The 57,671-nt window shown below is 54.3% G+C and carries 53 protein-coding genes and 1 pseudogene (1 of these 54 only partly in view); 9 read left to right on the plus strand and 45 right to left on the minus strand.

Annotated features, from left to right (window positions below; all coding sequences use genetic code 11):
* Nucleotides 1-356: 356 nt before the first annotated feature.
* The gene (locus PCH01S_RS25060) at nucleotides 357-839 is read right to left on the minus strand and encodes a DsrE/DsrF/DrsH-like family protein (RefSeq protein ID WP_042234330.1); all 483 of its coding nucleotides are present in this window, start codon (nucleotides 837-839) and stop codon (nucleotides 357-359) included.
* Nucleotides 840-918: 79 nt separating this feature from the next.
* Entirely contained in the window at nucleotides 919-1,710 is a 792-nt protein-coding gene (locus tag PCH01S_RS25065) for a sulfite exporter TauE/SafE family protein (RefSeq protein ID WP_042234333.1), read from the minus strand.
* A gap of 150 nt (nucleotides 1,711-1,860) precedes the next feature.
* Between PCH01S_RS25065 and PCH01S_RS30985 the strand changes: the two genes are divergently transcribed.
* Nucleotides 1,861-2,031, plus strand: a complete 171-nt coding sequence (locus PCH01S_RS30985) for a hypothetical protein (RefSeq protein ID WP_164977160.1) — start codon at nucleotides 1,861-1,863, stop codon at nucleotides 2,029-2,031.
* 98 nt (nucleotides 2,032-2,129) lie between these two features.
* On the opposite strand, the gene PCH01S_RS25070 is transcribed toward PCH01S_RS30985, so the two are convergent.
* The 17 genes from PCH01S_RS25070 to PCH01S_RS25150 form a co-directional block, all read right to left on the minus strand.
* Complete coding sequence (locus PCH01S_RS25070) at nucleotides 2,130-2,357, minus strand: sulfurtransferase TusA family protein (RefSeq protein ID WP_009672989.1); 228 nt, start codon at nucleotides 2,355-2,357, stop codon at nucleotides 2,130-2,132.
* 57 nt (nucleotides 2,358-2,414) lie between these two features.
* A complete protein-coding gene (locus PCH01S_RS25075) occupies nucleotides 2,415-3,575 on the minus strand; it encodes an MBL fold metallo-hydrolase (RefSeq protein WP_042234335.1) in 1,161 nt (386 codons plus the stop codon).
* Nucleotides 3,576-3,684: 109 nt separating this feature from the next.
* The gene (locus tag PCH01S_RS25080) at nucleotides 3,685-4,263 is read right to left on the minus strand and encodes a sulfurtransferase TusA family protein (protein ID WP_042234336.1); all 579 of its coding nucleotides are present in this window, start codon (nucleotides 4,261-4,263) and stop codon (nucleotides 3,685-3,687) included.
* Nucleotides 4,264-4,685: 422 nt separating this feature from the next.
* A complete protein-coding gene (locus tag PCH01S_RS25085; RefSeq protein WP_042234337.1) occupies nucleotides 4,686-5,660 on the minus strand; it encodes a ring-cleaving dioxygenase in 975 nt (324 codons plus the stop codon).
* A 25-nt stretch (nucleotides 5,661-5,685) separates the two neighbouring features.
* Entirely contained in the window at nucleotides 5,686-6,135 is a 450-nt protein-coding gene (locus PCH01S_RS25090; RefSeq protein ID WP_042234340.1) for a MarR family winged helix-turn-helix transcriptional regulator, read from the minus strand.
* 253 nt (nucleotides 6,136-6,388) lie between these two features.
* Entirely contained in the window at nucleotides 6,389-7,486 is a 1,098-nt protein-coding gene (locus tag PCH01S_RS25095) for a hypothetical protein (protein ID WP_042234342.1), read from the minus strand.
* A gap of 21 nt (nucleotides 7,487-7,507) precedes the next feature.
* Nucleotides 7,508-9,286 carry a hypothetical protein gene (locus PCH01S_RS25100; RefSeq protein ID WP_042234344.1) on the minus strand — a complete coding sequence of 593 codons (1,779 nt, stop codon included), beginning with the start codon at nucleotides 9,284-9,286 and terminating at the stop codon, nucleotides 7,508-7,510.
* A 284-nt stretch (nucleotides 9,287-9,570) separates the two neighbouring features.
* Nucleotides 9,571-10,464, minus strand: coding sequence for a Vgb family protein (locus PCH01S_RS25105; RefSeq protein ID WP_042234346.1), 894 nt, complete (start codon nucleotides 10,462-10,464; stop codon nucleotides 9,571-9,573).
* Between the two features lie 212 nt (nucleotides 10,465-10,676).
* Nucleotides 10,677-12,065, minus strand: a complete 1,389-nt coding sequence (locus tag PCH01S_RS25110; RefSeq protein ID WP_042234349.1) for an MFS transporter — start codon at nucleotides 12,063-12,065, stop codon at nucleotides 10,677-10,679.
* A gap of 107 nt (nucleotides 12,066-12,172) precedes the next feature.
* On the minus strand, nucleotides 12,173-12,769 hold the full coding sequence (locus PCH01S_RS25115; protein ID WP_042234350.1) for a TetR/AcrR family transcriptional regulator: 597 nt from the start codon (nucleotides 12,767-12,769) through the stop codon (nucleotides 12,173-12,175).
* Between the two features lie 305 nt (nucleotides 12,770-13,074).
* The gene (locus tag PCH01S_RS25120; protein ID WP_042234352.1) at nucleotides 13,075-14,376 is read right to left on the minus strand and encodes a pyrimidine-nucleoside phosphorylase; all 1,302 of its coding nucleotides are present in this window, start codon (nucleotides 14,374-14,376) and stop codon (nucleotides 13,075-13,077) included.
* Nucleotides 14,377-14,503: 127 nt separating this feature from the next.
* Complete coding sequence (gene deoD / locus PCH01S_RS25125; protein ID WP_042234355.1) at nucleotides 14,504-15,211, minus strand: purine-nucleoside phosphorylase; 708 nt, start codon at nucleotides 15,209-15,211, stop codon at nucleotides 14,504-14,506.
* Nucleotides 15,212-15,264: 53 nt separating this feature from the next.
* The gene (deoB, locus tag PCH01S_RS25130; protein ID WP_042234358.1) at nucleotides 15,265-16,446 is read right to left on the minus strand and encodes a phosphopentomutase; all 1,182 of its coding nucleotides are present in this window, start codon (nucleotides 16,444-16,446) and stop codon (nucleotides 15,265-15,267) included.
* A gap of 26 nt (nucleotides 16,447-16,472) precedes the next feature.
* Nucleotides 16,473-17,651, minus strand: a complete 1,179-nt coding sequence (locus PCH01S_RS25135; RefSeq protein WP_042234361.1) for a NupC/NupG family nucleoside CNT transporter — start codon at nucleotides 17,649-17,651, stop codon at nucleotides 16,473-16,475.
* A gap of 122 nt (nucleotides 17,652-17,773) precedes the next feature.
* Complete coding sequence (locus PCH01S_RS25140) at nucleotides 17,774-18,175, minus strand: cytidine deaminase (RefSeq protein WP_042234363.1); 402 nt, start codon at nucleotides 18,173-18,175, stop codon at nucleotides 17,774-17,776.
* Between the two features lie 27 nt (nucleotides 18,176-18,202).
* Entirely contained in the window at nucleotides 18,203-18,868 is a 666-nt protein-coding gene (gene deoC, locus PCH01S_RS25145) for a deoxyribose-phosphate aldolase (RefSeq protein WP_042234364.1), read from the minus strand.
* A 262-nt stretch (nucleotides 18,869-19,130) separates the two neighbouring features.
* Entirely contained in the window at nucleotides 19,131-19,712 is a 582-nt protein-coding gene (locus tag PCH01S_RS25150; RefSeq protein ID WP_042234366.1) for an LOG family protein, read from the minus strand.
* Nucleotides 19,713-19,938: 226 nt separating this feature from the next.
* On the opposite strand from PCH01S_RS25150, the gene PCH01S_RS25155 reads away from it, so the two are divergent.
* From PCH01S_RS25155 to PCH01S_RS25165, 3 genes are all read left to right on the plus strand, one after another.
* The gene (locus tag PCH01S_RS25155; protein WP_042234367.1) at nucleotides 19,939-20,508 is read left to right on the plus strand and encodes a bifunctional transcriptional activator/DNA repair enzyme AdaA; all 570 of its coding nucleotides are present in this window, start codon (nucleotides 19,939-19,941) and stop codon (nucleotides 20,506-20,508) included.
* A gap of 89 nt (nucleotides 20,509-20,597) precedes the next feature.
* On the plus strand, nucleotides 20,598-21,164 hold the full coding sequence (locus PCH01S_RS25160) for a methylated-DNA--[protein]-cysteine S-methyltransferase (protein WP_042234369.1): 567 nt from the start codon (nucleotides 20,598-20,600) through the stop codon (nucleotides 21,162-21,164).
* On the plus strand, nucleotides 21,124-22,116 hold the full coding sequence (locus tag PCH01S_RS25165) for a DNA-3-methyladenine glycosylase family protein (RefSeq protein WP_042234371.1): 993 nt from the start codon (nucleotides 21,124-21,126) through the stop codon (nucleotides 22,114-22,116). The genes PCH01S_RS25160 and PCH01S_RS25165 overlap by 41 nt, the downstream gene beginning before the upstream one ends.
* On the opposite strand, the gene PCH01S_RS25170 is transcribed toward PCH01S_RS25165, so the two are convergent.
* The 5 genes from PCH01S_RS25170 to PCH01S_RS25190 all read right to left on the minus strand — a co-directional run bounded on the left by PCH01S_RS25170 (nucleotide 22,079) and on the right by PCH01S_RS25190 (nucleotide 28,054).
* Complete coding sequence (locus PCH01S_RS25170; protein ID WP_042234373.1) at nucleotides 22,079-22,759, minus strand: 4'-phosphopantetheinyl transferase family protein; 681 nt, start codon at nucleotides 22,757-22,759, stop codon at nucleotides 22,079-22,081. The genes PCH01S_RS25165 and PCH01S_RS25170 overlap by 38 nt on opposite strands.
* A gap of 495 nt (nucleotides 22,760-23,254) precedes the next feature.
* Nucleotides 23,255-24,541: an NCS2 family permease gene (locus PCH01S_RS25175; protein WP_084706676.1), complete on the minus strand. Its 1,287-nt coding sequence runs from the start codon at nucleotides 24,539-24,541 to the stop codon at nucleotides 23,255-23,257.
* 50 nt (nucleotides 24,542-24,591) lie between these two features.
* Entirely contained in the window at nucleotides 24,592-25,905 is a 1,314-nt protein-coding gene (locus PCH01S_RS25180) for an amidohydrolase family protein (RefSeq protein ID WP_174446852.1), read from the minus strand.
* A 273-nt stretch (nucleotides 25,906-26,178) separates the two neighbouring features.
* On the minus strand, nucleotides 26,179-27,012 hold the full coding sequence (locus PCH01S_RS25185; RefSeq protein ID WP_042234375.1) for a purine-nucleoside phosphorylase: 834 nt from the start codon (nucleotides 27,010-27,012) through the stop codon (nucleotides 26,179-26,181).
* 76 nt (nucleotides 27,013-27,088) lie between these two features.
* Nucleotides 27,089-28,054, minus strand: coding sequence for a sugar-binding transcriptional regulator (locus PCH01S_RS25190; protein WP_042234378.1), 966 nt, complete (start codon nucleotides 28,052-28,054; stop codon nucleotides 27,089-27,091).
* 124 nt (nucleotides 28,055-28,178) lie between these two features.
* On the opposite strand from PCH01S_RS25190, the gene PCH01S_RS30990 reads away from it, so the two are divergent.
* Entirely contained in the window at nucleotides 28,179-28,424 is a 246-nt protein-coding gene (locus tag PCH01S_RS30990) for a hypothetical protein (RefSeq protein ID WP_129112551.1), read from the plus strand.
* Between the two features lie 94 nt (nucleotides 28,425-28,518).
* Here the strand turns inward: PCH01S_RS30990 and PCH01S_RS25200 are convergent, their stop codons facing one another.
* The 5 genes from PCH01S_RS25200 to PCH01S_RS25220 all read right to left on the minus strand — a co-directional run bounded on the left by PCH01S_RS25200 (nucleotide 28,519) and on the right by PCH01S_RS25220 (nucleotide 33,761).
* Entirely contained in the window at nucleotides 28,519-28,923 is a 405-nt protein-coding gene (locus PCH01S_RS25200; protein ID WP_042234381.1) for a VOC family protein, read from the minus strand.
* Between the two features lie 167 nt (nucleotides 28,924-29,090).
* Complete coding sequence (locus PCH01S_RS25205) at nucleotides 29,091-29,387, minus strand: putative quinol monooxygenase (RefSeq protein ID WP_042234383.1); 297 nt, start codon at nucleotides 29,385-29,387, stop codon at nucleotides 29,091-29,093.
* Between the two features lie 193 nt (nucleotides 29,388-29,580).
* Nucleotides 29,581-31,053, minus strand: coding sequence for a 4-hydroxyphenylacetate 3-monooxygenase, oxygenase component (hpaB, locus tag PCH01S_RS25210; protein ID WP_042234384.1), 1,473 nt, complete (start codon nucleotides 31,051-31,053; stop codon nucleotides 29,581-29,583).
* 188 nt (nucleotides 31,054-31,241) lie between these two features.
* Nucleotides 31,242-33,092 carry a helix-turn-helix transcriptional regulator gene (locus PCH01S_RS25215; protein ID WP_042234386.1) on the minus strand — a complete coding sequence of 617 codons (1,851 nt, stop codon included), beginning with the start codon at nucleotides 33,090-33,092 and terminating at the stop codon, nucleotides 31,242-31,244.
* Nucleotides 33,093-33,173: 81 nt separating this feature from the next.
* Nucleotides 33,174-33,761 carry a sensor domain-containing protein gene (locus PCH01S_RS25220; protein WP_042234388.1) on the minus strand — a complete coding sequence of 196 codons (588 nt, stop codon included), beginning with the start codon at nucleotides 33,759-33,761 and terminating at the stop codon, nucleotides 33,174-33,176.
* 230 nt (nucleotides 33,762-33,991) lie between these two features.
* Between PCH01S_RS25220 and PCH01S_RS25225 the strand changes: the two genes are divergently transcribed.
* Complete coding sequence (locus PCH01S_RS25225; RefSeq protein WP_042234391.1) at nucleotides 33,992-34,291, plus strand: protein kinase family protein; 300 nt, start codon at nucleotides 33,992-33,994, stop codon at nucleotides 34,289-34,291.
* Here the strand turns inward: PCH01S_RS25225 and PCH01S_RS25230 are convergent.
* From PCH01S_RS25230 to PCH01S_RS25240, 3 genes are all read right to left on the minus strand, one after another.
* Complete coding sequence (locus tag PCH01S_RS25230; protein ID WP_042234393.1) at nucleotides 34,278-34,973, minus strand: hypothetical protein; 696 nt, start codon at nucleotides 34,971-34,973, stop codon at nucleotides 34,278-34,280. The genes PCH01S_RS25225 and PCH01S_RS25230 overlap by 14 nt on opposite strands.
* Before the next feature lie 436 nt (nucleotides 34,974-35,409).
* Nucleotides 35,410-38,979, minus strand: a complete 3,570-nt coding sequence (locus PCH01S_RS25235; protein WP_042234395.1) for an OmpL47-type beta-barrel domain-containing protein — start codon at nucleotides 38,977-38,979, stop codon at nucleotides 35,410-35,412.
* A 269-nt stretch (nucleotides 38,980-39,248) separates the two neighbouring features.
* A complete protein-coding gene (locus PCH01S_RS25240; protein WP_042234397.1) occupies nucleotides 39,249-40,922 on the minus strand; it encodes a family 14 glycosylhydrolase in 1,674 nt (557 codons plus the stop codon).
* Between the two features lie 430 nt (nucleotides 40,923-41,352).
* On the opposite strand from PCH01S_RS25240, the gene PCH01S_RS25245 reads away from it, so the two are divergent.
* The 3 genes from PCH01S_RS25245 to PCH01S_RS25255 all read left to right on the plus strand — a co-directional run bounded on the left by PCH01S_RS25245 (nucleotide 41,353) and on the right by PCH01S_RS25255 (nucleotide 43,953).
* Nucleotides 41,353-42,357, plus strand: a complete 1,005-nt coding sequence (locus PCH01S_RS25245) for a metallophosphoesterase family protein (RefSeq protein ID WP_042234399.1) — start codon at nucleotides 41,353-41,355, stop codon at nucleotides 42,355-42,357.
* A 203-nt stretch (nucleotides 42,358-42,560) separates the two neighbouring features.
* Nucleotides 42,561-43,304, plus strand: a complete 744-nt coding sequence (locus PCH01S_RS25250) for a spermidine synthase (protein ID WP_042234402.1) — start codon at nucleotides 42,561-42,563, stop codon at nucleotides 43,302-43,304.
* A 136-nt stretch (nucleotides 43,305-43,440) separates the two neighbouring features.
* Entirely contained in the window at nucleotides 43,441-43,953 is a 513-nt protein-coding gene (locus tag PCH01S_RS25255; RefSeq protein ID WP_042234404.1) for a hypothetical protein, read from the plus strand.
* A 214-nt stretch (nucleotides 43,954-44,167) separates the two neighbouring features.
* On the opposite strand, the gene PCH01S_RS25260 is transcribed toward PCH01S_RS25255, so the two are convergent.
* The 13 genes and pseudogenes from PCH01S_RS25260 to PCH01S_RS25315 form a co-directional block, all read right to left on the minus strand.
* Complete coding sequence (locus PCH01S_RS25260) at nucleotides 44,168-44,698, minus strand: GNAT family N-acetyltransferase (RefSeq protein ID WP_042234406.1); 531 nt, start codon at nucleotides 44,696-44,698, stop codon at nucleotides 44,168-44,170.
* A 558-nt stretch (nucleotides 44,699-45,256) separates the two neighbouring features.
* Nucleotides 45,257-46,018, minus strand: a pseudogene (locus tag PCH01S_RS25265) (ANT(4')-I family aminoglycoside nucleotidyltransferase).
* A gap of 150 nt (nucleotides 46,019-46,168) precedes the next feature.
* Nucleotides 46,169-46,300: an aminoglycoside 6-adenylyltransferase gene (locus PCH01S_RS31780; protein WP_268630289.1), complete on the minus strand. Its 132-nt coding sequence runs from the start codon at nucleotides 46,298-46,300 to the stop codon at nucleotides 46,169-46,171.
* 264 nt (nucleotides 46,301-46,564) lie between these two features.
* Nucleotides 46,565-47,839, minus strand: coding sequence for an alpha-L-fucosidase (locus PCH01S_RS25270; RefSeq protein ID WP_042234408.1), 1,275 nt, complete (start codon nucleotides 47,837-47,839; stop codon nucleotides 46,565-46,567).
* Between the two features lie 216 nt (nucleotides 47,840-48,055).
* Complete coding sequence (locus PCH01S_RS25275; protein WP_042234410.1) at nucleotides 48,056-49,012, minus strand: ROK family protein; 957 nt, start codon at nucleotides 49,010-49,012, stop codon at nucleotides 48,056-48,058.
* 342 nt (nucleotides 49,013-49,354) lie between these two features.
* Nucleotides 49,355-50,047 (minus strand): copper homeostasis protein CutC, encoded by a 693-nt coding sequence (locus PCH01S_RS25280; protein WP_042234412.1) that lies wholly within the window; start codon nucleotides 50,045-50,047, stop codon nucleotides 49,355-49,357.
* The gene (locus PCH01S_RS25285; protein ID WP_241688755.1) at nucleotides 50,044-51,684 is read right to left on the minus strand and encodes a leucyl aminopeptidase family protein; all 1,641 of its coding nucleotides are present in this window, start codon (nucleotides 51,682-51,684) and stop codon (nucleotides 50,044-50,046) included. The genes PCH01S_RS25280 and PCH01S_RS25285 overlap by 4 nt, the downstream gene beginning before the upstream one ends.
* Nucleotides 51,685-51,701: 17 nt before the next feature.
* Nucleotides 51,702-52,688 (minus strand): ABC transporter ATP-binding protein, encoded by a 987-nt coding sequence (locus PCH01S_RS25290; protein ID WP_042234414.1) that lies wholly within the window; start codon nucleotides 52,686-52,688, stop codon nucleotides 51,702-51,704.
* Nucleotides 52,685-53,686, minus strand: coding sequence for an ABC transporter ATP-binding protein (locus PCH01S_RS25295; RefSeq protein WP_042234416.1), 1,002 nt, complete (start codon nucleotides 53,684-53,686; stop codon nucleotides 52,685-52,687). The genes PCH01S_RS25290 and PCH01S_RS25295 overlap by 4 nt, the downstream gene beginning before the upstream one ends.
* A gap of 14 nt (nucleotides 53,687-53,700) precedes the next feature.
* The gene (locus PCH01S_RS25300) at nucleotides 53,701-54,612 is read right to left on the minus strand and encodes an ABC transporter permease (RefSeq protein WP_042234418.1); all 912 of its coding nucleotides are present in this window, start codon (nucleotides 54,610-54,612) and stop codon (nucleotides 53,701-53,703) included.
* Nucleotides 54,613-54,624: 12 nt separating this feature from the next.
* Complete coding sequence (locus PCH01S_RS25305) at nucleotides 54,625-55,551, minus strand: ABC transporter permease subunit (RefSeq protein WP_042234421.1); 927 nt, start codon at nucleotides 55,549-55,551, stop codon at nucleotides 54,625-54,627.
* Between the two features lie 253 nt (nucleotides 55,552-55,804).
* Complete coding sequence (locus PCH01S_RS25310; RefSeq protein ID WP_042234424.1) at nucleotides 55,805-57,406, minus strand: glutathione ABC transporter substrate-binding protein; 1,602 nt, start codon at nucleotides 57,404-57,406, stop codon at nucleotides 55,805-55,807.
* A 72-nt stretch (nucleotides 57,407-57,478) separates the two neighbouring features.
* A protein-coding gene (locus PCH01S_RS25315; RefSeq protein ID WP_042234427.1) for an asparaginase crosses the window boundary here: on the minus strand, nucleotides 57,479-57,671 show its 3' portion. The gene runs 824 nt beyond the window's last position; 193 of the gene's 1,017 nt are visible here — the last part of the coding sequence; its start codon lies beyond the right edge, outside the window — the gene reads right to left on this strand; it ends in the stop codon at nucleotides 57,479-57,481.

The following is a 57,671-nucleotide window of genomic DNA, read 5'->3' on the forward strand; positions in this document are numbered from 1 at the left end:
GCGGCAGCACAGGGAGCGTCTGTGCGCAGTCTTCCGGCGGGCAACGGTGTCTGGTTGAGCACGCCGATCAGGTGCGCCGGTCAGACTGCCGCAGTCTCGCTTTGCACCGGCGAGCTTCGTGCCCGTACACAGCGCAGACGTACCGTCAGGTGCCCCCGCGTACAGTACACTGCCGCATGACGATGACGCACGCCGCACGCAAAAAAAAGGGAAGGAGTCTGGCTCCTTCCCTTTTCGGCGCCGTCCTGCCGCCGTGTTTCACGCCGCATCGCCTGCTCTCGGCGAGCGATGCGGCTACGCCGGACGGTATTCAGCCTCCGCCCGGCAGCTTCGCTTTTTTTCCCCCGCCATCAACGTCAAATGAACAGATTCACCTTCGCCTGCGAGGCATCGCCCAGGTAAGCGGCTACGCCCGCGTACTCGATCCCGTCCAGCAGTTCTTCCTTCTGCAGGCCGAGCAGATCCATGGTCATCGTGCAGGCGACGAGCTTAATGCCCTGCTCCTGCGCCAGCTCGATGAGCTGCGGAAGCGTCAGCGCATTGTGTTTCTTCAGCACGTGCTGAATCATTTTCGGGCCCATGCCCATATAGTTCATCTTGGACAGGCCCAGCTTCTTCGGCCCTCTTGGCATCATGCGGCCGAACATCTTTTCCAGCCAGCCCTTCTTGAGCTTGACCGGCTCATCTTTGCGCAGCGCGTTCAGTCCCCAGAAGGTGAAAAAGATCGTCACCTCGTGATCGTAAGCGGCCGCGCCGTTCGCTATGATAAAAGCGGCGATGGCTTTATCCATTTCCCCGCTGAACAAGACAATCGTCGTTCCTTCTTTTTGTTCCACCATCATGTCACTCCTTTATACATATACACCTATAGGTATCCAAGCCGCGAAAATTTTAGCCGATCCGCAGCGGATCAGCTTTCTACAATAAAATAGGCAGCCATATTTTAAACGCCGTGGCGGCAATGAGAACAATCAATGCGTACCGCAGGTACTTCACGTTGATCCGGGCCGACAGCCGGGAACCGAGCGGCGCTCCGAGCAGACTGCCGATGACCGTAAAAATAACCGGAAGCAGCGGAATATGCCCCGCCCCGATTTTCCCGACAACCCCGCCGACCGCCGAAATAAACACAATGGCCAGCGAAGAAGCGATCGTGGTGCGGGTAGGAATTTTCAGCAGGGTCAGCATGATCGGGATAAGAATAAACGCCCCGCCCGCGCCGACGATCCCGGACACCAGGCCCACTGCCAGTGCGGAAAGTACGGCAAGCGGCTTGTTGAAAGCAAGACCGCTCCCTTCCTCCTGCCGCTTGCCCTTGACCGGGATCAGCATCAGCACCACCGCCATTATCGCCAGCACGCCGTATATCACATTAATCGTGTCGCCCGGCATATATTTCGAAGCCAATCCGCCGATCAGGCTGCCTGCAAGCACGCCGCCGCCCATATACAGGACAAGCTCCTTATGAACGAGAGAAGGTCCGTTTTTTCCGCGTCTTCGGAACAGAACACCGGACAAGGAGGCGAAGAATACTTGGAACATCGAGATCGCGGAAACTTCCTGGGCCGTAAAAGCGGCTTCCCCGAACAGAGGAGGGACGAACAACAGGAGGGGATAATTAATAATGGCTCCCCCGATTCCCAGCAGGCCCGAGAAAAAAGACCCGGCTAACCCCAGCGCCAGCATGATGACCGCTAACAAAACATCCATAACATCCTCCTTGTCTCACCTGATGCTAATCTTAGCACAGCATTCCGGCGGCGGCATAAATTAAAAGGAAAAAGCCCTATACTTGCGCCGCCGATCCGGCTATAATAAATTAATACCAAGTATTTTAGTTGGAAAAGGGGGTTTTGGAGTATGATTCAACAACTCAAACGGTTATTTGTTTCCGTATGTCCACATTGCGGGCAGCCCCTCCAAACCGATGAGGCTACCGCGCACTGCGTGATCAAAGTATGCCCCGGCGGTCATTACACCGAAGAGAGCTACGGCCATCTGGGTGTCCGTGTTGTTTATACCGATAACTGAGACGAGTGTTGCGAAAAAGCCCGGAGAATCGCGTTTTCAGGCAGTCTATGCCAACGCTCCCGCACTCGGCGTCACATGACGGCGGTCTACCACACGCCTTATTTTTTTCTCACGTAGAATGTATATACGCCGTTATCTTCCTCATGCTTGATCAGCTCGTGCCCGGTCTGCTTGACCCAAGCCTGAAAATCGTTCAGCGAGCCTTTGTCCGTGGACAGTACCTGCATAATGCCTCCGGATTCCAGCGAATCGAGTGCCTTCTTGGCTTTGACGATCGGCATCGGACATGCCATTCCCTTCGTATCAACCGTTACGTTCACTTCCATCTTGTTATCCTCCTCTATCGTTTATCCCGTTAAGGATTGCTCTTGTAAAGAATCGTATTATTGATCGTGTACGGCACAGCGGTTCGGACCGATCTCCATTTCGCGCTGCTCCTCTTCCGTCGGCGTTATTTTACCCATATTGGTTTGCCGGATTTCCTGATAGGCGTTGGGCTGGGGAGGCAGATTCTCCGATACGGTTTTTCTAAACTCGCCTTCGTCCCCGATATTCAACCCGGGATTGTTGGCGAACAGATCGCCCAGTCTGGCGGACACTCTTCCGCCTTCGCCCAGCTCGGCAAACCGCCCGAAGTGCGCCGGGAGCACGATCAGCTCTTCGGACAGCTTCTTGTAGCGATCATACAAAGTGGCGCGCAGATCCCCCGCCCAGTCCTCCGCCTTACCGGCCAGATCGGGACGCCCGATGGAAGCGACGAACAGGATGTCTCCCGTCAGCAGGTAGCGGTCATCCACCACAAACGACGTGCTTCCGATCGTGTGGCCCGGAGAATACATCGGCTGGATCGCGATCCGAGTGGAGCCGACCGTCATATCGGCACCTTCTTCCAGCTCCGAGTAGCCGAACACCACTTCTTCCGCATCCTTCGGCGGCAGCCAGTAAGCCGCTCCCGTTTCTGCAGCCAGCTTGCGGCCACCGGATATATGATCGGCATGAAGGTGCGTATCCAGCACATGCTTGATCACGGCCTGCTTTTCCCCGGCAAAAGCGGTGAACACCCCGGTCATCCGTACCGCATCAATCACCGCGGCTTCCCCGCCCGAGATCACCATGTAGGACAGACAGCCTTTGCCGATCCGGACGAATTGGTAGACGGCTCCTCCGTCTTTCAAATCGCCCACCTTCACGGGCTCCAGGTGCTCGCTCCATGATTTCATTCCGCCGACCAGGTACGAAACATCGGAGAAACCGGCCTCCACAAGCTGCTCGCCCACGAATTTCGACGAGCCTTCTTTGGCGCATACGACCAGCACTTCGCGGTCCGTCGGGATTTTATCCGTTACGGCCTCCACCCCGTCCAGCAGCTCGAAATAAGGCACGTTCAGCATATCGACCCGATTGCCTTCGATTTTCCAATCGGCAAAGTCGCTTTCATTGCGCACATCCAATATAAAAAGGGGCTTATTGCTCAGAACCTTCTCCGCCAGCGCGGCGGCCGTTAATCCTCTAAGCCGCCCTTCTTCGCGATTGCTCGTATTCATCCGTGTATCCTCCCTATCTCTTATGGGTGATTTTGATAAATTTCTTCTAAGATGTTGGATTTAAACCCGTTAAAATTTCAGGTTGTAAAAGGCTTCCCGCGTCCCGGGCTCAAATGCCCGCCGACTTCTCCAGCGGCCCCGTCCAAGCGGACATGCCCGGAAGCACGTTGCGGATGCGCTTAAAGCCTTGGCGCTCCAGCAGCTGCGCGGCCATATCGCTGCGGCTGCCCGTCCGGCAGACGATATACAGCTCTTCATGCGCATTCAGCTCGCCGATCCGCTGCTCCAGCTCGCCCAAGGGAATGGATACCGCCCCCGGTATGTGCCCGAATACGTATTCCGCAGGTTCGCGTACATCGAGAACGTTCGTTTGCGGCTTTTCCCGCAGGCACCGCTCCAGCTCATCGTTAGTTGCGGCATGCGGAAATTGCCGCTCTTCTTTGACCTCGGAAGGATCGGATTTGCGGATAAAATGGCGCAGCACCTCCCCTTCTTCGGTGGAGCCCAGGTACTGGTGGCCCGTCGTTTTGGCCCAGCTCCGGATATCGGCCAAGGAACCTTTGTCCGTGGCCTGAATCTCCAGCACCTGGCCGGAAGCCATCTGCTCCAGAGCCTTCTTCGTGCGTACGATCGGCATCGGGCAGGCCAGCCCTTTGGCGTCGAGTATTTGATGAGTTTGAATATTCATAACGTCGAGTACCTCCCTGATGTTATTCCGCGGCGGCATAACCTCCGCCGTTTTGTCCTCCCCGGGTTCAATCGGGACTTTTTATCGCCGGAGCGAGTTTTGATATATACATATACCCGTATAGGTATATTGATACTATAGCTCGTTTACGTTTTTTCGTCAATCACGGTGCCCCTGGTTAAGTTTGTAAACGGCAAAATCGCATCTAGCTGCAGAAGAATGGTTGTAAGGGCCGCGGAGTTTGCAAGACATGAAAAATTCATTTCAAATGCCGTGCTATTACATCGCGCCTCCTCGGTTATAAACGACAGAGCGCGTACCAACCGACTGAACTAAAAAAAAGCCTCCCCATGAACCTTTCGGTTCAAAGAGAGGCTCACGCAAGCCGGGCGTTCATTCGCTACGATATCAAACCGGCGGGCTTAGTCCGCTTTCGTGTTGAGCGGCTTCAACCCCGCTTCAATCTGCGGGCGCTTGGATTCGAGGAATGGCGGCAGCGCCAGCGATTCTCCCAGATGACGGATATCCTCGTCCGTATCGAAGCCCGGGCCGTCCGTTGCAAGCTCGAACAGAATCCCGTTCGGTTCGCGGAAGTACAAGGACCGGAAATAAAACCGGTCCACGAAGCCGGAATTCGGAAACCGGACCTGCCGGACCCGGTTGATCCAGGCGCGCAGCTCTTCCTCGTTATCCACACGGAAAGCGACGTGGTGGACGCCGCCGCGGCCGAGCTGTTCACGGGAAAGATCATTTCTCTCCTCGATATGAACCTCGGCCCCGCTGCCGCCTTCGCCGGTTTCGTACACGACGATATCCGGCTGACCCGGAACGTCCGCCGCGTAGCGGCCTTTTTCCCGGAAGCCCAAAAGCTCCGTCAGCACAATCACCGTCGGTTCCGGGTCCTGTACCGTCAATTTGACGGGACCGAGTCCGAGGATGCCGTATTCGGCGGGAACCGGGCTTCTGTCCCAAGGTATGCCTCCCTGAACTCCCATGTTGTTCTCGTCCGACACCAGGATCAGGCGCTGCCCTTCGAAATCGCGGAAAGCCAGCGTCGCGCGTCCCGCACGGTCTTGAATTTCGTCGTGATCGACGCCGAATTCGGTGAACCGCTTTTTCCACCAGCTCAAAGCTTCATCGCCGGCAACCCGCAGGGATGCGGCCGAAATGCTGCTGACCCCCTCGCGGTTCCTTGCGGCCATGGGAATTTCGAAGAACGTCAATTCCGTTCCCGGATTGCCCTTCTCATCCCCGTAAAACAAGTGATACACGCTGATATCGTCCTGATTGACGGTCTTCTTCACCAGACGAAGCCCCAGAACTTTTGTGTAAAACTCGAAATTTTCCGGTGCCTGCGCCGTGATGGCCGATACGTGGTGAATACCTTTAAGTTCCATGATGATGCCCTCCCCGGTTATGTTGTCAGGATTGTTTCTGGACTTTTTTCAGCAGCTCCAGAAGCTGCTTCTTCTCTTCCCGGTCCAAGCCGTCAAATTGGGAAGCCTGAAACTGTTCCTGCTGCGGAACGACCTCGTCAAACAAAGCTTGTCCTTCCGCCGTCAATGAAATATATTTGGTCTTCCATTCCTGCTCGCGTCTGATCCAGCCCAGTTCCTCCATTTTACCCAGCAGCTGCGTAATATTTCCCTTGGTGACCAGCAGCTTGTCCGCCAATTCCTGCTGAGTCAGCCGCTCGTGCGAGCCCACCTGGACCAGCACGTCAAACTGCGCGGCCGATAAGTTCCAGGCCTTCAAATGCTGGTTGGACTGCCGGATGCTCTGATTGTACACGCGAGACAGCCGGAACCAGATCAGCACCCCAAGCTTTTCCTCCTGTTTGGAGAGGAATGACTCCTTCTTATTCTTTTCCATCGGCTCACCTCGCTTCCGTTGATGATTATAAGTTTATTACTAAACTGATAAAAAGTCAATGATCTTCCGTCGACCTGCGGGCAAACTAATAAACCGTTCCGGGACGGAACGGTTTTTCAGCATTTATTAGCATTTATTAGCATTTATTAGCATTTATTAGCGGTTGCGAGAAGAGGGCAGCCAACTGCCTGCTCCGATTTTCCCGCCCCCTACTTTGGGCTTCCTTTCGGATTTAGCCATCCCCGCGCTTCTCCTAGCCGCTTTTCTTGCCCCGTTTTTGCTTCTTGGATTCCTGCTGTTCCGGGTGCGGCGAGTTAACTACCACCTTCACTTGAACATCGTGCCGGGTTTTAACGGTTGGATCAAGACTTGCCGCCATACGATGAATGGCATCGAACACAAGCCCCTGGTCCATCAGTCTTTTTACTTCATCCAGATCGATTGACTCCGCAGAAGCTTGCCTTGTTACGTGTACCGAAGAGGTTTGCGCGTCATTTTTGTTGTCTTGGGGCTTCTCTTCCTTTTTCAGCCCGGACGCCCGCATTGCTTGTTCCATCTGAGCTCGCACCACTTCGACCTGATCTTCGATCTCTTCTCCCTGCTTTACCTGCCCCAATTCGTAATTGAGAGGAAGGGAATCGAGAAGATTTTCGATTTCGTCCATTTGTGCACGGATCGGCATAAGCGTATCATGGACGTTGATAAGATCGGTTAGCTGTTTATCGTCGATGGCTTCGATTAATGCCATTTGGGCGGCCAGTCCTTTCTGGACCTCTGCAAGTTGATGGCTGCCCGACAATGCTTCAAGACGTTTCATTAGCTGTTTTCCCTTGGTCTGGAGCTGTAAAAGGATGCTTTCATTCTCGTGTTCCATGGCAATCAGCTTCTCTATCTTCTTTTTAAGGGAGCCACAGCTTTTTTCTAAGGCAGCCATGTCTTCTAAAATCACTTTTATACGATTGGAACTATCTTTTTGCGTAAAAATGGTTGCTATTCGTTTTCTCAGGTCTTCGAGCTCTTCCCAGGCTGCCTGTAATTCGCCTTTAACCGGACTCAGATTTTTTTCCGTTGCGCGGCCTTTATATAACTCCGTAAGAGGCAGGATCTTCGCCTCCATATGAAAGAGTTCGCCTTCAAGTTCATTCGCTTTTTGTGTTAATTTTCGTTTATCGAATACGAGCAAAATAACACCCATGGTTAAAAAAATGACCATAACGGCAAACGCCCAGAACAAAATTTTACCTATAATAGACATTTTACTTCCTTTCTGCTCCGGCATCGACTTTGCAACCGCCGTTCCCGTGCGCGGAAATGGGCTCGGATTGATACGGGCTTTTTCTGCCGCCTTCAAGCCCTCAACCGCCGGCAAGAACTATTTAAAATTCACGTTGATCACAACGCTTTTACTTTCCTCTTCGTCCTCGTATTCCTCCTGCTGGTCGGCGATTTGCTCGACGCGCGCGCGGTAAGCCTGGATATCGGCAGACATCGCTTCCGCATCCCGTCTAAGCCGATCAAGCTGGATAGGAGGACTGCTCATCCGGCGGTCGATCATTTCTTTCCGGTCATGAATTTTGTATTTCAAATCGCCGAGATCGCGGGAGTGCAGCGCTTCTTCCAGACCTTCCGACGAAATAAACGACACCGTCTCCTGAAAATCCATCCAGCAAGCGTGCACGCGCTCCCTCAGACCGTTCAATTCCTTATTGGCCGCTTCATATACCTGAAGACGGACATATTTCTTTTCGGCCAGCTCGTATTTCTCCATCAGAGCGATGAGTTTTTTGCCGCCTTCGTTAAAACGCCCTTCCGCCAGCATATTTTCCACTTCGGGAAGTTTTGGAGTAATTTCGCGCACCAAGGCCGTAAACTGATCGAATTCACCGCGCATAAAAGACCAGACGGATTCCGCGAAATACTCTTTTACTCGTTTCAGTTCTTCCTTAAAGGCCGATTCGGGATAATCCAGCTCCCGCAGGCCGCTTTTCAGAAGCCGGAGCGTTTTGGTCAAGCTTTCCCTCAACTCTGCCAGTTCTCCCGCCGCGATGACCGAGTGTTTGATCAGGCCCGTCACGTCCGAGGAAATGCGCGCGGCTTCCCGGATTCGGCCTGCGTTAAGCGCCTCCAGCATCGCGGCCGAGAGCGCCTCCGCACGATCCAGACTCGCAAAGGAAGTCAGATCCGAGGAGTCCAGCCCGTGCTCGCGTATGGAGCGGTTCACGTCATCCCGGGCGCTCTCGATCTGACCTTTGAATTTCTGCTGCCGGTTATGCAGCTCAGGCAGCTCCGCAAGCAGCCGTTCGATCTCGGCGAGCTGCTCGCGTTCCGGCGCAAGATGCTCCTGCACGTCAATAAAATCGCTCATCTGCTCCCGGTCGATGATCCCGATCCGCTTTTGCAGACTGAGCAGTTCCTCTTCCAGATCATCCACCCGGTAAGCGGCCGAACGGTCCTTTGCTCGGGCCAGAAGGGATTCGATTTTCGCCTGAAGCTCCGATACGACTTTGTCGTTCTGCTTCTCCAGCTCACAGAGCTTGTCTATGCTCGCTTTCAAACTGCCGTATACCCCTTGATACTGCCTCAAAAGAACCCGGCATTCTCCCATCGTTTCTTCCATCGTTTTGACATTGCCGATAAAAGAAATCTTGATGCCCGAGATCATCGCCGTCATCTCATCCAGAATGGAAGAAACATCTTTCAATTCGGCTTCTACGGGGCGGATCCGCTTTTCGGCCGAAGGCCCTTTGTACAGATCGGCCAACAGCCCTAGCCGCTCGCTGTCCCGGTAGAGATCCGTGGAATAAGCCTGCGCTTCCCCGAGCAGCTTTTCCTTCCTTTTCCGCTGCCGGAAAATACGAAACGATTGATAGATAACGAAAATGATACCCGCAAAAATCCCGAGTTCCTTCAGCCCAATATGATTCACGTTCTCATCCTTATCGGAGACCGCCACAAACATACCGTCCGCCAACAAAGGCGCCGCCGCAGTCATCCCGCCCGCTTCCCTTATCGTGCCTGACTGTACGGTGTAGCCCTGAACGGCCGAAGTCCGGGAAGACTCTGCCGCAGCTTCTTGGGTCATAAACGATGTATGGGCGATTCCGGTCAAAAGGGAGAACGCAAGCAGATTGCGTACCCATATCTTTTTCATAATAATCCTCCGCAAATGTTGGATGGGCCCTCTGTACCTGGTTCTTTTCCAGATCAGGGGCCGAATGTGAGAAAAAGGCTCATTTTGTCATCTCTCTTCATTAAACCATAGGACACAAGCACAATTGCAGTAAAAAAATTCCATAACACAAAACCTTTTTATAAAAAAATCCAGCCCTAATCAACCTGAACTTAGGAACTTTAGACCCTTCTTTCCGCAACAAAAAAGAGACCCCCGCTTACGCGCAGTGATCTCCTGTATCCGAGCGTTTCGTTCTAACGAATTTAGAACGACCGGACCGTTAACCGGCCGATCTGGCCGCTCTCCTGTGCAAACCAGACGGCGCCGTCAGGACCGACGGCAAGCCCGTGCGGCTCCGCCTTCTCTCTTGGGATCGCATATTCCGATATTTCACCGGTAGTAGTGATTCGGCCGATCTTGTTGCTTCCCCATTCCGTAAACCACAAATCCCCCTGCGTGCCTGCGGCAATCGCATGAGGCCTTGCCCCCGGCTCCGGAAGAGAGTATTCGGTGATCCCGCCCGTAGTCGAGATCCGCCCGATCCGGTTGCCGTTAATCTCGGCAAACCATAAGGCGCCGTCCGGGCCTGCCGTGATACCCACCGGGCCAGCCTGTCCCATCGGGAGCGGGTATCCCGTTATCTCCCCCGCAGGAGTGATGCGTCCGATCCGGTTGCCCTGATTTTCCGTGAACCACATCGCCCCGTCCGGGCCTCGTGCGATAAAGGAAGGAAAAGCCCCGGGCAGGGGAAGCCCGTATTCCGTAATCGTCCCGTCCGCCGTGATCCGGCCGATTTTATTTCCCGTCATTTCCGTGAACCACACGGCCCCATCCGGTCCCTCGGCAAGGCCGAACGGCCCGGAATCCGCCGCGGGCAGCGGGAATCCCGTAATTTCGCCGGACAGGTCGATCCGCCCGACTATACCGGCTTTATACCCGCTGAACCATAACGCGCCGTCCGCTGCCGATGCAATCACGGAGAGACCGGCTTCTTCGGCGGTTACCGGGTATTCCGTTATCGTCCCATCCGGTGCCATACGGCCGATCCGGTTGCCTTTCTGCTCGGTAAACCAGATGGCCCCGTCCTTGCCGACCGTCAAACCGTACGGACCTGAATCCTTATCCGGAAGTACAAATTCCTCAAACGTATAAGACATAGGGGAACCTCCTATATAAAAGTGATGGGCGTGGCTTTGCATGAGAATGCTGCTCCCTCCACTATACCGTTTCCCGTAAAGACAAGGTCAGCTAAAAAACAAGTTCAACTGTTTTTTCTGAACCTGGACAGAGTGAGCGAATACGTAAAAAGAACCCGGAAGCGGTCCTCTCGGGAGGACTCTTTCCGGGTTCTTTGGCATTGCCGCCGAGCTTAAGCTTCCGCTTTTCTAGGAGCCGTACCGGCCGCTTCCGGAGCTCTGCCGAACCGGTAGAAATAAATACCGGCCGCCGCGAGGACGAGGACGGCAAGCCCCAAGTAAATGTTGCTGTACACGGAAGCTCCCTCGTAAAGATTGAAGGGATTCCACGTCACCGTCGCCCCGTTGTCCAGAAGCTTGCTGTAAATAGCCGATGAAGACGCGATTCCGATAAAATTCATCATGGCCATCAGCCCCATTCCCACGCCGACCTGGTCTCTGGCCAGAGACCGCGAAATGGTGTTGGACAGCGCAATCTGCATGAACGTCATACCTACGTTGCCGAAGATGAGCAGAGCCGACACGAGCGCGGGCAGAGTGCCTGACAAGGAAGAAAGCAGGACAAAGCTGATAAACAGCAGAGCCGACGCGAGGTACACGAGAAAGGAATTGCCCTTCTCATCCGCCAGTCTGCCGCCTCTGAGACCCATCATTGCGGATGCGGCCGCTCCCGGCACCATCATAAAGCCAATCATGCCGGGCTCTATATGGTTCACGTGCGACATAAGCTGAGGGATCAGGAACGATAAGGAAAAACCGAGGCCTACAATGATCAGGGAAACGACCAGGCCCGTTACGTAATGTTTGTTCAAAAACAGCCGGGGCTGGATAAAAGGCTCCTCCGCCTTCAAGATGCGGAGAATAAAAAGTCCGAGCAGCACGATTCCGCTGATTACGGTGATCCAGCCGCCGTTCGTAATGCTCAGCAGCAGCAGGCTGACGGTTCCCGCCAGAAGGGCGCCGCCCCACGCGTCGATTTTGCCCGCCGTACCGGGCTTGTCGTCCAGCAATTTGCGGTAGAAGGGCAGCGTCACCAGCGTGAGCAGAGACAGGCAGAACAGCCAGCGCCAGTCCGCTACGCTCATGATCAGGCCCGAGAGAACCGGTCCGAGCGCGTTGCCGAGCGCCATCCCTATTGCCGAGATGCCCAGGGCTCTGCCGCGGGTCTCCGGCGGGAAAAACCGGATCGGGATAATCATCGCGGCCGCGGGGATTACCGAGGAACCCACGGCCTGAAATCCCCTTGCCAGGATAACCATCCAGTAAGCGGTGGCCGACAGGCCGATGACGGAGCCGAGCGCAAAAACGGTAAGCCCGAACGTGATCAGCCGTTTTAACGGATATTTATCCGCGAGCTTGCCGTAAATGACCGATCCGATGGCGTAGACCAGCATGTAAATGGAAGCCACCCAGCTGACCTGGGCCGAATTCAGATGAAATTCCGCACTGATTTGCGGCAGCACGATGTTGAAGATCGAGGCGTTCATGACCGAAATGACCAGAGTGAACGCCAGAACCCGCATAATTTTATCGCCGGTTGTTTTTTGTACAGCGGTTGACACAGCTTTTGCCTCCCCAGTATGCATATGATATCCGAATACTTCGGTTAATCTCGTTAATAATTAAAGCTTTGTATGTTTGCCCCCACTAATATAACGGGCCGATAAAACTAGGGAGCTAGCCCCTTAGTAAACACCCTTACGCTTTCCCGGATAAAATCATCGAGCGGAATTTCGGCGAACGTTCCTTCTCCCCAACCGTCCCGGTTATTCATAAACGCGCCGTAATTCATCCACATGAACGAGACCGCCTGAAGCTCCGGATTGGTCGAGATCATTTTTCCCCGCTCCGCCATCTTCACGAAATAATCCGTCAAAAATTCCTTTAATTGCCGCGGGTGCCTCTGTGTCTTTTCCCTGAAACCGGGCAGACTGCCCGATTCTTTCAGGCTGATCTGAAGCATTTTACGGTTGCGGTTCATGATATCGTGGTAAGTCCGGCTGATCAGAAGAAGATCCGTTTCCAGCTCCCACACCAGCTTTTCTGCAAAAAGCTTCTGCATCTCCCCGGCGTAATGAAACCGGTCGAAGGCGGATTCGAGCAAATTCTGCTTGCTTCCGAAGTGCCGGAACAGCGTCATTTCACTCAAGCCAGCGGCAGCGGCGATTTCTTTGGTGGTGACGCATTTGTAGCCCCTATCGGCTATGAGATCGATGGCCGCTAAAAGCAGTTTGTCTGAACTGCTCGAAGATGAGCTGCCGCTCATACTCTCCCCTCCTCTTGTATGTGTGTGCGATTCTCTCCGCTAAGAGGCTAGACGAAGCAATCGCTATAATGGATGTATGTTAGTACTCACTATCAATCACGATTATTCTATTCCCCTTCCCAATTGCTGTCAACCCCGAAAATGAATGAAGCTTCCGAGCCATAACGAATGCTTGGACCGAAGTCGCCTACACACATGCCAAAAACCGCCGCATCCCACGATGCGGCGGTTTTTTCGGCCTGCGGCCGGAGAGGCTGATTTTATCAAACCTTAAAATCTGTACGATTCGGGGCTCCGCCCAAGTCTTACTCTGTCACGATGTCGTGAATGAGGACAGGCGCTTCAGCGTGGTCGGCGATACGGATGTTGTCGTAAATCATGCGGATCACATCTTCCACGTTATCACGGTTGGCGTGGATCGTTACGAGGGATTCGCCCGCTTTAACGCTCTCGCCGATCTTCTTGTTCAGCATAAGGCCGACGGCCAAGTCGATCTCCGATTCCTTCGTGGCGCGTCCCGCTCCGAGCAGCATAGCCGCCGTACCGATTTCATCGGCGACGATTTCGGCTACGACACCGTCCTCGCGCGCCGGTACTTCAATAAGGAACTTCGCTTTAGGCAGCTTCTCGGGATCGTCCACGACCGACGCGTCTCCACCCTGGTTGGCGATGAACTCCTTGAATTTCTCCAGCGCTTTGCCGTTGCGGATCACTTCTTTGAGCATCTCTTCGGCTTCTTCCAGGGAAGAAGCTTTGTTTGCCAGGAAGACCATTTGTCTTCCAAGGGCGAGGCAGAGATCTTCCAGATCCTTCGGCCCTTGGCCGCGCAGCGTGTCGATCGCCTCCTGCACTTCCAGCGCGTTGCCGATGGCGGCGCCGAGCGGCTGGCTCATATCGGAAATGACGGCCATCGTCTTGCGGCCCACGTTGTTTCCGATGCTGACCATGGCGTGCGCCAGTTCTTTCGCGTCCTCGGGAGTTTTCATAAACGCGCCTGCGCCCGTTTTGACGTCAAGCACGATAGCGTCCGAGCCTGCGGCGATTTTCTTACTCATGATAGAGCTTGCGATAAGCGCGATGGAATCTACGGTGGCCGTTACGTCGCGAAGGGCGTACAGCTTCTTGTCGGCAGGCGTAAGGTTGCCGGTCTGCCCGATCACGGCGATTTTGTGTTCGTTCACCAGGTTCACGAACTCGTCCTTGGAGATTTCCACGTGGAAGCCTTCGATAGCTTCCAGCTTGTCGATCGTGCCGCCGGTGTGGCCCAGGCCGCGTCCGGACATTTTCGCAACGGGAATATCCAAAGCCGCTACCAGTGGAGCCAGCACCAGGGTCGTCGTGTCGCCCACTCCGCCCGTGGAGTGTTTGTCTACCTTAATGCCTTCGATCGCGGACAAGTCAATCGTTTCGCCGGAGTTGACGATTGCCATCGTCAGATCGGCCCGCTCGCGCGCCGTCATGTCCTTGAAGTAGATCGCCATCGCCAGTGAGCTGACCTGGTAATCCGGAATATCCCCTTTCGTGTAGCCTTCGATAATAAAGTTGATTTCTTCCGTCGTCAGTTCCTTGCCGTCACGCTTCTTCGCAATCAAATCGACCATTCTCATCGTCTTTTCTCCTCGCTTTACCAGTAAGTACTCTAGCTAATTCCTATTCGCGGGGGACCCGGTTAACAACCTGTGTCCCTTTCACGCTTATCCGTCATCCGTCTGTCTGAATATCTTTAGTATCGTCCTACAGCGAAATCGCCGTATCCAAAGCCACTTCCATCATCTCGTTGAAGGTCGTCTGCCGCTCTTCCGAAGAAGTTTCCTCGCCGGTCAGAAGGTGATCGCTCACGGTCAGAATCGTCAGAGCGTTCACGCCGAATTTGGCCGCCAGTGTGTAAAGGGCGGTCGTCTCCATCTCGACGCCGAGCACGCCGTAATCCATCAGCTTCTGCACGACCGTCTTGTCATCGCGGTAGAAGATGTCGGAGCTGAAAATATTGCCGACATGAAGTTTAAGGCCTTTCTCCACGCCGCGCTCATAAGCCGCTTTAAGCAGCGGGAAGCTCGCGATCGGGGAGTAGTCGAAGCCGCCGAAAACATGGCGGTTCGCGCTCGAATCCGTGCAGGAAGCCTGGGCCAGGATTACATCGCGGACCCGGACATGCTCCTGCATCGCTCCGCACGTGCCGACGCGGAACAGGTTTTTGACGCCGTACTGGCTGATCAGCTCGTTGGCGTAAATACTGATCGACGGAATCCCCATGCCCGATCCCTGCACCGAAACCCGCTTGCCTTGATACGTGCCCGTGAAGCCCAGCATGCCGCGGACTTCGTTGTAGCAGATTACGTCGGACAAGTAAGTTTCCGCGATATACTTCGCTCTCAGCGGGTCGCCCGGCAGCAGGATCGTTTCGGCGATGTCGCCCGGTTTTGCACCAATATGAACGCTCATGAACGTGTACCTCCGTTTTAAAAAGGATAGAAGGGACGGGTTATCGTCCCGGTTTATTTCAAGTCCGCCAGGAAACTTGTGCCGTGGGCGGGCAGCGTGACACCGAAGTTGTCCGCTACGGTAGCGCCGATATCGGCGAACGTGCGGCGCAGCGGCAGCTCTTTGCCGCCATCCGCAAAACGCGGCGAGTAAACGAGCAGCGGCACGTATTCGCGCGTATGGTCCGTTCCGCGGTAGGTCGGATCGTTACCGTGGTCGGCCGTCAAGATCAGCAGATCCTCGTCCGTCAATTTGGCGAACACTTCCGGCAGCCGGGCGTCGTAATCCTCCAGCGCTTGTCCGTAACCTTGCGGATCACGCCGGTGGCCGAAGAGAGCGTCGAAATCGACGAGGTTCAAGAAGCTCAGTCCCGTGAAGGACTCGCCGAGCGTGTCCACCAGCTTGTCCATACCGTCCATGTTGGAAACGGTCCGGACCGCTTTCGTTACGCCTTCGCCATCGTAGATGTCGGAGATTTTGCCGAGCGCGATTACGTCGAAGCCCCGGTCCTTCAGCTCGTTCATCGTGGTGCGTCCGAAAGGCTTCAAAGCGTAATCGTGACGGTTCGCCGTCCGTTTGAAGCTGCCGACTTCGCCTACGAACGGGCGGGCGATGATGCGGCCCAGCATATACGGATCTTCCAGCGTAATTTCGCGGCAGAACTCGCAAATTTCGTAAAGCTCCTTAAGCGGCACCACGTCTTCGTGGGCGGCAATCTGCAGCACAGAGTCCGCGGACGTGTAAATGATAAGCGCTCCGGTTTTCACGTGCTCCTCACCGAGCTCGTCGATGATTTCGGTGCCGCTGGCCGGCTTGTTGCCGATCACCTTGCGGCCGGTTTTCTCTTCGATGCGCCCGATCAGCTCATCCGGGAAGCCGTCCGGGAATACGCGGAAAGGCGTTTCGATGTTCAGGCCCATGATCTCCCAGTGACCGGTCATCGTATCTTTCCCGTTCGACGCTTCCTGCATCTTCGTGTAGTAAGCCAGCGGCTTGTCCGCCGCAGGCACGCCTTCGATCGGACGGATGTTGGAGAGGCCCAGCTTGGCCATGTTCGGCATGTTGAGGCCGCCCCTCTCCCGGGCGATATGCCCGAGGGTATCGACATCGAAGTCGTCGAATTTAGCGGCGTCCGGCGCTTCGCCGATACCGACCGAGTCCAGTACAATCAGGTGAATCCGTTTAAACGTAGTCATGCTTCTCGCTTCCTTTCCTATTCAGCTTACAGGAACAGCCCCGCAATCGTAGCCGACAGGACGCTGACCAATGTAGCTCCATACAGTAATTTTAAACCAAAACGGGCCACAACGTTGCCTTGCTTTTCGTGAAGCCCTTTAACCGCACCGGCGATGATCCCGATGGAAGAGAAGTTCGCGAAGGAAACGAGGAACACCGATACGATTCCGACAGCCCGTGGGGACATAGTCGTATGTTTGGCAAGGTCAAGCATGGCGACGAACTCGTTGGATACCATCTTGGTTGCCATAATGCTACCGGCTTCAACCGCTTCAGACCAAGGCACACCCATTACAAACGCGAACGGAGCGAAAATATACCCGAGCAGAGACTGGAACGAAATGCCGAAAATGCCGTCGAAAATACCGTTGATCAAAGCGATCAGGGCCACGAAACCGATCAGCATGGCCGCCACGATAATGGCGACTTTAAAACCGTCGAGAATGTATTCTCCCAGCATTTCGAAGAAAGACTGCTTCTCTTCCTCCTGTACTTCAAGAATATCTTCTTCTTTCGTAACGACGTAAGGGTTAAGAATCGACGAGATAATAAATCCGCCGAACAGGTTCAGCACCAGCGCCGTTACGACGAACTTCGGCTCGATCATCTGCATGTAAGCTCCGACGATGGACATCGAAACCGTGGACATGGCCGAAGCGCAAAGCGTGTACAGGCGGTGTTTCGGAAGCAGGCCGATTTGCTTCTTCACCGAAATGAATACTTCCGATTGGCCCAGAATCGCGGATGCCACGGCGTTGTAAGATTCAAGCTTACCCATGCCGTTGATCTTGCTGAGTACCAGACCGATGTACTTGACGATGAACGGCAGAATTTTAGTATACTGCAAAATCCCGATCAATGCGGAAATGAACACGATAGGAAGCAGAACGTTCAGGAAGAACGGAGACGTCTTGTCGTTCGCTATGCCGCCGAACACAAAATTGATCCCTTCGGAAGCATAGGCGAGAAGCGATTCGAAAATACTCGCGAAACCGCGGATCAGAAATTCGCCCACGCTTGTATTCAGAAGGGCGAAAGCCAGGACCACCTGCAGGGCGATCATGACGAACAGCGGACGGTACCGGATTTTGTGACGGTTGTTGCTGGCGGCGTAAGTAAGCCCGAACACGACAAGCACGCCCAGAATAGCAACTAAATATTTCATGTTAGTGTTTCCCCCAATGGTTGCTCAGCATTAGCAGATTTGGTTGCAGGCACAGCTCTCTGAACCTGAAAAACTATTAAGCGCTTACATTCAGTTTACAAAAAGAAGTTTCATATTGATTTTTACTTTTTTTCCATATCATCGGCTTGAAAAGCTCCCGGGAGCAGCCGGTCGATCGTCCATTCTTCGGTATTGCCGTGAAGATTAGTCAAATAAATCTTCGTATTCAGGTCGCTGAATTCGGCGATAACTTGTCTGCATGCGCCGCACGGCGATACCGGTCCTTCCGTGTCCGCCACGATGGCGATAGCTTCGAGCTTATGCCCGCCTTCGCCTTCCGAAACGGCTTTAAAAATAGCTGTCCGCTCCGCGCAGTTGGTTAAACCGTAGGATGCATTCTCAACGTTGCATCCCCGGTAAACCTTCCCGCCCGTGAGTACGGCCGCTCCGACCTGGAAGCCCGAATAAGGCACATAGGCCTGCTTGCGGGCTTCGATTGCTTCTTGAATCAACTGGTCTTTCATGGATCCGTCCTCCTCGAAGGTCAGGGTTTAGTAAGAAGAAGTGGACTGGCCGCCTTCCATGATTTTAACGCCCGAGCTCGCCCCGATGCGGGTTGCCCCGGCTTCGATCATGGCGTTCATATCCTCGAGGCTGCGCACGCCGCCCGATGCTTTGACGCCTACGTCGGGACCGACGGTTTTGCGCATCAGCGCTACGTCCGCAGGTGTCGCTCCGCCTGTCGAGAACCCGGTGGACGTCTTCACGAAGTCCGCTCCCGCTTTAACCGACAGCTCGCTCGCGCGCACTTTTTCTTCGTCCGTAAGAAGGCTCGTTTCGATGATAACTTTCACCAGCGCCTTGCCCGCGGCCGCATCGACAACGGCTTTAATGTCGCTTTCCACCAGCGTATCGTCCCCTGCTTTCAGGGCGCCGATGTTGATGACCATATCGACTTCCCCGGCACCGTTTGCGATCGCATCCTTCGCTTCAAACGCTTTCACGGCAGACGTCGTGGCGCCCAAAGGGAATCCGATGACCGTACAAACTTTCACGGACGATCCCGAGAGCTGTTCGGCCGAATAGGCGACCCAGGTCGGATTTACACAAACGGACGCGAATTCGTACTTCTTCGCCTCTTCCGTCAGCTTGGTGATTTCAGCCTTTGTCGCGTCTGCGCGAAGCAGTGTGTGATCGATCATTCCGGCTATGCTCATGTGTTTACACTCCTTGTTTATGAGTTATCATGCCCTTTAAAAAGACAATGTGTGTAGAATTTCATGCCTTCATGATAGCACACACGTGAACATATGTAAAACACATAATAAAATTATGTTCATGTCTTTTTTGTGTCTCAGGGCTTCTTCCGCTCTTTTTCGGGCATAAAAAAGAGTCCCTTACAGTCTTCTTCACCAAGAAAACCGTAAACGACTCTAGTATGCTTCTTTTCGGTACGTTTTACTAAGGATGCCTGAAATTTCAGGTCTGGTCTTTTTTTATGTAAGTTTTGACTTCCGGAGCTTCGTAGGAAGCAAATTGTTCCAGCAGCTTGGCCGGGTCTTCGTTCACCAGCACCATCGAGCGGTATTTGTCCTGCATAAACTGTTCCTGATTCATCCGGTCGAAGAGAGCGACGAGGGGATCGTAATAATGATTGATATTGACAAGCCCGAACGGCTTCCGGTGAAGACCGAGCTGCCCCCACGTATAAATTTCCACAAACTCCTCCAGCGTACCCGGTCCTCCCGGCAGGGCCATAAATCCGTCCGCAAGCTCCGCCATCTTCGCTTTACGCTCATGCATGGACTCGACGACAATCAGTTCGGTCAGCCCGTGATGGGAAATTTCCCGGTTCTCGAGCATCTTCGGGATAACCCCGATAACCTCGCCTCCGGCTTCCAGAACCGCATCGGCCACGGCCCCCATCAGCCCGACACTGGCGCCTCCGTATACAAGTGCGAGCCCCCGCTCAGCAAGCTCGCGTCCGAGCCGTACGGCCCCTTCCCTATAGACTTCAGATGCTCCGTTGCTTGATCCGCAGAAAACCGCTATGCGTTTCATTGTCTGATCTCCTCCATCCTTTTTGTATAAAATCTTCCTTCATTATAGTGGAAAGCGGAGCCGAGGAAAACCGGACGGGACGGCCGATCAAGGCCTCTATCTTTCTTTTGCTTCCGGATTCCCGCGCATTCAAGGTCTTAGCGAATTTTTGCTGTCCTATTTCACTCCTATTATCAAGCACCGGACGGAAGTTTATAATGTTAAGAGAAGGAGGTGCGGTTAACGGATGAACAAAGACGCTATTTTCAAATCCGTCTACGAGACGATTTTAAGCAGAGATACCCGTCACGACGGACAGTATTATGTGGGCATTACGTCTACGGGCATTTTTTGCAGGCCATCCTGCCGGTCCCGGACTCCCAAGCCCGAAAATGTGAGGGTGTACGATAGCATCGAGAGAGCTCTGGAAGCAGGCTTCCGCCCCTGTAAAAGGTGCAAGCCCGAAAACCCGAGTCCTCACGGGCCCGATGCGGAGCTGGCGGAAACCGTACTCGGCCTGATCCGCACCCGCTATGGCGAAAATCTGACGCTGCACGGCCTTGCGTCCGAGCTGAACATAAGCCCTTATCATCTGCAGCGGACGTTCAAACGGACGACCGGGATCAGTCCCTCGCGCCAGCTTCTTCTTACCCGCATGGAGGAAGCGAAGCACAGGCTTGCGCGGAGTGAGCAGCCTATCGGCGAAATCGCCGCGGCAGTCGGGTTCCGCAGCGCTTCTCACTTCTCCGCCGTCTTTCATAAAACTGCCGGCTGTACGCCGAATGAATTTAGAGAACAGAATGCCCCGAACTCCTGAGAGGGACCAGGCGAAACGAGACAAGCAAAGGTAAACAAATCGCGGTAAGGCAAGATAAAACAAACCGAGACAAACAGGAGGCGACTAAAATGAACACTCTTTCGGCGACAACCGAAATTTACTGGGCTGCCCTGGTGCATCCCCTTTTCCGAAACAAACCATTATATGCAGCCGCGACAGACCGGGGATTGTGCCGCATTACGTGGCCGACCGAGAGTCTGGACACTTTGAAAAGCTGGGCCGCCAAACAGATTCCCGGCGCCGTGCTGATTGAAGACGAAGAACGGATGGCCGGCTATCTCCTTCAGCTAAAAGAATATCTCGAAGGGAACCGGCAGCAATTCGACATCCCGCTCGATATGCGGGGAACGGCTTTTCAGACTTCCGTCTGGAAAGCTCTTGCCGAAATTCCGTTCGGGGAAACGCGCAGCTACTCCGATATTGCCGCAAGCGTAGGCAGCCCCGCAGCCGTAAGAGCGGTCGGTACGGCCAACGGGGCCAATCCCGTTCCCATCATCGTGCCCTGCCACCGCGTCATCGGCAAAAATGCGGCGCTTACCGGTTTCAGAGGGGGCCTTCAAGTCAAAGAAGAGCTGCTCAGACTGGAGGGATTCCATGACTACACGGCAAAAGGACACGCCCGTTTTCAGTTTTGACGAAAACACGGGAATCGCGCAAATCGAAACACCTGCCGCGTTCAGTTATGCGGAAACGCTCTTATATCTGACGCGTTCCCCTCTGGAATGCCTCCACAGCGTGGAGAACGGCCGCATCTACAAGCTGCTCGAAGCGGGAAAAGAACTGCTCCCGGTCGAAATCAGCAATCCGGGCCCCGGCAGGCTCCATCTCCGGTTTATGCAGGGCCCGCCCGCAGATCCGGACGCCATCCGGGAAGCGGCGGCCTACACGGCGGAATGGCTGGACCTTGCCCGGGATATGACGCCCTTCTATGCGACGGCACAGTCCGATCCTCTGCTCGGGCCTCTGGCCTCCGGGTATTACGGGCTCCGTATCATCGGCGTGCCGCATCTGTTCGAAGCCCTCTGCTGGGCGATCGCCGGACAGCAGATCAATTTAACGTTCGCTTATACACTCAAGCGCAGGCTTGTGGAGAATTACGGCAAGAAGCTGGTCTGGGAAGGCCGTACCTACTGGCTGTTCCCGAAACCGGGGGACCTGGCGGACGTGACCGTGGAAGAACTCCGCCAGCTCCAGTTCACCGGCAAGAAAGCCGAATACATCCTCCATGTGGCCGGTCTGATGGACAGCGGAGCATTGTCGAAGGAGGCGCTTCTTGCCTCCGGTTCCTACGAGGCCGCCGAGCGCACCCTGCTGGCCATCCGCGGCATCGGCCCGTGGACCGCGCATTACGTGCTGATGCGCTGCCTGCGGAACCCGGCCGCTTTCCCCATCGGGGACGCGGGGCTTCACAACGCGCTGAAACAGCTCCTGCACCGCACACAAAAGCCGGCTCTCGAAGAGATCCGGCAGCTTTTTGCTCCCTGGCGGGGCTGGGAGGCTTATGCGGTGTTTTATTTGTGGAGAAGCCTCCTGCCGGAGGGCTCTCCTGCTATTCAAACAGCAGGTCTTCCAGACGCAAGAACGTAACTTCACCCGGAAAATGGTCCAAAGTCGAGCAAACGGACAATTTGTAAGGCCCGTCAAGCTCATACTGCTTGAAAACATGAGTCGGCTGCGGCTCCAGCTCGAAAACACCGCTTCCCCTCTTGCGGATGGCAAAAGAGTCCAGCGGAATCGACAAGCCTTTGCCGACCGCTTTGATGTAGCTCTCTTTGAGCGTCCACAGATCGAAGAAATAATTCAGCCGCTCCTCTGGAGGAAGGCTGAAGAGGTCGGCTTTCTCCGCGGCGGAAAAGAATCGTTCGGCAATATCCAGATCCACCGGCTGGATCTGCTCCACGTCAATGCCGACTTCCGCTTCGGAAACGCCCGCCGCGACCCAGCAGCCCGAATGCGTAACGTTGTAATGGACGCCGGTACGGGGCGCGGTTACGTGCGGCTTGCCGTACGCATTCGTCCCGAAGCGCAGCTCCGGGTTAGCGGCGGCCAGTTTCCGGCACAGGCACCATCTAGCGAGAGCATCCGCGGCAACCGCCCTCACGCGGTCCTCGGTCCGGTAGAATCTTTGGGCCTTGGCCCGCTTCTCCTCCGACAGATGGACAATCAGCCGGTCCGTATGTTGTACAGTTTCTTTTTCGTCCAAACGCAGGTTTATCGCATAAATGTCCATCTTATATCCCCAATAATCGAAGTTGTTGGCTTAACCGAAGCAGACAGGGCGTTGTTTCCAAGGAGCCTGTCCCCTTCTTCCTTATTGTACCAAATGCAAGAGCCGCTGTGGGACATTCCCCTATGCTCAGCATCTCTTTTGTAAGACACGGGTAAAATGTGCCCGTGACTTCTCCCGGCGCGTAATGGAGAGCGGCATGACGGAAATCACCGTGTGCGGTCGGCAGCGCTCTCTATGACCGGCGGTCCGGGCCCGGATGTTTCTTCACATGCAAAAAAAGCCTGGCGATACCCAGTATCGTCAGGCTTTTTGGGCGTGATTTATCGATGCGGCGCGTTCCCGAAAGCCGGGTCCGCAAGCGTGAAGCAGCCGTATTCCGTGGCTGCCTCACGTCATTCACGTCATAGCAGGCCACCCCCACACACCGGAAGCTGCGCACAATGCGGATTCCCTGTTTCGCGATGCGGGCTCCCTCCCGCAGGGTCTCTCCCCTGTTTAATGCACGAACACGGCGGAAGCCACAAAGTTCAGGACAAAGAGCCCGGCAATCGCGTACAGCAGAGGCGAGCATTTCCTCCATTGGCCGATGGCCACCTTCGTGAGGGGATACGCGATGAAGCCGAAAGCGAGACCGTCGGCGATGCTGGACGTCAGCGGAATGCACACCACGATCAGAAACGCGGGCAAATATTCCGAGAAATCGTTGAACGGAATGTCCTTCACGCTCATCATCATCAGCGCTCCGATAATAATGAGCACCGGCGCGACAGCATTGCCGGGAATGAGCCCGATGACGGGCAGCGCCAAGGCGGAGAGCAGGAACAGAACCGCCGTTACGAGCGGAGGGATGCCTGTCCGGCCGCCTTCGGAAATGCCGGAGGTGCTTTCGGCGGAAGCGATGGTCGGACTGGTCCCGAAGAAGCCGGATACGATCGTGGACACCGCCACGACCCGGTAAGCCTTCGGGAACTTTTCCTTGTCCGGCAGCATGCCGCTGAGCAGACCCATATTCTCGAAAAGGACAATCATCGTCATGGAAAAGACCGCGATCCAGAACGGAATCTGCATGACGCTGAAATCGGCGGCTCCCAGGACTTGCCCGTAAGCCTTCAGATCGACCGCTTTGTCGGCGAGATCTCCCTTGCCCGCAAGTCCGAGCGTCAGAACGCTGGTAAATCCGATTCCGATGAGCAAGCTTCCTTTTATGTTGCGGACAAACAGCATGAACGTAACTGCCAGTCCGATAAGCGTCGCCAGCGTGACCGGACTCGTAAAACTGCCGAGCGCCACGTAGTTGACGGAATCGGGCTGAATGATATGGCCTTTCTGCAGGCCGATAAACGTAAGCATGAGGCCGATTCCCGCGGTAATCCCATGCTTCAGCGACACGGGTACCGCCGATAAAATTTTGCTACCGAACGACGACATGCTCGCAAGCAGGAAAATGACACCCGACACGACGACAACCGCAAGCGCCTGCTGCCAGGAAAGTCCCAGCGACTGGACGATCGTGTAGGTAAAGAACGCGTTCAGCCCCATGCCGGGGATGACAATAATGGGCGCGTTCGCCCACAGGGCCATCATCAGACAGCCGATAATAGTCGCCGCAATGGTGGCAAGCACTCCTGCGCTCAGCGGCATTCCCGTATCCTGCAGGATAAGGGGATTGACGAGCATAATGTACGCGCTCGTAAAGAACGAGGTGAGGCCTGCCATCAGTTCTCTTTTCCACGTCGTCTCGTGGGCTTCTATTTGAAAATACCGGTTAAGACCCCGAATCACTTTTATTCCTCCACTCTGCCCGTCAGCCAACCGCAGTCCGCGCAGCGGATTTATTGCAGCTCAGCCTGCAGACGGTTGGCCTCCGCCAAGATTTTTTCTTCGTCGATCGTCAGGCAGCTTCCGTCGCGGACAACGGCTGCTCCGCCGACATACACATCGCATACGTCACGTCCGCTGGCGGCGTAGAGCAAATGCGAAAACGCCTGTTCCAGCGGCTGAAGATGAGGCTTGTCGGATGGATCGATCGTGATGAAATCCGCCTTCTTCCCCGCCTCCAGCGAGCCCGTATGGCCCATGCCGATAACTTCGGCTCCGACACGTGTAGCCAGAGCCAGCACCGTTTCGGCGGGAAGCTTGCTCGCGTCTTTGTAGATCCCTTTCTGCAGCAGGGCCGCGGTCCTCATCTCCTCGAACATATCGAGGTTGTTGTTGGATGCGGTGCTGTCCGTGGCGATGCCGACCTTGACTCCCGCTTCCAGAAGCGCGGCAACGTCCGCCACTCCCGATCCCAGCTTCAAGTTGCTGATGGGATTATGAGCCACGCGCACATCATACTGATGAAGAATCGCACGCTCTTCCTCGTTAAGCACGACACCGTGGGCCATCACCGTCGGCTGATCCAACACGCCGAGTCGACGGAGGTGCTCCACGGGACGCACGCCGTAGCGGCTCTCGATGTCGCGGATCTCCAGATCCGTCTCCGATACGTGGATATGCACCATCAGACCGTTCTCGGCCGCGACCCGTGCGCTTTCCTCCAGCGCCGCGGGTGTGCAGGCATACGGGCTGTGGGGCGCAACCATCGTCGTCAGACGTCCGTCCGCGAACGTGCGGAACTGTTTCGCGAACCGTTCCGCGCTAGCGATGTTGTCCCGCTGCTGCCGCTCCGTGCCCAAGCTGAAAATCGTATGCGAGAACGCGCCGCGGATTCCCGTATCGGCAATTTCCTGCATGATGCCGCCCAGGTCGATTCCGTTCGGATTAAACATATCCGAGAAAGTCGTCGTGCCCGACTTCAACATCTCCAGAATGCCGAGCCGGGTGCTGACGGACGCGATCTCCGGCGTAAACCTGGCTTCCATCGGCCAAATCTTCGTCTCCAGCCACGGCTTCAGCAGCATATCGTCGCCGATCCCCCGCAGGATGGTCATCACGATATGGGAGTGGACATTGACGAGGCCGGGCATAACCCATTTACCGCCGAGATCGACGACCCGGTCCGCCGCGGCCAGCCGCTGTACGGAATGATCGCCGATGTAACTGATCGCGTCGCCGCTGACGACCATCATTCCGCTTTTGTACTGCCGGCTGCTTTCATCCATCGTAAAAAAGTGACCGTTCACATAGGCTGTATTCAAAACCATCTCTCCAGACTTGTCTAAGTTGTAGAAAAAGGTAAGGCATGAAACCCGCTGTCAGGGGCTAGTATTTGTGAATCCGAAATACATTACACCTATTATAGGTATGACATGAACATATGTAAATATTAATTTGAAATTTATTTTAAGTCTGTCTATTTTATTTTATGCCATCCTTCTTGCCGATCGTTCCACTCGTTTATCCAGACGCAAAAAAGAACCCTGGACGGCAAGATCCAGGATTCCTTGAGGGTACCGGCCGGAACGGCCGGACTGCCGCTACAGGTCGCTGCGGCCGACGATGCCTTTGATCAACGCCACGAAGTTAGCGCGCACCATCTCGGTCGTCTCCATGACTTCCGCATGGGAAAGAGGCTGTTCCAGGATGCCCGCGGCCATGTTGGAAATGCAGGAGATGCCCAGCACTTCAAGCCCCGCATAGCTCGCGGCGATTGCCTCCGGCACGGTGGACATGCCTACCGCGTCTCCACCGAGCGCCCGCACCATGCGGATCTCGGCCGGCGTTTCGTACGAAGGGCCCGTGAGGCCCGCGTACACGCCTTCTTTCAGGCTCATGTTCAGCGAGCCGGCTGTTTCGCGCGCCGCTTCGCGCAGCCTTTTCGAGTAAGCCTCCGACATATCGGGAAAACGCGGACCGAGCTCCGCGTCATTAGGTCCGATCAGCGGATTGGACGCCATCAGGTTGATGTGATCGGAGATCAGCATCAGATCCCCCGGCTCCAAGCTTACGTCGACCCCGCCCGCGGCATTCGTCAGAAGAAGCGTCTTCACCCCGAGCCGCTTCATGACGAAAACGGGAAAGACGACCTTATTCATGGCGTATCCTTCGTAATAGTGAAAGCGTCCCTGCATGGCGACAACCGGTTTGCCTTGCAGCATTCCGCATACGAGCCGGCCGGCATGTCCCTCAACCGTCGATACCGGGAAGCCGGGAATCTCGTGATAAGGAATCACGACCGGATTCTCGATTTCATCGGCGAGAACGCCGAGGCCCGAACCGAGAATAAGGCCGACCTGCGGCGTATAGGACAGCTTGTCCTTAATATAGGCGGCCGCCTGCGATACGTGGTTAGTCTGTGTTGTCTGTGTCATTTCGTGAAGTCCCCCTGGTTTGGTGCGGTACAAGACAGCCCGGCCGGGGCGCGCCGCGTATTGTGCCGGCCCGCCGTCAGGCTGTTGCCGTCTGCCCCCCGTCATGTTTGGCGATGAGCGCTTTGGCCGTCATCTGGTCGGTGATGAGCGTATTCGCATAGCCGCCGCGAAGAGCGCCGTAAATGGCGTTTACCTTTCTCATTCCGCCGGCTACGAGAATCGCCTGTTCTTTCTCCTTTAAATCTTCCAGTTCGATTCCGATGGTGCGGTCGTTCAGGCTGGTATGGCAGATCTGTCCTTTATCGTCGAAATAACGGGAACAAATGTCGCCCACGGCTCTGCTCTGAATGACTTCCAAATCTTCCTCGGTCATGTAATTGGACTGGATCAGCACCGATTCGGCATCCGGCAGCCCAACCGTAAAGATCGCGATATTGGCCAGCTTTCCGAGATCCAGTACGCGGCGGATATGCCGGTCGGACTGAATCGCCTGCTTGACCAGACTATGATCGACGATAGCCGGGAGATAGAGGAAATACGGCGTAACATGAAACGCCCGGCTGAACAGATAGATGATTTCGGACGGGGAGATCGTGATGTCCGCATGGCTTACGCCCCCGTTCAACTGCACGACGCGGGAATCCGTCAGCCCCTTCTGCTGGAGGTTCGCCGCCACCTGGTACATCGTGGTTCCCCACGAAGCCCCGATAATATCTTTGTCTTTTACCGTGGTCATCAAGTAGTGCGCAGCCGCTTCGCCGATAAATTTCTTGACGATTTCGTCGTCATAAGTCGGCACGAAGGCAACGACCGCTTTTTTCAAATGGAACTTCTCCCGTAAAGTACCCGCAAGAGCTTCGCAATCTTCCGAAGGGTCCGCGATGTGAATCTTCACGATTCCTTCTGTCTTGGCCTGCTGCAGCAGACGCGACACGGTCGGACGGGATAAGCCGAGCATTTGCGCAATCTGGTTCTGATTATAGTCGAGCTGGTAGTATAATTTGGCTACCTCGATAATCTTTCTGAGCTTTTCATCTTCCATCGGAGCTTTTCCCTGCCTCACATCATGAAATTATGTTCAATATAAAAGTGACATCATTTCATTTCCTGAGTATAAAACATCCTTTTATGAAAATCAATCCAATCCAAGGCGGAAATGAATGAAGATGAGCGTGAATTCAATAAGCACTTCTCTTCATTATACCATTTTTGAGAGCGTTTACGGCGGCGACCGTTCACAAATTGACAAACTATGTTCGCTATCCCTCTATATGTTGCCCCAAAATGCCATGATGAAGGATAAGAAAGTGTTCGATTCCGGCTTCACGCTTTACGATGTCGTAGAAAAAGCCTTGATCAAGCTGGGAACCGTTAATCCGAAGGTCGAAGGACGTATCGTCGAAGTAAAATAAGAGCGGCACGCTTCCCGTACCGGTTAGCGGTTTGCTCAAAAAAACGAAAAGACCCGCAGAATATCCCGTCTGCGGGCCTTTCTTTTTTTACCGGTCAGATCCCTTTCGTATCCCTCAGTTCGATGATCGTCCCTTCAGGCGCCGTCAGCTTGCACAGCTTTCCGTTTTCTACCGTATAAATTTCCTCACCGTTTTTGAGCCTGAACTCAGTTCCCGATTCCTTTAAGCGGCGGACCTCTTCTTCAAGATCCTCCACCCATAAACAAAAATGAACGATTCCACGCGAACTCGTATTCACCGGCTGAAGCTCTTCACCGGCTTTGCCGGTTTGCAGCTCGATATAGAACTCGCCGAGCCGCAGCCAGGAATTATAAGCCCGTGTATGAAAACCGGGCGTTTCCTGCACAACCTCGAAGCCGAGCGCATCCCGGTAAAAAACCAGCGATTGTTCATAACAATCCGTTTGAATGCAGATGTGGTGGATAACTTTTGCGGACATAACGCAATTCTCCTTTGCGGCCTGCTTATGAAATGTGTGTATGTGTACAGGCTGTGCACAAACTCGATGATAATCCATCTTCAGGAGAGCCGCAATGTTTATCCCCGGTAAAAGAAACAAACCGCCGGTCTGTAAGCCGCAAGCGACAGCTTGTTTTGCACCATCTTCTACACCTTTACCGCCTCGGCCGCATACACTTTCACATCGAGCGGAGCGGCAAGAAATTCGCCGGCTTTGCCGGTGAAAGCCGTAAAATGAGCGCTGGAATTGTGGCTGGTCACAGCCTGCTGATCTTTCCAGACTTCCACCATCGTGTAGGCATGCTCCTTCTCCGCATGTTTGTACAGATCATACGAAACGTTGCCGCTCTCGCCTCTCGAAGCTTCCACGAGCGGAAGAATCTCTTTCAGAAACGCATCGTCTTTGCCCGGCTGCAGCCGCATGGCCGCGTGAATAATAATCATGACATGTTAGCCTCCTTTTATAGTAGACAGCCTCTTCCCGCAGGGGGATCTCTTGTATGTTTTCCCAACATTAGCCTCATTAATTACTTCGATAATAAAATGTTGACCTATAAATAATATAAAAGAAAAAAGACCGGAAAGCAAAAAAAGCCCCGGCCCGGGCCGAAACTTTTTCAACTTTTACCGTCAAAACTTAACCCAATCCCTTTCCGTCTTTTCCCGACAAGAAATCTTGGACCCGGCGTCCTAACGTTTCCCGCTCTTTATAGGTGTTGTACAATCGTCCGTCTACAACCGCAGCGTTTCCGAAGAAAAAGCGCTCGTAAACCGCCTGCCTGCCGCCGAACGCACTGACGCTAAGCTCCCACGCAAGCCGGGATAATTTCACGTTTTCTTCGGCGCTCAGATCAATCCCCTTCAAGTAAAGGTTCAACTGCCCGCCGATCTCGGTGCCGAAATCCGCTTCGTCCGGAATCATGATCAGCCCGCTGGCTCCGATCAACTGGATGATTTCCAAAAACCGCGGATACACTTTCGGAAAATAGGAGTTGGCCGCAAGAAGCGGCTTCGGGTCGGGCAGCATACTTCCCCATTTGTCCCGGGACGCCCCTTTTTCCGCCGCAATCTGGAACGCCTTGAGCGTCTCCAAAGCCACGATAACCTCCGTTACTTTCTCGGTTACATGGCCGTAGCTGTCGAGGCCTCCTACTTCGACCATTCTTTCGAGAGTACCCAGAATGAATTCCGTTTTGGCGATGTTTTTGCACATGATCTGCATACCTGCGTGGGTATGGAACCGGCTTTCGTCCACAAGCTGCCAGGCCATCCTTTCGTTCCCGCATATAAATACACGGTCCCACGGCACGAGCGCATCTTCGAAAAGGACCAGCGTATCCATTTCCTCAAATCGGGAGCTCAAAGGGTAGTTGTAGGCCGATTCGCCCCCGACGAAGCTCTCCCTGCATATGAAGCTCACGCCGGCCAGATTGCTCGGCACCGCAAAAGCGAATGCGTACGGACTGTCCTCGCCGCCCCCGTACGGAAAAGGGGCCGGAAAAACGAGGATTTCATCCGACGTCGCCCCTTGCGTATCCAGCAAGAACGCGCCCCGGACCACGATCCCGTCTTTATTCTTCTCGACCACCCGGGCGGCGGCGTCTTCCTCGAAGGTCCGCAGAAAAGCGGGCATTCTCGCCGCTTTCGGCTGAATGAATACGTGTGAGAGCGTCACGTCGTTTTCCCGGCAGTATTCGTAATACCGCCTCAAGTTATCCGCGTATTCGGGAGTTTCCTTCTCGATCAGACCCGCCGCTGCGGCGAAAGCCATTATGGCCGTGTTCATATAATCGGGAGCACGCCCCAGGAAACCGTGATGGGCCGATGCCCACGCCTGCATCATCTGCCTGCGCAGCGCAAGATCTTTCTTCGTCTTCGGCTGCAGGAAGGACAATCCGACCGGGTCCCCTGTCGAAGGTGAAGCATACGTCATTTTCGCTTGCCATTCCTCCGCCTGCTGCATATCATACATGGAGGCTTGAGTCGCCATTAATCCCTTGAAAGCTTGATGCTCCGAAATCAATCCCCGCACCCGTTCTCCCGCAATCCAGACGTCGGGAAGATGCCGGTTAATCCGTTCTATATAGTCGCTGCCGTTTTTAACGGGCATTAGAATCGCCTCCTCGCTCTATGGTTACTGTATTCGGGCGAAGGCGGGTTGGTATAAACGGACACCTAATAGGCGGGTAATCGGCGCGATTTCCCATCCTCAGACGAACCTGGGGGACAAACCTTATTCCTCTAGACGAAAAAGGCTCCCGGTTCCTCACGGAACCGAAAGCCTTTCCCGATACGGCTTCAAAGAAGCCCGGTCTCCGCCGCCTTTTCCACGGCTTCTTCCCGGTTGCGCACGCCAAGCTTGGCGTACACCGTGGACGCATAGTTCCGGACCGTTCCGTCCGACAAGTACAGCTTGGAAGCGATGGACTTGTAGCGGAGCCCTTTGGACAGCATCCGCAAAATCTCGATTTCGCGCGGAGTCAGCTCGTAGCCCTCTCCGGCAGGGGCCGCCGTCTCCGGCCGTCCGGCCGTTTCCGCCGGCCCGGAAGTACCGGTGGCGCCACCCCGCCCCGAAGCTTTGGCCGCTTCCCCCAGCTCGCCGAACAGCTTCGTCGAGAGATCCTGCGCGATCATCGTGCCGCCCTGATGCACGAGACGAATCGTCTCGGCCAGCTCCTTCGGCTCGATCGATTTGAGCAGATAGCCGTCCGCGCCGCTGCGCAGCACTTCCAGCGCTTTGTCCGGCGCCTGGAAAGTCGTCAGGATGACGACCCGGACATGCGGCCATTTCTGCTTGATCGTCCGTGTAGCCGCAGTGCCGTCCATGTTCGGCATATCCAGATCCATCAGCACCAGATCGGGCTCCAGCTCCGCACAGAGCTCCACCGCCTGCTCGCCGTCTCCGGCAAGTCCCGCAACGGTCATATCCTTCTGTCCCTGCAGCAGGGTCCGGAGGCTTTCGCGGATGAACGCCTGATCGTCGGCGATCAGCAGGCGGATCACTTCGCCTCCCGGCTCCGCCTGGCGCGGCAGGGTGCACGTCACGGTCGTTCCCACGCCCTTCTCCGAATAGACGGAGACCTGCCCCTGCAGGCTTGCGGCCCGCTCCTTCATCGCCTTCAGGCCGAAGCCCTCCGACAGAGACTCGCTGCCCTCGCCGTTATCCCGCACTTCCAGCCGGGTCTGCCGGGGCTCGAACTGCAGCGTCGCTTGAATCTCCGCTGCCCTGCCGTGCCGCACCGCATTCGTGAGCGCTTCCTGCAGACAGCGGTAGAAGGTCATCTTCGCCTGCTGCGGCAGGGCAGTTTCCTCCCCGAGCACCCGCAGGCTTACGGTCACCCCCGCACTGGCCTCGAATTCGCGTGCCAGTTGCTCCAGCGCCTGCCGGAGAGAGGACATCTCCTCCGAGGCGCCCATTCCGTGCAGGAAGTCCCGCACTTCTCCCATGCTTTTGCGCGTTACGGCCAGGAGGGCCTCCAGCTTATGCTCACCCTCCTCCGTCGAGATATCCGGGCGCAGCGTTTCCAATCCCATTATGAGCGAAGTGTACGAATGCCCCATCGTGTCGTGCAAATCCTTGGCGAGCCGGTTCCGTTCTTCAAGCAGGGTGACTCGCTCCACTTGGGACATGTACTGCTCCAGAACGCTGTTCTGGCTGCGGATAATTTCATTTTGCCGGTAATTCACCATCAACAAATTGAAGGCGTATCCGATCGCATAAGCCAGCCCGATTTGAGACATCATTTCCCAAAACGGCTTCGCTGGTTCGGATAATTGAACCATCACTAGAGGCACCACCAGAACGGCCGCCGGACCCGTCCAGCGGTACGTTTTCTCCACATTGTTGGCTGCGATCAGGGCGGCGGGCACAAGAAAGGTTAAATAAGCTTCGGGAAATAACGAAGTTAAATAAACACTGACTCCTCCGGATAAAATCAGCTCGGGAACGGCATAAGCCTTCGTGTTCACCTGCAGCAAGATCCATGGAATCGAGAAAGCGGAGATTTCCCAGCACAAAACCAGCCACAGGGGAAGGTTTAAATCATTTTGAAATTGCACGGTCGTAATTATGGTGGAGAAAGTGACCAAGATACGGATGATAAAGAGAGTCCATTCGTACCAGAACCACTGCTTGACCGCATCGAACATGTCCATCACCTCTTTGTCTGGCTGCCTGGCTTGCCGCCCGTTCGTACTTGTCCTTACTATGCCACGGCAAGCTGCGGCTGTCTACGTGTGAAGCCGTTCGAACATCTGCCGAATGTAGCGCCCGACCAACAACGCCGAGCTCCGTCCGAGTTTTGCCCCTGCATAAGCGAGCAGAACGCCCCCGGCCATCACGAAGAGAGATTTCACAAACGTGTCCACCCGAATCCCCGCAAAGTAGATATCCAGGTAGGGAACCGCAAGCGGAACCAGAATGAAGATAACAGGCGCGATGTAGCACAGCACGGCTAAAAGGAGGGCAAGCAGGCCAAGCGGGAATTTCAGCATCAGCCAGCCGATGATCGTCCAGTTCCGGCGGTCCGTAAGCTCTTCTTTCGCCTGCTGCCACAGGGAACCTTCCTTTATTGCCGGCTCCCCGTAAGGCTCGATGGAAAGATCCGTATAGATTTTGGTTTGAATTCTTTCATATCGGGCAAACGTGCGCGTGCTGCGCATAACGTAGGTAATCATCGGCAGCCCGATTAAGGTAAAAGCCATGCTTAAGCTGAATACCAGGCTGACTAAATAGAAGCAAAAGTAAAACACGCCCGTAGCAAAAGTAAGCAGTAAGAAGTAAAACGTCTGCAAACTTTGCACCATCTCTTTTTTCATGGAATCTCGATCCTCTCTTGTTCGTTCTCTTGATTTCGTTGTGCACTGTGCCTCTCTGGTTGCTTGTATCCTAAACCGCCTGCTGTCAGGTGCGCCAGTGAGCAAATGTCATATGACATTCCAGGCACGACAAATACCGGCCCATGACGGAAGTCCACTGGCCGGCGTGACGTGAGGTCTGCGATGCTGCGGATAACACGGAAGGAGACACCGTTTGTAAGCGGCACTCCTTGCCTGAACCCAAGCACACAACGATCACACAAAGAACGATGCGCAAGAAGGAAAATGAACCTTTTAAAAAAAACATACGCCACGCAAGTCTTGCCCGACTCGTCTCGTCCCGTCTAGTCTGTCTTTACGGCTTATACACCGAACACGCCGACTACCCGGACATCACGACTTACTTAGGCCCTGAAGTGTACGAGGAATTCATGGAGCACTATTCCCCCTGCCGAGAAAGAGCCCGAGAAGCCGCTGTTCTGCTGGATAAAACGTTCGGCTGCCATACGCTGCCGCTTAAGGTGCAGTAAACCCTCGGCTGGAACCGACGTCCAGCCCGCCGAACCAAACCGAGGCCGAGACGGACGAGCCGGGAGGAGCATGGAGCCGCTTTTTCTTGAAAAAGCCGCCCTGCTCCTCTTTTTGCGCCCATTCCGGCGGAACCAGCAGCTCAACGCCTCCGAAAGCGCAGCGGACCCCGACTCGCTCGGTTCCCAGCAGGCGGGACCAGCGCAAGGTGGAGCTGCCCAGCCCGATCCGGATGTCCGCCTCGCCCGGCAGGCCGGCCAGAGACACGTCGCCGCAGCGAAGCCGGACTCGGACGCGGTCCGATCCGGTGTAACCGGAAACCTCGCCGGAGAAACCTTTCACGCTGAGCGGACCGTATCCGCCGTTAAGGCTGACCACTCCCGCGAGAAAAGTCAGATCCACGGCGGTGTCTTCCGGCAGATGGATGTCGATGCGCAGCCGTTCTTTCTGGCCGTGTCTCAAGTACGCGGGAAGATTGCGCCCTTTAAGGACAAGGCGGTCTCCCTCCCTTGCCGTGTATGCGGGAAACAGGTGGTACTCTCCCGACAGCTTCACATACGCTTCTTCTCCGGCGTCGAAGTGCAGGTGGAGGTTCCCGAGAACAGGCATATCCAACTCCAAAAACTTTAATCCGGCGGACGGTACCGCTTTAAAGTCCGTCCCGCTCCTATCGGTCCTGATCATACCGTCACTTCCTTCCGGTTGCGATGGATAGCCGGTTATATCCGGCAAACGGAGTCCCCGGCCTTACCGGACTACCGTTTAAATGTCCGTCGTCCAATCTTCCGCCGTCTCCTGCCGTCCTTTGATCTCTCCGGCTCCCCCGTTCATTTTCTTTATCTGCCGCTACCCTCATCATACGACTGCTCTCCTCCGTAATCACCGGACGCGGGTTGGAATTTGCTCTCATTCTCCGGCAGGAATTAACTTCCATAAAGAACAAAACCTCCATTTCGCTTCAAGCGAAATGGAGGTTTTTGCGCCAGACGCCGATTTGCTTGTCCAAAATCAACGGCGGTCGGCCGTACCCTTTACAGCCTTTACAACCTTGCAACCTTGCAGCCTTGCAGCCTTGCTTGCAGCCGAACGGCCAGGACAGGAAACAGCCTACCCGTGCAAACTAGCGGGTTACTTTAACCACCATTTTCTCGCTGGAGGTAACACCCGAGGCATTTACAAGCTCCGCACGGTACTCATACGTTCCGGGAGCCCGTCCCGTTAGGCTGGTTACTGCGCTCTGAGCGCCCGGAGTCGATTCTTTCAGCGCTTTCGTTTCGATCAGCTGACCGTTTTCATACAGCCGGTATTCGGAAGCGTTGGTGCCCCACCACATGTTCATCGTCACCTTGTAGGTGCCGTCGCCGTCCCAGTTGTCCTGGGAAAGAACCGGCTTGCCCGGTGCGGCTTCCGTCACGTTCACGACGAGCGGCGAACTTACAGTCGTTCCGTAAACGTTGATCAGCTCGGCCGTATACGTGTACGTTCCGTTCGCCTTGCCTTTAATGTCCGTTTTGACCGTCTGTGCTACCGGTGAAGCGTCCTTCAGCGTCTGCGTGCTAATCAGCACGCCGTTCTCGTACAGCTTGTACACGGAGCCGTTGGCGCCCCACCACATGTTCATCGTCACGGTAAAGCTGCCGCCTTTGAGGCCGTCATAGCCATTGTTCGAGGACAGCACCGGCTTGCCCGGAACGCCCGTTGCCAAAGGCTTGGCGGACGTAACGGTGACCGCGTCCGACACGACGGTGACGCCGTTCAGCGTTACCGAAGCCGTCAGATCCGCGGTTCCTTCGCCGACAGCCGTAAGCCTTCCCTGCGCGTTTACCTTAACCGCCGCTTCATTGCTGCTGCGGTAAACGACTTCCGCCACGGTTAAATCGGCTGCGGTGCCGTTGTTCCATGTGCCGCTCACACGAAGATCGGTCGTTTCACCGGGCTTCAGAACGGTTTTGCCGGAAGTGAGCTCTACCTTGCTAAGCGTCAGGCTCGCCTTTACGTTGAAGCTGAGCGCATCCTCCGCCGTATTGCCGGCAAGGTCTGTGACACGGTACTGCACGGTATGCGGGCCGACAGCCAGTTCGCCTGCTTTCAACGTCACGCCGGCGGCAATTTCCTTCCCGTCCAGAAGCAGCTTCCGGTCCGCAATTCCCGATCCCGCATCCGTACTCAGCAGATTGAAGGTTAAGGAATCTTTGTCCGTCACATCGGAGACAGCTTGTCCGTTCAGCGTCAGAGACGCGGCCGGAGCCGTTTTATCCAGCTTGATGCGGAGGGTTTTAGCTTCCTCCTTATTGCCCGCAGCGTCCGTGGAATAATAACGGACGATGTTCGTCCCCTCGGTTTCGACGGTGAACGGCTCCGAATAGCCTTTCGCCTCTCCGCCGTTGATATCGTACTGCGTCAGAACGGCAGCCCCTTCGTTATCGCGGGCCGTTAAGGTGACGGTAACGTTCTTGTTAAACCAGCCCTCCGCGTTGGCCGTTTCCGAAAGAGCGGCTTCCGTTACGGGAGCCGCCGTATCCGCCTGTGCCGTGAAATCGGACAGTCCTCTCGGCTTCAACTGGAACGCACCTTTGAAAATCGCCGCCACACCGCGGATGTCAACGGTTTGCCCTTCTTTATACGGGAAAGAAGCCAGCGTAAGCCCCGTGCGCGCGTCTACGCGGATGTGGTTCACCACGTCGCCTTTGACGGCGTCGAACTCAAAGGAACCTTCCGGCACCGCACTTTTGACAGCGCTGATTGTCACTCCGCTCAGCTCGATGAGCTGTCCCTGGTTGCCTGCTGTCACGGCATCGGCCTTCACAGGCGTAGGAACGGCCGAAGTGCCCGTTTTGGCGACTTCGACCGGATCGGTTAATTCCAGTTCCGAATTGTAGACGGCCGTAGAGGCCGTCACCTTCACTACATCCCCGGCGTGAAATCCGCCGAGGTTCTGGTACACATAAATACCGCCGGTAGCGTCCTGCAGGTAGAAGGACTGGCCGCCGAAGATGCCCGGCTCTGTCGTAACGACGCCTTCCAGCGTCACCAGAGCTCCTTCGCCTTTGCCGCGCGCTTCGGCAACAGTGATCTTCGCCGGAATCGGGCCCTGCTCATCCGGCAGCGGCTCGGCCGGCACGTTCGCGATCGACACGGCTTCCGTCTTCAGGTTGTTGCTGTTCTGACGCAGCCGGAGGTTCGCCGCTCCGGTCGTACCCGGCTTGATGCGTACGGTCAAATCCTTGTAAGCATGGCCCTTGCTGTCGGATGTGAGGCTGAAAGCCGCGCTGTATCCGTAAGAGGTCGGCCATGTGCCGTCCGCATTCTGCACCTGCGCCACCTGTGTGCCTCCCGTGGCCAAGTAAACGCCTGCACTGTAACCCGAAACGGTCGTGTTTGCAGGCAGGTTGTCGATGACGACGCGGATCTTGAATTCCGCCGCGTTCGGCAGAGTGGCCTGACGGACGAAGCTGTACGCCGGATTGGAAGGCACCGTCGTACCGCCGCCGCTGCCGTAGGAGCCGGACTTGAACGTGCCGCGGTCATACCACTTGTAGCCCGCGTTCGGCGCCGCCCAAGGCTCAGGTTGCGGCTCGGTTGAAGCCGCCGGGGCCTCGAAAGGCAGCAGAGCCGTCGGCTGGTCGAGCTGGAGGCCGCTTACCTGGGACAGGCTCGTGTAGCTTTCTTTCTTCGCCAGCCAGTTGATCGTATTGACGAGCAGCACCCCGTCATTCGCTTCTTTAAAGCCGTCATAGGTCTTCTTCGTCGCGCCCGTATCCTCGCGCAGATACTTCGGCGTGGCATCCTCGACCGGGGAGGAATCGCCGATGAAGGCCGCTTTCCCCGCGCCCTTCTTGGCTACGGCCACATAAGGTCCTTCCGCCACTCCGCCGCCGTTGTAGACGCCTTGATCGACCGCGTTAGCCCAAGCCGCTTTCGTCTGCGGCAGATACACGATGCCCTTCGCCTTGGCTGGATCGATGATAGCCAGCGTGGAGCCGGCGTGCATCGCCACCGAGGATACGCCCTTCGTGATGCCGAAGGCCTGTTCCGGAGCTACAATGTTGTTGGCGGTGATATCGCCGAGCGCATTATAGCGGAAACGGACGCCGAACTGCGAGCCGAGCCAGTCGGAACTGACTACACCCTGCATAGCCTCCGAGCCCGCTTCGTCCGCGCTCATGCCTTTCGCCGGATTGTCCCAAGCGCCGCGGCGGTAACCGTTAAATACTTCCGATCCGTCCCAGCGGTTCTTGTTGCGGTCCGCGTTGTAGTGGTCGCCGATGAAGAAGATGCTTCCGCCGCTTTCCACATAGGCCGTCATGGCCGCTTGCTCGCTTGCCTTGTATGGAATATTCGCTTCCGCGACTACAAAAACATCGTATCCGCTTAAATCAGCCAGCGTGATCGGAGTCGTCTTGCGGAGTTCCTTCACATAGTAGCCGTTATTCGCCAAAGCATTACCGAAATCGGAGAACCCGCCGTCGATGACCCAATCCGCGGCTCCCGCCGTCTGAGCGTGGGTGTTGTCGAAAAGCACCTTTTTGCCCGCGTTCTCATTGACGACTTTCGCTTCAATATAGGGTGCCGGATCGGCCGGCCCTTCCGCCTTCACCTGCCAACCATCGGTCAATACTTGCACGGAAAGCGCCGCGGATAGGGCGAGTGAAGCCTTGAAAACCTTCCACCCTGGCAATCTCTTCTTCATGAATTTCCTCCTTTATGCTGGAAGCTAGTTAAACTTTCGACCTCATTCTACCATGGATAAGTTAGGAGAAGTGGTATTTTTTTGTAAAGATAAAACGCTTTCGTTACACTTTCTTTCACGGGCCCATAGAGACTTTTACAGCCTTACAGCCCCCTGCTTCTCCGCAGAAAAACGGCCGTCAGCCCTGGGTTGGCGGCCGTACAAAGAAAAAATCCGGCGGGCGGTTCCCTTCCGCATCTGCATCTGCTTGCGGTACGCGCGGGAAGAAGTTACGCGGGCCCTCCGGCTTTAACAATCCCTGCCGCTCCTCCCGTTCCGGGCGTGTAGGTGGAAATGCCGGTGCCGAAGAAATAGTTGTTCATGCTGTTGCTGTCCCAATTGTTGTTCCCGTCGTTAAAAGCCGCTTCCAATTGGGTGGCCGCGCCGATATTGACCGTTATTTTGGCATAGCCGCTAATTTCGGAATCGGCCATTTTTACGCCCGGTACGGCTGTCCAGGTCCCTCCTGCGGGACGGTAATGGATGTAAGGGCTCGAGTAACCTTTCTTGTAGTACACGGTTGCGGTATTGTTCGTGCCGCCGGAACCCGTTCCCGCATGGCTGATGACATACTTCTTAAAGTTCGCCATCTCACCGGTTGCGGAACCGTCCGCATTCACGACGTTGGCGAGACGAAGAAGCGTAAAGCCGCTGAATCCGAAGCGGGTCAGCTTTTCCTCGATCTTCTGGAACGCGGCCGTTCCCGAAGCCGGAAGCGCATTTTCCCCGTTGAGACGGACGCCTTTGGCGCTCGCAATACCTGCGACGGTATCGACAAGTGTGGAAGGCAGGGAGTAATTCGGCGCGCTTCCGCTGTCGGACATCTCCAGGCAGGTGAACGTCAAATCCAAATTGCTGTCTTTGAACTTCTGCAGCAGACGGTTGTAATCGTAATACCCGGCAGCATGCTCCGCACTGTGCGGCATGGACGGATTCGTCATCTGCCAGTGGACGCCGGATACTTTGGCTCCGATCGGCACGCCGAACACGGAATCGAAATTTTTGTGTGCGGCGCTGCCGATTACACCCAGATGATTTTCCAGCACACTTTGGTACCAGGACAGAAAGTCTTTTCCGTAAGCGGTCTTGTAGCCTCCGTTCGTGTAGAAACCGTCTCCGTCATTGGGTGGACTGATCTGATCGACCGAAGTCAGGCTCAGGCCCCATGCGCTGTTGATTCCGCTGAGCGATCCGTATTTGGCCGTCATGGCCGTCCGGAACGCCTGCTTCGCGGTATCGGTGTATACCTGGAACTTGCCGCGGGACGGGTAGCTCCATCCGGCCGCCGGATAATACGAAGGATACCTCAGTTCTCCCGCCGGTCCCCCGCTCAGATAAATCTTCGGAATAATATCCTTATAGGAAGCGAAATTAGCCGCAAAGGAAGCGTAAAGCTCGCTGTATTGAGTGCCCAGCCCGCTCCAGAAAGGCGACACGGCTTCGTTGTTCATATAGCCGGTTTCGCTCTTGAACTGCATCTGATCCGCCGTCCCTTTGGCCCACAGCCAGTTCGGCAGCGGAATGTTGCAATCGTCCCCGACATTACCGCCGCATCTGTGCGTGGACAGAATCGGGACCCACTTCAGCCCCGCTTCCCGCACGGCGCCCGCATACGTCTTGTAATAACTCCAGTCGAATTGGTTATCGCCCGCGCTTTCTACCATTCCCCACCAGACATCGGTCGTGACGGCGTATACTCCGTTGTTTTTAAGCGTGCGAAGCTGGTTCTTGAAAGCGTTCCAGTCCGTAACCTTCGTCAGCGGCCCCATCACCGATGCTTGAAAATCACCGGCAACCGCAGCACCGGCCTTGACTGGTCCCCAGCCGAACATGGTCGTCAGTACCAGAATAAAACCGAGCAGCTGCAAGGCCGCTTTTTTCAAGCTTTTGTTCGTCAAACTCATCCCATACACCCTTCCTTTATCAAGCATTTTATCGAGAGCACAAGGGTCCCCGCGCCGCAGCCGGCTGCCTTTTCTCTCTCATTCCCTTGAATCCTTCGTCTTATGTAGTCCGGTTAAGCAGCGGCATTTCGTATGCGTTGCCTAAAAAAGCACAGTTAGGACGTGACATTTCCCTCCTTAATATGAAATCGCTTACAAATTGTATTATAAGGAATGGACAACCCGCTAAACGACCCCAAATATTGTCAAAAGGGTGGACTATCTTGTCTGTTATGAACTCTTCGGATCGCCGCGGCTGCTGCAAACCTTTTTAAAAATTAAGTAAACTACCAAACCTCCTTCATAAAACCTACACACAACAACGATCTCCCTCTGACAAATAATAGGTATGGTAAGAAATGTAAATGAAATTGATGACCGAGGAGGCTCTATGTTACGAAAAACGTTCCTCTCCGCAGCCCTGTCGTTGTCGCTCCTGGCGGCCGCCGTCATTCCTACCGCCGTCGGCGCCAAGCCCGAGAAAGAGAAGCCGCTTCTCGCTTTTCCCGTTATCAGCGATATTCACATCCAGTCATGGGACCCCCAATCGCATCAAAAGTTCAAAGCGGCTCTGAGCGATCTCCATACGCTGGGCCCGGACGCGGACGCGCTTGTCATCAACGGCGATCTCACGAACGGCATGCCGGCGGATTACGCTAAGCTGAGCGAGCTGATGGAGCAGAACCCTCATCCGCGCAAAGTGTTTTACACGATGGGCAACCACGAGTACTACAAAGCCTGGATCGACCGGAACGGCTCCTGGAATGCGGACGCTTTTCCGAACGACGAGACGGAGCAAGCGTCTATCGGACGGTTTCTTCAGCTCTCCGGCAAGAAAAAAGTTTACGGCGATCAGGTGGTAAACGGCTTCCGCTTCATCTTCCTGGGCTCGGAGCAGTATCGGCAGTCGGATCCGAGCAACTTGGAGGATGCCTGGCTTTCGGAGGAGCAGCTTGAATTCCTGAAAGCTTCCCTGCGAAAAGGAGCCTCGAGCGGCAAGCCCGTCTTCGTCTTCCTGCATCAGCCGCTTCCCGGCACCGTATCCGGCACGAGCTTCTGCTGCGTCAATAACCGGGCCATCGTTCAGCATGCGGAATTGCGAAACATCCTCTCGGCTTATCCCCAGGCGATCTTCTTCTCAGGCCATACCCACTGGGAGCTCAAACTGCCGGGCACCCTCGTCCAAGACAAATTTACGATGGTGAATTCGTCCTCCGTCATCCAGCCCTGGACCGACAACGGGAACGGCGGCGAAATGCTTACGGGACCGGATGAAAGCGAAGGCCTGTATGTCGAAGTATACAAGGACAAAGTCAGCATCAAAGGACGCGACTTTTACCGGCAGCGCTGGATTCCCGAAGCCCAGTTTACCCTTCCCCGCAGCATAGAAGATTAAAAGACAAAGCCGCGGATCTCCTGCCCGCGGCTCTATTCTGATAGCGGAGCTTTCCCTCTCCGGCCATTCCTTTGACCGGCATCCATCTCCCGGAAGCGAAAAGCACTCGACGCCTCCAACCAAAACCTGAAAAGCCTGCTGGAATGGTATACTGGGTATGACATTTCCAGCGCTTCAAGCGTACCGCAAAGGAGAAGGACATTTTGCAGCTGCTTTTTGAAGAAAACGGCCCCGGCCATGTGATCCGGGTTTACGACACGAACGAACTGTACGGCGAGAAAGGCCGCTTCCGCGTGCTCCAATTCGCTAATGATGCCATACAAGGAGCGCTTGATCTGAACAATCCCGGGCGCATCCTATTCGAATATCCAAGAGCAATTGTCCATCTCATGGAGACGAACCGGCCCGATTTCGAAAACGTGTTTATGATCGGTCACGGAATCGGGACTCTGGCAGGCCAATATCCGCAGAAACGGTTCACCATAGCGGAATACGATCCTAAAGTCGCGGAACTCAGCAGAACCTATTTCGGCTGCGACCACGAAAATATCCTCCTCGGCGACGGACGTGAGCTTCTGGATCAGGAACCGCCGGAGGCGTACGATTACGTGATCCTGGATGCCTTTACCGAGAAAGGAACCCCCCGGCACCTCATCTCCCGCCAATTCTTCGAGCTCAGCCGCAGCAAGCTGAACCCGGACGGTGCCATCCTCATGAATCTTTTCGGCAAAAGCATGCACGACAACCATATCAGCGCCATTCACACGACCCTTGGCGAGGTTTTTTCTTACAGGAAGGCTTTTTATCTGCCCTCGGAAGGCACCCGGGATACGCTGAACATCCTTCTGGTTGGCAGCAGCAGCCCCCTAACTTACCAGGCCCGCCACATGGCCGGCTTTGTTGAATTTGAACCGGAACGAGGCTATCTGATTACGGACCGTTTGTAACTACATTGTGACCATTCCGTGCGCGATTTGGTTTATGATGAGAGTAACAAGCCCGACAGAACGTTTTAAACCGGCACAGCCGGGTAAAGAATCTGTAAGGCATCCTAATCATTTTTCCGCAAAGGGGTTTGCACACATGAAAAAGATGGTCTTTTTCACTACTCTGATGATATCTATGCTGGCTTTCGTCACTTCCGCCAATGCAGTCGGTTCCGAATATACACCTGTTCCCCGCAGCGAGGACACCATAACCGTTATGATTTCTTCCCTTGAAAATAAAAACGGCTCTCTCTATCTGCAAGGAGACCAAATCGAGTGGTACGAAGGCGCAGAAGCCGATCAAAAGTTCCTTGAACATGAAACGGATATCGGCGATATGACACACGCCCCCGACGGCTACTATATCGTTAACGATCAAGAGAAGCTCGAAAGCTTCGAAATCGATCCGAACGCCCAGGTCCTCATGCAGCTTTACGATCATGATGGCACTTATGAAGGCGTGGACGTCAAGTGGAACGAAGAAGTGTCGCTCACCAAGTTCCTAGCCATTTATCAGAACAATAACCTGCTCGATGTGAGCACATTCCCGTTCCATTTAACGATCAAAGACCATAAGGTCGTGAAAATCGTTCAGCAGTACATTCCGTAACAGAAGCGCGTTCGAGTGGACACCTGCTATAAACTTGACTTTGCAAAAAAAGGACCCGATCAAGATCGGGTCCCAGCCTGTAGACAAGTTCCGTTTGGAGCGGGGTCTACAGGTTTTTTTGTGGAGCCAGCTTATCGGCTGATGTCCTGCCGGTTGCTTATCTTCCAACCACAGGGAGTTCGAATGAACTGCATCGTCTTCATGCTGATTCCCACTAATTTGAGATGTGGTTTTCTGTTTCGCCAAATACCAAAAGCTTAAGCTTTTCGGAATCATTGGTCAGCTGAATCAATCTCTCCAACTGAAACCCTAATTTCTCGAGGAGCCTTTCTGAGGCTTGATTCTCTTGAGCCGTGATTGCCACAATGCGGGTTAGTCCCAAAGTGTCTTTTCCATATGACATTACTGCGGAAGCTGCTTCATAGGCGTATCCTTTTGACCAATACTTGGGGAGAAAAGCAAACCCAATATCCACATCTTCCAAGGACTCTCTTTTTATCAGACCGCAAATTCCAATCGGGGCTTGATCCTCCTTTCGTTCCACCAAATAAAGGCAGAAACCGAATTGCTCATACATGCGAACAGGTCCATTCAAAATATAGGCTCTTGCGTCATCCAGCGTTCTCACACGGCGATCACCTATGAACCGCAACCAGGAAGGATCGTTCAAAAGCTCAAGAATAAACGCCGCATTGTCAGTTGTTTGCAGGCGAAGAATAAGCCGATCAGTTTCAAGAATTTTCAATGAAATTCACCGTCCTTTAGTGTTTTTCCCAATAAGATGAATTCATTTATAAGGTCTGCATTACCTTCCCTTTGCTTTATCACCACGAAGGATCATATATACACTGCAATCAATCCGACGGTTTTTCTTTTTTCATAACCTTCGCATCCGCCTTGTTCTGTATGATAAAAATTAAAATGATACAGACCTGTCTTCAACAATGTTATTAATATTTCCGTATTTTGTAAATTAGGTTTCGCTCGGGAAACCGGAAGTGTTCCAGGTCACTGGCAAGCCTGTTTAATGTGCCCGAAGATTTCCTATACCTGTTCTTCTTTTCCGATTTCATCACAGTTGGAGCACTTCAACAGATGAATGAAGTGTACAACTGGGCGAAAAACACTAAAAGCCTGCCGTTTTTCCTGTAGGGCCGTTTTCTTAGGTAACAAAAAACCCAATTTCTCAACATTAAATTAAGAAATTGGGTTTTAAATTATTGTAATTTCTGAGGCTGCCTGCTAAATGATTCACCGGCAGTACTATGATGAATTATGGATAGCATTCCATCTCCTAGACGGATCAAAAGGGTACAGAGTCGGAATAATTTATAACATAACCATTCTTTTTCGACCAGTCCAATAAACCATTCCAAAAGTTTTCGCATGCATCTAATATCTTTTTAGAGTCATAAAGGTGACCCGACATCACTAATTGACAAAGTTTATCAAACCCATCCGGCCTATTTGATAATCCTAATGCTTCCGGCAACACTTGAGCTGATGTCGTAAAGTATCGTTTATGGTGTAATCCTAAAATCATCGCACCGGCAGTTGCTATTTCTATAGCCAAAGCAGGCAAAAATGTTTCAGGTCCTTGAATTTTTATATTCCTCAATTTACCCATATATTCGTACATTTCCTCAACTAATGTTTTACAAATCGCTTCTTTAAAAATTGTGTTATCCACGGAACTTGCTTTTTGTCTTAGCTCTTGGAAAAATCCCTTGGGATCGTAAATCGGGAGTATAGTGAAGAATTGTCCATGAGTAAGCGGCCAATTTTCTTCTACTGTAGTGGCCTCTTCTACAATATTTTCTTTATTATCAAGGTTTACTTCTGCTTTCCAATCACCTGATGTCCATTCGTAGCTAAAGCCGTCTTCTATAGAATTTAAAATACATTTAATTTCAATATCCGAAAATGGACCATCTGTTTTTCTAGCTAAAGAACCATAGATACCAATAGCTTCAACATCTGTACCATATTTTTACATTAGTTGATTCGCTATTATATAGGCGATTTTCATTCTTTCTTCTCTTATAACTTCTCTTGGACCCATCATATACATTTCTCCTTTTTAATAAAAATATCAAATGAGATATATATATAAGGCCAAGGGGGTCCACGGGCTTAACGGGGGATTTTATCTGCTGTCATTAATAACACCTCTCGATGTAATAGTAAAAAACAATTTATTAATTATTAAATAATATTATCTCTGAGAGGAAAAATATGCAACTTTCTTTCCACTCTGCAATTTCAGCCAGTCGTTATTCTTCTTGAAATGATCCATATCCGTAACAAAGTAACTGAAATCGTAGTCCTGAAATTCGTCCGGTGGGATATTTACGTTAGTGAGGAGCCTTCTAGCGTAAAAATTCTGATCTTGTCGTTATCCAGAGCAAATTTCATACCCAGAACCATCATTTCTTCCTTGCTTCTCACATGCATCATCTCTAATACAATTTTATGTATCCATAATTTGTGAATCCATATAATTATAGCTCAATCAAGGAGGATGAAAAAAAAGACACGGGATGACCTTCCGTGTCCTGCAATTCTGTTTAGCCCTATAGATTTTACTCTGTTAAAAGTTAAAGCCGCAGCCCTATCTCAGATGAAGCTCAATCACCGTATCGCTCTCATCCGGAAGCCTGGATCCGGCAAGATTAATGAAGGCGCCGTTCTCAATGTCGGAGTATTCCAGCGCCATCCATGGAACTTCTACCTTAAGTTCGGTCCCATCCCGCAGTAATCTGGCTTTCTCAATCTTGCCCTTCAACCCTTCGAAGTAAATCGGGCCTATCCCCCGGTCATATACATGGGCATACAGCCTGTTCCCGTTCTGGGTGTAGCGGCCCCACTCGGGCTTCGGCAAATCAGCCGCCTTACAGCCATAGATGCTGTCACCGTTCAGTCTCAGCCATTCCCCTACTTCGTCCAGCACCTCCAGTGTCTCCCGGTTGATCTCGCCCTTCGCATCAGGGGCCACGTTAAGCAGCAAGTTCCCGTTCTTGCTGACGCATTCGACCAGGGTACGGATCACCTGCTTGGCTGACTTGTAGTTCTTGTCCGCAGCATGATAACCCCAGTTATCGTTAAGGGTGATACACGCTTCCCAAGGGACAACTTCCCCCTTCTCATCCACGATGCCGCCAGGTGGAATGATCTGCTCCGGGGAGAAGAAATCCCCGGCATATTCCTCGGGTTCTGCCGCCCGGATATTACCGCCCAGGCGGTTATCAATGATGATATCCGGCTGGATGGAACGAATCATCCGAATCAGCTCGGTCGCTCTCCATTTCTCGCCGGTCATATCATCATAGGAGAAATCGAACCACATGATGTCAATCTTGCCGTAGTTCGTGAGCAACTCCTTCACCTGACCATGCATGTAGTCCAGATATCGGTCGAAGTCGATTGGCTTGTTCTTGGCCGCTTCATTGTCCCGATCCGGGTGCGCTTTGTCCCCATATCCCGGGTAATCGTCATGATGCCAGTCGATGATCGAATAATACAGTCCGACCATAATGCCCTCCTCGCGAAAAGCATCCACATATTCACGAACCAGGTCTCGTCCAGCCGGGGTGTTCGTCGCCTTGAAATCCGTCAGCTTACTGTCGAACAGACAGAAGCCGTCGTGGTGCTTGGTCGTCAGCACCGCATACTTTTGTCCTGCAGCCTTGGCGGCCTTCGCCCATTTCTTCGGTTCATACCGGGATGCGTCGAACTCGTCAAAATACACTTGATACTGCTCATAACTCATCCGCTCGTTGCCTCGAATCCATTCTCCCCTGGCGGGAATGGAATATAATCCCCAGTGAATGAACATGCCGAACCGGTCCTGCAAAAACCACCGTGTCCTTTGCTCTCTTGTGCTCATGCGACAATCCTCCGTCTCCTATGAAGTGATTCTAAGTACACACAACGGCTGAAGAGACTACTCCGCGGAACGTTCTTGCGGTCGCTGTTGTCCCCCAGATTTCTGGATTATACCGCTTAGCGGGTGAAATCCGGAACAAAGGCGAACGCTGCGCTTCTTCAGAATCGTTCCGCCCCCTCCGTTACTTAGCATAAAGTTCATTAGTTCCCGCTTAAATCAAGTATGAAACAAAGCCGCGGCTCCGATCAGGCCGACGTCGTCCCGCAATCCCGCAGGCACAATCTCATACGTGCCACGGTATGGCTTCATGACCAGCTTCTCGGTCTCCGCCTTAAGCGCCGGGAACAGCAGGTCGCCTGCCTTGCTTACGCCGCCGCCGATTACAATCCGGTCGGGATTGAATGTATGAATCGCGTTGGCCAAGCCCAGCGCCATGTAATGAACCGCCCGGCTCACCACTTGGGCGGCGATGGGGTCATCCTGACGGTGAGCTTCGAACACATGCTTGGCCGAGATCTCTTCACCGCTTGCAGCCGCTAGTTCTCCAATCACGGACGGGTTGCTCAGCATAAGTTCCAGCGCCGAGTCGCGGATGGCGGTTCCTGAAGCGTACATCTCCCAGCAGCCATTGTTCCCGCAGATGCATGCCGGCCCATCCGGCACAACAATGTTATGGCCCAGCTCCCCGGCAAAGGAATTCGCGCCCAGGAGCAGCTTCCCGTCGAGGACAATGCCCGCACCGATGCCTGTACTGAACGTGATGTATACCATGTTCCCCGAGCCTTTTCCCGCACCCCGGACATACTCGCCCCATGCCGCTGCGTTCGCGTCATTAACGACCTCCACCTCGATGCCAAGTGCGTCTCCCATCCACTTTTTCAGTGGAATGTTGTTCCATTCCGGCAAGTTCGTGCCCTGAAGCACGATACCGTCCTTACTGTTCACGGTCCCAGGCGAGGCCAGACCTACGCCGCATACCGGATGTTCCATGGACACGGAATGAATCATCTCCACCATGCGCTGCACGACTTCTTTTGCTGTGCGGGCATTCGCCGTCTCCATGCGTTCACGGTTCAATATCTCACCGTCAGCATTAAAGAGAGCAGCGGCAATCTTTGTTCCACCAAGGTCAATTCCCACTACATATTTGTCTGTGTTCTGCAAATCAATCACCTATTTTCAGATCTGTATGGATGGGACTTAAGACAACGTTCGCTCTATATTTCAGGCATTTCTTCCCCGCTTTACCCGCTGCCCTGGTTGACTCATGTGTTGTTGAAGCTTTCAGCTTGCTTCATCTGTTTGCCGTTGCTTCATGCAGATTTAGGAATTTCGCACGGACAGCGCTTACAGTTTGCAATACCAAAGCTTGCTGTCTGCCTCCTGGAAATTACGATCTGCTTCATCGGCACTTACAATCATCAACGTAATTACCAGCGCAATCAGCCGGTTCGTCCCATTCTCGGTTGCCTTCCCTGTTCTTGCATGCAATACCTACGCAGTTCCAGATCAAGATCAGGAGTACTGAGCAAGGCTGTCAGCCAATGCCCGCAGCTGCACCGGATCAATCGGTCCAAGACCGGAACGTCCGTAACGGACTGCGGAGCCGAAATGAACTTCTGTAACTCCGGTCTGTTCGATGAAAGACCCGGCCGCTTCCGGAGTCAAGCCGTTCCCGGCAAGAATTCGAAGCGAGCGGCCTTCGGTGGCCTCAACAAGTCTGCGAATAGCAGGCATCGCCTCGGTTGCGGGCTTCAGTCCGCCCGAGGTCAGCACCCGGGTAATTTGCGGGTAGCGCATTAGCGTCTGCAAGCCTGCAAGCTGGTCCTCCAGTTCATCAAAAGCCCGGTGGAAGGTGATCTGCATCCCGTCCGCCCAGGGAAGCAGCACTCCCAGCGCGTTTTCATCAATCAGCCCTTCCGCCGTGAGTGCACCGACTACAATGCCTGCGGCACCAGCCTCGTTAATGGCCTGGATCTCGGCTTTCATCGTCTCCAGATCAAGCTTGCTGTACACAAAGCTGCGGCTGTGCGGCCGGACCATCACATGGACCGGAATCTGCACAGCCCCTACAACCTGGCGGATCAATCCGATGCCCGGCGTCAACCCGCCTTCGGTAACGGCCGTAATCAGCTCCAGCCGATTTGCCCCATTTTCTTCAGCCCTTAACGCATCGTCAATGCAGGTAGCGATGACTTCCAGGATCATAACGAACCCTCCTGTTTCCGGGATTCATTTACGGATACATCCCCTGATACAAACCCTACTGCATCCCTTGCTTCATTCCTTGATGTATTCTCTGACACATCCTCTGATACGTCCTCTGTTGCATTCCTTGCTCCATTCCCCGGTGCCTTTCCCGCGTCACACTTCCGGGCATAATTCACCGCATAATCAGCCAGCAGTCTTGCGCCATACCCTGTCGCTCCCGCCTCTGCGTAACCGACATCCTGCTTGTACTGTACCGTGCCGGCCATATCAATATGGACCCAGTTCATGGATTTGTCGACGAACCGCCGAATAAATAACGCTGCTGTGATGGCGCCAGCCAGCGTAGAGGTGCCCACGTTACGAAGGTCGGCATAATTGCTTCTCAGCTCGGATTCATAATCATCCATAAGCGGCATCGGCCACAGCCGCTCGCCATTATGCTGGCCAATCTGGGCCAGCTCGCGCGTCATATCGGCATCGCCCCATATGCCGGCGATCCCGAGTCCCAGCGCATCCCCGACATTGCCCGTTAGCGTGGCAATGTCGATCGCCTGCGCTGCGCCAAGCCCGGCCGCATGGATCAGTGCGTCTGCCAGCACGAGCCGGCCTTCTCCATCCGTATTTGCAATTTGAACGGTCAAGCCGTTCGGATAAGCAATCACGGATGAAGGTAACGTGGCGCGGGCATCCGGCAGGTTATCGGCCACGGCGATCAGGGCCGTGACCCGAACCTTGGCCTGCTGCCGGACCAGAATGTCCAGCGCGCCGATGACGGCGGCCGCTCCGCCCATATCCATCCGGGCATCGCTGATGTCCCGGCCCGTCTTCGCGTTCATCCCGCCCATATCGAAGGTGATGGCTTTGCCGACCAAGGCCAGCATCGGGGCATCCGGGCAGGCTTCGTACCTCAGCTCGATTAGCGCCGGAGCGTGCTTGCTTCCGGCACCCACTGCCAGCAGGCCGTTCATGCCGCGCTCAGTTAGCTCCTGCCCCCGGTAGACATAAATATTTACCGGCCTGTCTTTGAAGAGATCCTGCGTCCATTCCACAAAAGCATCCGGGTTCAACGTGCCCGGCGTCTCATTCACCCAGTCCCGGGTCAGATTTGTCGCCTCCGCCCGGTGGATGGCCGTCTGAATGACCGAATTCAGCCCGGCCGCGGACAGTTCAGGCCAATCTGCAGACCGCAGATTCAACTTCACACTGCCGCTTATTTTCGTGACATTTTTATACTTATCGAACCGGTATAATCCAAGCAGCCAGCCCTCAATCCAGGCCTGCAGCCACGCGGCCGCTGACTCTATGCTCTCACTGCCTCCAACTCCAACTACCGTGCCCGGATGTCTGAGCAGCGTTGCGCTGCCCCGCCCTTCCTGCAGCAGAGTCCGTGCCGCGGCGCCCCCGGCGCGGCGTACCCGTTCCAGCGTCACGGCACAACGCTCCCCCATTCCGGCGGCGAGCACATCCGCTTCACCTGCAGAACGGGCGTACAGCCAGGTCATGGTGCCCTGCCGCTTGCGCGCTTCATTCAGCGCATAGGGAAACGATTCCCCCGCATATACCGGATGAATGAGAACATCCGCCAGTTCAGTCATATCTAGTGTAATGTGCATGGCGATCCTTTCCTTAGGCATTGTAATAAGCCGCCTAATCAGGCTTCATTATAGAGATGGCAGGCAACCTGATGTCCCGGTTCCACTTCCCGGAACACCGGCTCCTGCTGCCTGCAAATATCCATGCAGGCCGAACAGCGGTTATGAAACCGGCAGCCGGAAGGCGGATCTACCGGACTCGGCAAGTCCCCTTTCAGAATAATGCGCTCCCGCTTCTGATTCGGATCAGGAACCGGCACGGATGACAGCAGCGCCTGCGTATAAGGATGAAGCGGTCGGTCATAGAGCGTATCTTTGTCCGCCGTCTCCACCAGTGTGCCAAGGTACATAACCCCTATGCGGTCGCTAATATGTTCAACGACACTCAGATCATGGGAAATGAACAGATAAGTCAGGCCGTACTCCTCTTGAAGATCCTGCATCAGATTCAGCACCTGGGACTGGATAGATACATCCAGTGCAGAGACCGGTTCATCCGCCACAATCAGGCTCGGACGTACGGACAGCGCCCGGGCAATCCCGATCCGCTGCCGCTGTCCTCCACTGAACTCATGCGCATAACGCTCCGCATGGATGCTGCTGAGGCCAACCGTTTCCAGCAGTTCCTGGGCCAGCTTATCCCGTTCTTTCACACTAAGTTTTGTGTGAATAAGCAGCGGTTCAGCCACCAGCTCCTTCACTTTCATACGTGGATTCAGTGATGCATACGGATCTTGAAAAACCATCTGCATCTCCTTGCGGATCGGGCGCATCTGGTTATCGGAGAAGCTGCTGATGTTCTGTCCGTTGAACCATACTTCACCGCTTGTTGGCTTCAGCAGCCGATTCACAAGCCGCCCGGTCGTGGACTTCCCGCAGCCGCTCTCGCCAACCAGACTGAAGGTCTCCCCTTGGCGGATGGCGAAAGATAGACCGTCCACCGCTCGCAAATACTTGGCCGCGCCGAACCATCCCTTTTTCACGGCAAAAGACTTGCGTAATCCCCTCACTTCAACCAGGGGTGTCTCTATCGTGGACTTGCTCATTGGCGGTCTCCCCCTTCTGGTGTATCCATCTGCGTCAACCAACAGCGGCTTTTGCGGTCCGCTTCCCCTTGAACGGGAAGAAGCTCCGGCTCCTGAAGACACCGCTCCATCGCATACGCACATCGCGGCATGAATTTGCAGCCTGGAGGCATCGCACTTAAGTCAGGCACATTGCCCTGAATGGATTCCAGACGGCGAACCTTCTGGCGCAGCTTGGGAACGGATTGGATCAGGCCTTTGGTGTACGGATGCTGGGGATTTGCGAATAACTCTTGTACCGGAGCCTCCTCCACTACCCGTCCCGCATACATGACGACCACCCGGTCGCACATTTCCGCCACGACTCCGAGATCGTGTGTGATCAGCAGCATGCCCATATCCTGCTCTTCCTTCAAGCGCTTCATCAGGTCCAGAATCTGTGCCTGAATCGTCACATCGAGCGCCGTCGTTGGCTCATCGGCAATGAGCAGCTTCGGGCTGCACGACATCGCCATCGCAATCATTACGCGCTGCCGCATTCCGCCGGACAACTGATGCGGATACTCATCGGCCACATCCTCCGCCCGGGGAATCCCGACCAGCTTCAGCGTATGAATGGCATGCTCCCTCGCACGCTTCCGGCTGTAGCCAAGATGCAGCATGATCGGCTCTTCCAACTGCCGTCCGATTCGCAGCACCGGGTTCAGCGAGGTCATCGGCTCCTGGAAGATCATCGCCAGTTCATTGCCGCGGAACCGCCGCATCTCCTTCTCCTGAATCTGAGTCAGGTCGGTGCCTTCGAACCGGACCGCTCCGCCCGCAATCCTTCCCGGTGTATCTTTGAGCAGGCGCATAATCGACAGAGAGGTCACACTTTTGCCGCAGCCGCTCTCTCCGACCAGTCCCAATACTTCACCTTTATTAATATGAAAACTAATGCCGGACACAGCCATTACGCTTCCGCCATCCCGTCTGAACTCCGTCTTCAATCCTTCCACTTCAAGCAATCGAGTCGTCACGGCCCTGTCCCCCTTTAATTTTTCGTCTTGGGATCGAGCGCATCACGCAGGCCGTCCCCAACCAGGTTGAATGCAAGCACAGCCAGGAAGATCGCTATCCCGGGAAAATACACGATGTGCGGAGCGATACTCAAGTAGTCGCGCCCCATGCTCAGCATCGCGCCCCAGTCCGGTTCCGTCGGCTTCGCACCCATGCCGAGAAAGCTGAGTGAGGATGCCGCCAGAATCGCGCCGCCGATCTTCATCGTCACATTCACGATCACACTGGGCACGGTCTGCGGAAAAATATGCTTCCATATAATGCGCACATTCTTGGCGCCCATTGAGCGGGCAGCTTCCACAAATAAAGTCTCTTTGGCCGATAAGGTGACACTTCGGATAATCCGTGCAAAGGACGGCGTACCGAACACAGCTACGGCAATGACCACATTGGACAGGCCTGGCCCCAGGATCGCCACAATCCCGATGGCCAGCAGCAGATCCGGGAACGAGAACAGCACATCACTGCCCCGCATAATGAGCCGGTCGAGCCAGCCTCCGTAATATCCGCTGAGCAGTCCAAGTACCGTACCCAGTACCGCTGCAATCAGCACAGAACTCAAGCTCACCGCGAGGGTCAACCGCGTTCCGTCGATCAGACGGCTGAGGATATCTCTGCCGTATTCATCCGTCCCGGCCCAGTGTGCAGCCGATGGACCAGCCATCAGCGCATCGTAATCCGGCACATTCGGATCATAAGGTGTAAGATGCGGACCGAAGATCGCTATAATTGCCAGAAAAATAATAAAAATGCCTGATGCAAGCGACGCTCTCTGCTTGCAGAACTTGCTGAAGAACTCCGCTGCACGGCCTTTGGTCGGCTTCGTCACCAGGGTTACACCGGCTCCTGAGGAGTCGGCTCCCATCACCGTTGTATTGTTGTCCATCCTGTTCCCCTCCTAGCTAGACGCATACCTGATTTTCGGGTTCAGCACACCGTACAGCATATCAACGATAAGATTAATAAGTATGAATTGGGTCGCAAACAGCAGTAGCAGCGCTTGAATCACGGTATAATCCCGAAAAGAAATCGAATCCACAAGCAGCCTTCCAAGACCCGGAATACTGAATACCGTCTCCACCATCACGGAGCCGCCCAGCAGGAACCCGAATTGCAGACCCGCCACAGTGACAACCTGAATCAGCGAGTTGCGCAGCGCATGCCGTCCAACCACGATGAACTCTCTAAGCCCTTTCGAACGTCCCGTCCGGATATAATCTTCCCGCATCGTCTCCAGCATGGATGAGCGGGAGAACCGGGCAAGCATGGACATAATTCCCGCTCCAAGTGTGAGGGAAGGCAGGATATAGGACTTCCAGGAATCCACTCCGCCGGTAGGGAACCAGCCGAGCTGTACCGAGAAGATCTGAATCAGCACCAGCCCCAGCCAAAAACCTGGGATCGAGATGCCTGAAATTGCGGTCAGCATGCCCACGTAATCCGGCCACCGGTTCCGGTTAACCGCAGAGACCGTACCGATCAGCAGACCGATGATTAATGCCCAGCCCAAGCTCAAGAACGTTAAAATAAGGGTTGGCATCAATCTGCTCATCAGCATGTCGGATACCGGCAGGCCGGACCGCAGAGAACTGCCCAGATCGCCATGCAGCAGCTTGCCCATATAATGGAAATATTGCTGCCATAGCGGCAGATCCAGCCCGAGTTGTGTCCGTATGCCGTTAATCTCTTCCAGCGTGGCTTCCTTGCCCGCGACAAGCCGGGCCGGATCGCCGGGGATTAAGTGTATGAACATGAAGACCAGCACCGATACGACAAACAGCAGCGGAATGACTCCAAGTAGTCTTTGTAGCGCGTATCTTCCCATCATGTGAGCCCCCTTCATTGAACAAGTACATAAGAGGGGCCGCTCCTCAGCTACAGACAGAAACGGCCCCTTACTTTGCATCAACAACCCCAAGTTATTGCTTGCTTAGTGCTTCTAGCTTCTTACTTTCTGCTTCTAACTTTCTGCTTCTAACTTCCTGCATCTTGCTTTCATCTTCTGCTTCATCTTGTATCTTGTTCCTGCTTCTTGCTCCCTGCTCGTATCCCCGGACTTGTTCGTCCTTAAGTAACGATTACTTCACTTCCACATCACGAACGCTGATGGAGCCGTCCGGTAATACTTTTACGCCGTTCAGGCTGGCTCTCTTGCCAGAAATCACCTGATCCACACCCATGAAGGCCCATGGGGCATCAGCCCAGATTGTTTTTTGAATATCCGCATAAATGGATTTCGCTTTTTCTGGATCGGTCGCCTTGTTGGCATCGGCAATCCATTGATCCACGTTCGGATTCTTATAGTACGCCGTATTGGCTCCTGCCGGAGGGAACATTTCGCTGCTGAACAGACCTCTTGTAGCGCCGTCTGCGTCACCGGAAGACGGGGACCAGCTTACATACCACATTTGGATCTTGGCCTGCTCTGGTGTAGCAGCGGAGTTAATCTGCTCAGACAAGGTACCGCCTTCCATCGACTTCACATCCAGCTTGATGCCAACAAGAGCCAGTTGCTGCTGAATGAACTGCATGCCTTTCATTGTCTCGGAATCATTCTCGCCCCAGATCTCGGCCGTGAAGCCATCAGGATAACCGGCTTCTGCAAGCAGGTTCTTTGCTTTCTTCACATCGTAGTCGTAACCGCTCTGCTGGGAGTAGTACTGCGTCTTGGAAGACATGGTAGAATTCAGCTTCACACCCAGACCAGATTTGACGACTTTGATGTAAGCTTCTTTGTTAATCGCATAGTTAATCGCTTGACGAACCTTCACATCATCGAACGGCTTCTTCATCGTGTTGAGTGTGACGTAACGGACAATTGTGGAATCCGTTTTATCTACCACAATATTGCTGTCCCCCTCTACTTGGGAGACTTGTTCAGTTGGCATCGGATAGATGAAATCCGCTTCCCCTGTCTTCAGCATCGCAATCCGGGAACCGTTCTCCGGTACCGGCTTGAAGGTGATGCTCTCCACCTTCGGCAGATCCTTTTGCCAGTAATCCGGGTTCTTCACCACCACAAGGCGGTCGCCCTGCACCCATTCCTTAAATTTGAAAGAACCTGTACCTACCGGATTTTTACCGATATTCTCGCCCTGCTCCTTCAGTGCTTTAGGGCTTACGATCAGGGCCATCGCCATTTTGTTCAGGAAGGCGTTATACGGTTCGCTTAAGGTGATGACTACGGTTTTGGCATCCGGAGCCTCAACTTTGCTGACTTTGGCGAAGCTCTTGCGCATCTTCAGGTTGTTCTTCTCATCACGGATACGGTCCAGATTCACCTTAACTGCTTCGGCGTTGAAATCCGTACCGTCGTGGAATTTGATGTTCTGCTTCAATGTAAACGTGTATACCAGACCGTCATCACTAATTTTGTAGGAGTCGGCCAGCACTGGAACGACTTTCATGTTCTCGTCGAAGCCCATCAGGCCTTCAACCATGGTTCTTGCTCCGGTAATCGAATGAGTATCGCTCGTGTTGTGAGGGTCCAGTGTAATAAAGTTGGCATTAATGGCAATAACAACATCTTTTTTGTTTTTGGATACGGTCTGAGTACCTTCACTCTTGCCCGTATTCGCACTTTCCTTGCCAGTCTCCGTATTGCCTCCGCAGCCTGCGGCAACTACCGCGAAGATCAGCAGCAGCATTAGTGTGGACCACATTTTCCCTTGAACCTTCATTCGTCTCACTCCTCAAAAGTAGTTAATATAGAATCGCTCCATGTCCGGTATGCTTACTTGTAGGATTGGAGGTTATTCCCTGGATGAAGGCTTCAGTTCGAACACCGCCCGGCGTTCTCCCACTTCCGTTCCCCCGTCATTGACGATGGAATTCGGTACAAGCTTGTATAAGCGGTTAATTGTCTCTTGATTGCTGTAGCCGAGGCGCTCGAGGATCGAAGCGATAATGCACGGCCACACCTGTTCGGAACCGTCGGACACCTTA

It is taken from the genome of Paenibacillus chitinolyticus NBRC 15660 (assembly GCF_000739915.1).
Lineage (GTDB): Bacteria > Bacillota > Bacilli > Paenibacillales > NBRC-103111 > Paenibacillus_F > Paenibacillus_F chitinolyticus.

Bases quoted from the DNA above. Each gene is read 5' to 3' on its own strand.
- PCH01S_RS25060 (WP_042234330.1), bottom strand. From the start codon at position 839: ATGGTGGAACAAAAAGAAGGAACGACGATTGTCTTGTTCAGCGGGGAA.
- PCH01S_RS25065 (WP_042234333.1), bottom strand. From the start codon at position 1,710: ATGGATGTTTTGTTAGCGGTCATCATGCTGGCGCTGGGGTTAGCCGGG.
- PCH01S_RS30985 (WP_164977160.1), top strand. From the start codon at position 1,861: ATGATTCAACAACTCAAACGGTTATTTGTTTCCGTATGTCCACATTGC.
- PCH01S_RS25070 (WP_009672989.1), bottom strand. From the start codon at position 2,357: ATGGAAGTGAACGTAACGGTTGATACGAAGGGAATGGCATGTCCGATG.
- PCH01S_RS25075 (WP_042234335.1), bottom strand. From the start codon at position 3,575: ATGAATACGAGCAATCGCGAAGAAGGGCGGCTTAGAGGATTAACGGCC.
- PCH01S_RS25080 (WP_042234336.1), bottom strand. From the start codon at position 4,263: ATGAATATTCAAACTCATCAAATACTCGACGCCAAAGGGCTGGCCTGC.
- PCH01S_RS25085 (WP_042234337.1), bottom strand. From the start codon at position 5,660: ATGGAACTTAAAGGTATTCACCACGTATCGGCCATCACGGCGCAGGCA.
- PCH01S_RS25090 (WP_042234340.1), bottom strand. From the start codon at position 6,135: ATGGAAAAGAATAAGAAGGAGTCATTCCTCTCCAAACAGGAGGAAAAG.
- PCH01S_RS25100 (WP_042234344.1), bottom strand. From the start codon at position 9,286: ATGAAAAAGATATGGGTACGCAATCTGCTTGCGTTCTCCCTTTTGACC.
- PCH01S_RS25105 (WP_042234346.1), bottom strand. From the start codon at position 10,464: ATGTCTTATACGTTTGAGGAATTTGTACTTCCGGATAAGGATTCAGGT.
- PCH01S_RS25115 (WP_042234350.1), bottom strand. From the start codon at position 12,769: ATGAGCGGCAGCTCATCTTCGAGCAGTTCAGACAAACTGCTTTTAGCG.
- PCH01S_RS25120 (WP_042234352.1), bottom strand. From the start codon at position 14,376: ATGAGAATGGTCGATTTGATTGCGAAGAAGCGTGACGGCAAGGAACTG.
- deoD (WP_042234355.1), bottom strand. From the start codon at position 15,211: ATGAGCGTTCATATTGGTGCAAAACCGGGCGACATCGCCGAAACGATC.
- deoB (WP_042234358.1), bottom strand. From the start codon at position 16,446: ATGACTACGTTTAAACGGATTCACCTGATTGTACTGGACTCGGTCGGT.
- PCH01S_RS25135 (WP_042234361.1), bottom strand. From the start codon at position 17,651: ATGAAATATTTAGTTGCTATTCTGGGCGTGCTTGTCGTGTTCGGGCTT.
- PCH01S_RS25140 (WP_042234363.1), bottom strand. From the start codon at position 18,175: ATGAAAGACCAGTTGATTCAAGAAGCAATCGAAGCCCGCAAGCAGGCC.
- deoC (WP_042234364.1), bottom strand. From the start codon at position 18,868: ATGAGCATAGCCGGAATGATCGATCACACACTGCTTCGCGCAGACGCG.
- PCH01S_RS25150 (WP_042234366.1), bottom strand. From the start codon at position 19,712: ATGAAACGCATAGCGGTTTTCTGCGGATCAAGCAACGGAGCATCTGAA.
- PCH01S_RS25155 (WP_042234367.1), top strand. From the start codon at position 19,939: ATGAACAAAGACGCTATTTTCAAATCCGTCTACGAGACGATTTTAAGC.
- PCH01S_RS25160 (WP_042234369.1), top strand. From the start codon at position 20,598: ATGAACACTCTTTCGGCGACAACCGAAATTTACTGGGCTGCCCTGGTG.
- PCH01S_RS25165 (WP_042234371.1), top strand. From the start codon at position 21,124: ATGACTACACGGCAAAAGGACACGCCCGTTTTCAGTTTTGACGAAAAC.
- PCH01S_RS25170 (WP_042234373.1), bottom strand. From the start codon at position 22,759: ATGGACATTTATGCGATAAACCTGCGTTTGGACGAAAAAGAAACTGTA.
- PCH01S_RS25180 (WP_174446852.1), bottom strand. From the start codon at position 25,905: ATGGTTTTGAATACAGCCTATGTGAACGGTCACTTTTTTACGATGGAT.
- PCH01S_RS25185 (WP_042234375.1), bottom strand. From the start codon at position 27,012: ATGACACAGACAACACAGACTAACCACGTATCGCAGGCGGCCGCCTAT.
- PCH01S_RS25190 (WP_042234378.1), bottom strand. From the start codon at position 28,054: ATGGAAGATGAAAAGCTCAGAAAGATTATCGAGGTAGCCAAATTATAC.
- PCH01S_RS30990 (WP_129112551.1), top strand. From the start codon at position 28,179: ATGAGCGTGAATTCAATAAGCACTTCTCTTCATTATACCATTTTTGAG.
- PCH01S_RS25200 (WP_042234381.1), bottom strand. From the start codon at position 28,923: ATGTCCGCAAAAGTTATCCACCACATCTGCATTCAAACGGATTGTTAT.
- PCH01S_RS25205 (WP_042234383.1), bottom strand. From the start codon at position 29,387: ATGATTATTATTCACGCGGCCATGCGGCTGCAGCCGGGCAAAGACGAT.
- hpaB (WP_042234384.1), bottom strand. From the start codon at position 31,053: ATGCCCGTTAAAAACGGCAGCGACTATATAGAACGGATTAACCGGCAT.
- PCH01S_RS25215 (WP_042234386.1), bottom strand. From the start codon at position 33,092: ATGTTCGATGCGGTCAAGCAGTGGTTCTGGTACGAATGGACTCTCTTT.
- PCH01S_RS25220 (WP_042234388.1), bottom strand. From the start codon at position 33,761: ATGAAAAAAGAGATGGTGCAAAGTTTGCAGACGTTTTACTTCTTACTG.
- PCH01S_RS25230 (WP_042234393.1), bottom strand. From the start codon at position 34,973: ATGATCAGGACCGATAGGAGCGGGACGGACTTTAAAGCGGTACCGTCC.
- PCH01S_RS25235 (WP_042234395.1), bottom strand. From the start codon at position 38,979: ATGAAGAAGAGATTGCCAGGGTGGAAGGTTTTCAAGGCTTCACTCGCC.
- PCH01S_RS25240 (WP_042234397.1), bottom strand. From the start codon at position 40,922: ATGAGTTTGACGAACAAAAGCTTGAAAAAAGCGGCCTTGCAGCTGCTC.
- PCH01S_RS25245 (WP_042234399.1), top strand. From the start codon at position 41,353: ATGTTACGAAAAACGTTCCTCTCCGCAGCCCTGTCGTTGTCGCTCCTG.
- PCH01S_RS25255 (WP_042234404.1), top strand. From the start codon at position 43,441: ATGAAAAAGATGGTCTTTTTCACTACTCTGATGATATCTATGCTGGCT.
- PCH01S_RS25270 (WP_042234408.1), bottom strand. From the start codon at position 47,839: ATGAGCACAAGAGAGCAAAGGACACGGTGGTTTTTGCAGGACCGGTTC.
- PCH01S_RS25280 (WP_042234412.1), bottom strand. From the start codon at position 50,047: ATGATCCTGGAAGTCATCGCTACCTGCATTGACGATGCGTTAAGGGCT.
- PCH01S_RS25285 (WP_241688755.1), bottom strand. From the start codon at position 51,684: ATGCCTAAGGAAAGGATCGCCATGCACATTACACTAGATATGACTGAA.
- PCH01S_RS25290 (WP_042234414.1), bottom strand. From the start codon at position 52,688: ATGAGCAAGTCCACGATAGAGACACCCCTGGTTGAAGTGAGGGGATTA.
- PCH01S_RS25300 (WP_042234418.1), bottom strand. From the start codon at position 54,612: ATGGACAACAATACAACGGTGATGGGAGCCGACTCCTCAGGAGCCGGT.
- PCH01S_RS25305 (WP_042234421.1), bottom strand. From the start codon at position 55,551: ATGGGAAGATACGCGCTACAAAGACTACTTGGAGTCATTCCGCTGCTG.
- PCH01S_RS25310 (WP_042234424.1), bottom strand. From the start codon at position 57,406: ATGAAGGTTCAAGGGAAAATGTGGTCCACACTAATGCTGCTGCTGATC.